Here is a 57,369-nt window from a genome sequence, read left to right on the forward strand (position 1 = left end):
CCACCAAGACGCCACAGCCCACATGCGTGGAGCACCGGCCCCGGCACAAACCGACCAACACTCAACCCAGCCCACAGCACGAGCCACCCACCAGCCCAGTCACAGCAGACAGCCGGGTCGCCTGACGGCGCAGCACCGGACGTGGCCGTGGCCCTCACGCCGCACTCACCCGCCCCCCACCCAGCAGGCCACACACCGACCTCCCACACAGCCACACCCAGGCACCCGATGCCCTCCCCCACCACCACAAGACTGCCCCACCCGCCCGGGACAGCCGCACCAACCCGGGCTGCCCCGCCGACCCGACACCGGCACGCTGACTCGAACTGACACGCCCCCAAAAACGACCGCCGCGCCCGAGAACACCGGCACAGGCACAACCATCCCGGACGCCCCGTCAGCGTGGCCTGTGGTCCTCGACGTCTGCCTGCCGGGGTGTGGTCCAGCTGTGGCGAACCCCGTACGGCTCCCGCCCATCCGTCCTGGTCACCTCAGGGGTGTCGAAGCCCCGGGTGAGAACCAGACTGCGCAGGGCGCCGTACCCGAGAAGGACGGTCGCGGCCGCGGTGAGGTACAAGCGGAGGTCGGCCGCCCCCCGGCCGTCACCGGTCCGCAGCACATGCACGAGGCCCCAGCTACTCAACACGGCCAGCACTGCCCATATCGGCCACAGCAGGCGGTGTGTACGCCGCCGCTGCCGTACGTCGCCCGTGGAACGCAGCACGACGCGCAGTCGCGCATCGCAGTGCTCGCAAAATACGCTCATCTCGCTCGGCCGGTCAGCGAACCGGGCCAGACTGCCCGCCTCCGCGTTGGCCAGCGTCGCCGTCTGTGTGCTGTCACCGACGTGCCGCGTGACATAGGTGTGCGTGATGCTGTACCGGAATCTGTCCGAGATCTCGCTCCCCACAGCGCCTCCCCGCTCTCCCCGGCTCCCGCCGATTCCTGCCCCTCTTAACAGTTCATACCCGAAAGCGACTGGGATGGGTCTAGTTGGTCAAAAGACCAGCCGGAGAACGAGGCTGGGGCTACCGGGCGCCGGTGTAGTTGCCTCAGCCCGGCGGGAGAGGCTTCCGGAACTGATACCACCAGGCCGTGCGCGACGGCGATGCGGCCCGGCTCGCTGGCCTCTGTCCAGGCAAGCACGGCAAATAGGGGCGGATCTGCGTCCTGTCCGACGGGCACGAGACCTCGATGGAGGAACCGCACTGGGGCCGCAACACGATGGCCGGCCGATCGCGTGGGTGGGAAGCGCATCAGACGACTGGTGAGCGGCGGTGTGACCAGCGGGGACCCCGGAGCGCACGGGGGCCGGACTCCTTCGCGGCCCGGGGTCAGCGGCACCGGACCAGGCCCTAAACGCACTGGGTGCAGTGCCCGCCCCTGGGATCTTCCGGGCGCTCTCCCGGCGAACTACGTGCCGATCAAGGCGGGTTGTGTGAGGCGGTCCATCCGCATGTGGAGGGTCCGCACGGGACAGGCGCGGTTCTACGACGCCGGCGGGCACGTTGGACCCGCTGTCCTTGGGCTGCTGGTCGCCACAAGAGGAACGATGACCGCCCGGAATCGGCTTCAAGGCGTGTGCATTGCGCATTCCCGCGCCGCGCTGTGGTCGCAAGGACTGGCCGGCACCAGGGAGGCCAGACCCCACAAACCGGCGGCCAGCGCGCAGAGGACGACGACCGTCGCACCGGTCCGGAGTGGACAGCCCCCGCGGTCTTGCCGTTCAAACACCCGACGACGAGGAACAGGGCCGCCGGTATCCCCACCAGCATGGCCGACATCACGAGGATGAACCCTCCGTTGTAGCTCACGTCGAGACGACGCCCGCACCAGCCCGCCCCCAAGCTCCAGGCGCTGCCCGCCCTTCAGCTTGGGTGGGCGACGCGTACCTGCGGCCGAGCAACCGGCCCAGTCCATCCCGGCGTTCCGTCCGGGGTGCCGACAAGCTAGCCGCGTTGGCCAGTCTCGGGCTGAAGTAGCGACGGGCAGAGCAGCCGCCTGACAGTGCATGAGGGGCCATGCCGAAGTCGGCGTGGCCCCTCGCGCTGTGTCAGGCGCCCGTCCACTTCGCGCGGGCAGTCAGCGCGTCGCGCAGGATGCCGTTGGACATGGGCGGATCCTCTTCTACTGGGTACGCAGGGTGCGGGCGACAACCTGGGCGTACTCGCTCAGCGGCAGGTCCTGCTTGTCCCAGGTGGCGGCCACGTAGTTGAGGAGTTCGGCCATGGCGTGCTCCGAGTCGCTCGGATCGCTGGCGAGCAGCTTGTCGGCGGTCATAGCAACGTCGACGGCCGGGGCGGCAGCGGCCTGTTGAAGGGCTGGGGAACGGTGTCCTCGGCGCGGGTCCCCGTTACTCGCAGGGATAGCTGGTGATGCGGACGGTGTACGCCGAGGAGACCCAGCGGTGCGAGGATCGTGGAGCCGTTGGCGTAGGACCCGAGCTGGTACACCGGCGCGAGCTCCACGGCCCCGCCCGTCGTCCGAGCGGGCGCGGCGGCTTGGGCCGTGAGACCGCCGCCGAGGAGCGCGGCGGCGGACAGGGCCGCCACGGCCACCGTACGGGCGGCGGACCGACGCGGTGACATGGTGCGGCGTGCTGCTGTGACGGTCATGGAATCAATTCCCCTTGTGTCGTCGGTTCTGGGTGCGGAACACGTATGTAGGAGCAGGTCCCGGGCCGGCCGAGCGGTGTCACCGCTCAACGAACACCGGATCTACGCACGGCGTTAGCGCCACCGTGGCGAAGTCGGCGAAGCGGTCATGCGCATACTCCCCTTTTGCCGAAGGCGGTGTACCTCCAGTGCTCCGGCGTCGGGCTTCCCCGGACACGCCGGAATGCCATGAATGCTCCGGGGTGTCGTGTGGTGTGGCCACGCCCTTAAGCCGTGGCTTACTGGCTCTAACAAAAGTTGTTGATCATGTGACTGTCGGCCTGCTGGATCGTTGGTGTGGTCGCGGGGAAGAGACAGTCGCGGCCGTGGATCGTCTCGGATGAACTGTGGTCGCTGAGCGAGCCGTTGCTGCCCGAGCCAGGGCCGAAGCAGGTCGAGGGCCGGCCGAGGGTGCCGGACCGGCAGGCGTTGTGCGGGATCTTGTTCGTGCTGCATACCGGCATCCAGTGGGAGTACCTGCCGCAGGCACTGGGCTTCGGCTCCGGCATGACCTGCTGGCGACGCCCGGCCGCCTGGAACGAGGCCGGCATCTGGGACCAACTGCACGCGCTCCTGCTGAAGAAGCTGCGATCGAAGAACCAGCTTCACTCGTCGAGGGCGGTGATCGACTCGTCCCACGTCCGGGCCGCACGTCGGGGCCCAAAAGCGGTCCCAGCCCGGTCGACCGCGCTCGGCCGGGCAGCAAGCACCATGTCAAGAACGACGCCAGCAGCAGCCAGCCTGTCGTGTCGAGTCCGAGCACCACCGCGGTGAGGATCGCGGGGGCGAGAGCCTGACCCGTGCTGAAGCCGAGCCCAAGGACACCGGGGTACTGGCCCTGGGCGTACTCGGGGGCAAGGCTGAAGCCCATGGAGAAGGCGGCCGATGACTCCCAGACATAAGCGTGACTCCCCCTCCAGCCGCGGATCTCCTGGAGGGCGGTCACAGCCCCTTACTCGTTCATCGACGTGTCCCGATACGGATCGACGGCGGTGAGCCTTCCGGACACTCCGCGGAGTTGAGGCGAATCGGGTGCGTCGGCCAGTGCGTCGCCATGCCCGTGGGAACTCCGCAGGAGCGTTGCGGGGGACTTGCGACAGCTGTCGTGTGCCGGCCCTGCCGAGTGCAGCTCCAGATCAATCCCCATGCCACACGTCGCGAATCGCTCGGCCTGTCGGGGAGACAGAAAGGCGTCGTGTCCGCGACGGTCAGGTGACACGACGTACGACGTAGGCGGTACCCACTTTCTCCGCCTCCGGGGAGTCAGCCTGGATCGCGAGACTCGGCCCGGCCGTGATTATGTCGACCCTGCCTGTCATCGACCGCGTGCAGTCGACACGCTCAGCCTTCTTGACGGTGCCGGAGACGGCCGTGAAGGTGACCGTCCCCTCCCCCACGCATGCCACCTCCACCCGCAGCGCGACGCCGGACCCCACGGTCTCGTCCAGGTTCATGCCGGGTATGGCGAGAGAGCCGGACGAGACGAAGTCTGCGTCGTCAGAACCCAACTGATCCGTCCTGCCGAGCAAGTCGCGGGCCATTCTATCCAACCGCTCCTGGTCGGAGCTGGGCGTCGTGCGCGCTGTGGGTACGGCGCTGGAGCTCGTCGCCTTCTGCGGCTGGGGAGTCTTCGAGGTCGCGGCCGGCCCAGAACAGGCCATGGTCATGCCCGTGAAGAGCACGACGGCAGCCAGAGCCTTACCACGATGACGGTTTAAGCGGTCCACGACATCCCCCCGGAACAAAGCGTAGAAGCCAGCACGCTGGCAGAACCCGGTGATCATCCCGTGTGAACGACAACTGCGCCACCCGCGTGGCCTGGACACCGGCACCAGCTCCGTACGCGGATCGCACTCAACCAAACGCGAAGGAGACGATCGGTTTGGCGGACTCGCCGTCGGTCTTGCCGCCGATACCGACCCAGATGCCGAAGCAGGCCTCTCCGCTGAAGGAGCCGGTGAGCAAACCCTGGGATCGATGCGGATGACGGGGTCACGCTAGGCGTACAGGTAGGGGTTCCTGGCCGGAGGGGTCGGAGTGGGTGAAGCGGCCCATGTGGGCGTTGTAGTAGCGGCCGCTGTAGTCGTACGGCACCGTGGGGTCCTGGTAGCCGCCGGCCGAAGGGGTAGGGCTGGGCGACCGGTTCGGTGGACTGGGCCAGGATGCGCACGCCTTGGGGCTGTAGGAGTAGGAGTCGACCTTGTTGCCGTCCTCGTCGGTGAGGGCGATGACGCTGCCGATCGCGTCGGGGAGGTCGAAGTACGCCTTGCCTGCCCCGGTCGGCATGGAATTCAAGGTGCCACCGCATTCCTGGTTGAATCCCAAGTCCACACCCGCCGTGCGATTTCCTGAAGCCGCCCTCTGGCTACGGAACAACACTTCGCCTGGCTGGCACGGGCCGGCCAGGCGAAGAGCCACGCTTTCTCCGTGTTCCGTGAAGGTGCTACCTCGCGCGGGCCTTGCTCACCAAGAACGCCACTCCGGCACAGATCGGCCCCGCTGCCGCAGCGAGCCCTGTACGGCGTCTCACCGGTCGCCGCCGAAGTGGTCAAGAATTTCGTCATGGCAGTCGTCCGCGCCGACCCGCGTTCGCGATAGGGCGATCACACCATCGTCGTCGCCTTCCGCCTTGGCCCTGTCCAGCTGCGTCTCGATCTCTGAGATGTACTCGGCGCACTCAGTGCTGACAGGCCTCTCGGGCTGCTCCCCAGACTTCCCGGAAGCGTTCAGGGCGGTGGTGGCAGCGATACCAACCACGCACAGCACAGCCCACGCGGCGACCCACGTACGACGGCTCATCCCTAACGGCTTCGGCATTCAAACATCTTACGAGCACCGCTCAAGCACACCTCCGTCGGCTGCACCGCCGACTTCCGAGACCAGCCACCGGACGACCAGTGAGACCCCAACGACGTTGCATTGACAGCGCAGTGTCGGGCCGGCCGCTGTAGCTAGCCCGGCACGACACTGCTGTTCTCTTGCATCAGCGGATGGCGGCTTGTTCGAGGAAATCGTCGAGGACTTGCTCAGCCTGGGAGGTGCGGACGCCGAGCCCGCACCGAACGCCACCGCGTCCTCGCCCTCCACGGCATCACATGATCACCGATCATCCGAGGCAAACCGGGGACCGGACTTTGCGGTGTTTGGCGTGCTAGGCGAGCCTGCCCCCGAGATGCACTCGCCCTGGCCGACAATCATTGTCTGCTGCGGCTGCGTCAAGCCGGTTGACGCATCGCCCTAAGTGGAGTCTGTCCACGAAGGAGGAACCTTGCCGACCGTTGTTATCCACCACAGCGTCAACGACACCCAGCACTGGCTCGCCTCGTCGAAGCGCGAAGAATTCTTCGGGACGCTCGGAGTCACGAGCATCCGAACGTTCACCAACCCGCAGGATCCGACCCAGGTCGCGCTGACGATGGACGTACCGAACCTTGACGCCCTGATGGCCTCACTACAGGGCCCGGAGGCCGCAGCCGCGATGAAGCACGACGGCGTGCATCCCGACTCCATCGTCATGTACGTCGAGTCCTAGATACAGCTAGCCCGCGGTCACGGCATCTTCGTGGAGCTTGGAGCCTAGACACCTCCGTGATCCACAGGTGCCGTGACCACAGGCTTCCGGTACCTTTCAGCAGCTCGGCGGGCGGGACCGCGCCAGGCGGCGGCTGGCGAAGCTCAACACGACCAGGTCGTGGTCGCTGTAGGCGGTACCAGGAATCGCTGTCCGGCCGCTGCAGTGCACCGTGACCCTCCGGCCACCCGAAACGGAAGGCCGGTGCACAACGATCGGCGCACTGGTCACCCTCACAGCGTGCCGACGACTCCGTCAGCGAGGCGACTTCAAAGGCGCAGACTGGGAGCGGTTCATGGCACCTACGCGGTAGAAGCCGTGCTGATGCCGTCACGGGGATACATAGAAGGACACCAGCACGGCCCAGGAAGTCTGGCAGCCGTCCCAGACCGAGTGGAGGAGGCCCTCAGTGGCCCAGGCAAGCGGATCCTGGCCGTCGCCCCTCGCGGCTGATCTCTCCGCGCTTCTCCGGCTGCCGCAGCTGACAGACAACCGACGACGTGCTGGAGGGGCCGACATCGTGGACGATCTCCCGCACCGTCGGCGCCTCGCCCCATTCCACGGTCGAGCGCCGGATACACGACAGGATCGCCTCCTGCCCGGGACTCAGGTACTCCGGCTTGCGCCTCATCCTGCTCGCTTCCCCGCCGTGAGTGCAGTGTCTTCGCGGACCTGCTCGCGCAGGACAGCCCAGCCCGTGGTCGGGCTGCTGGGCCGGCCAGACCAGTACGGGTGATCCAGCAGCCGCGCTTGCAACTGGACCAGCTCCCGGCGCAGCCCCGCACTCCTGCCCGGCTGCGCATGGGCGAGTGCCCGATAGGTGCGCATCCAGGACATGTGCAAGGCCACCAGGTCCGGCGGGAACGAGTGGTGCGTCATACACGCCATTAGAGCATCTGTTCGAATTATTGCGCCAACGCAACACCCCCGTCCAACGCACCGAGACTGTGACCGACGGCCTGCCACCCGACCTCCCCCGCCTAGAAGCGCTACGGGTCTGGCACGCACTGGGGATCGAACGCATCCACCGCAAGATCGAGGTGCCGCGGGGGCTGGAAGCCGAACGCGCGCACGGCGAGCAGGCGCGGCCGCAGCGCCGCATTGGAGCGTGGAACTCGACAGCGGTGACGGCCGGCCGACCGTAGAACTCCTCACCAGTGACGGCTACGCCGCCATGAAGCGCCGGCGCCGCGTGGATGCCGAAGAAGCATGCCGTCTGCTCGCTACGGGACTCCGCGCCTACACGCACTGCACCCCCGGCTCAGGCCTTGGGGTGACGCGGCGACACCCACCAGGCAACCGTGATCGGTGTTCGGGTCGCGCACACGCGCGACTGCACAATACGTCGCTCGCACCAGGCTCCGAGCCTGGGCGCCGCTCCCCCGACGTCTCGCGTGTCGCGAGACAACCACGGTCTGCCCAACGCAGTGACCTGCTGTGGTCGGGCTAGCAAGGCCGTCGCCCGGGACCTGGTGGGGGCAAACGCTCCATTGCGAAGTCCCCTACTGCGCACAGGACCCGCAGGGTGCCAGGACATGGGCAATGGTGCGCCGCACCGATAAGACGCAGGAGCGTTGCGCAACGCTGTAACCTGCCGTGGTGCGGGTGCCATGCGCGCGGTCAAGGCGACTCCGCCCGTGTGTACGGCAACGGTGGTGTCCATTGCCGCAGTGAGCGCCTGCGCCACCTCCAGTGAGCCCCACCACCATGTGGCTTTCTTCACGAGAACCGCTGCCGGCCACGTCGGCTCCCGAAGCTCGGCTAAGCCGCCGCCAACCCTATAATCGGTCCGATCACGGCTCACCCACCTGCCGGACTGGGAGGCGGTCAAGCCGGAGCGGCGCTTCGATGGATTCCATGAGTGAGCGCGACGACTTCCTGACCTGGGTCGGATCCGACCTGTACGCGGCGGAACTGGCAATCCACAACGGCGACGCGGACCCGCGTAGGGCGCTGTGGTCCCACAAGGAGCCTGTGAGCGTGCTCGGCGCCTGGCGTAATGCCTTCGGGCTACGCGAAGTCGATGAGCTCTTCACCCACCTCGCGGAGAGCTTCGCTGACTGCACGTCGTATGCGTTCGAGCTGCGGGCATGCGACGTGGTGGGCGAGCTGGCCTGGACGGCCGGTTTCGAGCGCACGTCCGTGTCCGTCCACGGCGAGCCCAAGAGCTACACGCTCCGGGTGACGCAGGTCTACCGCCGCGAGGATGGGTGGTGGCGGGTGGCCCACCTTCATGGGGACGGAGGGCCGTGAACTGCGCTTCCCGGCTCCCGCCGGTCCGTGCGCAGTTCCATGGTTCGGTTTGATCTCCTTGATTCCCCGAGCCGTTCCTCAAGGGATGCGAGCGGTAGAGCCACCGGCGATCGCTGGCGCTCGCTGCCGGTGGCCTGGCCGCCAATGCCGCAGTAGTTGCGGCCGGCCACGAGCCGAGTGGGTGCTTCTGGGAGGGCCTGGTGCAGTTCGCCTGGCCGGATCTCGCTGAACGCATCAATGCCCAGCATGGCGCGGTGGACGCCGTCGCCTTTGAGACGGCAGTCGCGGAGGATCTTCCAGCCCTTCACCGGGCGAAGACGTGCTCGACGCGGGCACCGACCTTGCGGTGGGAGACGTTGTGTCCCTCCTTCCAGGCCGGGAGTTCACCCTGGCCTTTCTCTCGGCGGCGCGGATTGACCAGACTGGTTACCCCGTCCGCGACCACCGTGGTCCTACCGACAGCGGCCTTGGCTCTGGGCAGTTCCGATGCCTTGCAATCGTTGCGGTTGCCCGGCAGCGGCCAGCCGACGATGACGACGAGTCGGCTGTCGGCGTCGATGAAGACCTGGTAGTTGGTGGAGTAGCGATAGTTCTTCGACTGCTCGGCGACGGTGTGGTCGCGGGTGGGGACGAGGGTGCCGTCCACGATGAGCACGGCGCCATTGGCGAACCGCTTGCAGGGCTGGAGAGCAAGCATCGGCTCGAGGTGGTCGATGATCCGGTCCGCCGCCGACTGGGACACCCCGAACGGCGGCGCGAGCTGGCGCATGGTCAGCTTCGTGCGCCAGTACGCGGCGACCAGCAGTGCCCGGACTTCCAACGGCAGGCCCCACAGCCATCCCTCGCGCACCGCGTCTGCACCCTCGCGCCGTAGAAGTGTCACCAACGTTCCGAACTGCCACGGGCTCAGCCCGGTGAACGGAGCTATCCAGACACCTCAGGGTCCTAACTCGTCAAACCGCGCTCCTCAGCCCGCTGTGTAGCCTGTCGATCTGTTCGAACGGGATGAGGGTGGACGTGGGGACGCTGGTGGAGGGAACCGTCGCGGAGGCGCTCCGTGACGGGCACGACGAAGTGGTCCGCCTGTATGTCGCTGCCTGTGCCGAACGCATGGCGCCGCTGTTCGTGGGCCTGCGGGCGGGTGTACCAGGGCGGGAAGCTGACCTGGACCTCTGCGCGGAGTCCGTTCGCGAACTTTGGCATGCCGACCGGCCACTCGCCGACGTTGCCGAGCGCGTGCGCCTGCTGGAGCGGTTCCCGGAGCTTCAGCCGAACGAGGAGGGGATCACCGATGACGCCGACACCTACGCCTTCTTCGCTGCGCTCTGCTTGAGGTATGCCATGTTGGCCCACAGCTCGGGAAACGCTGACACTGCGGTGTCCTGCGGCCATGCGGCGCTCACCGCCATGGGCATGCTCGACCAAAACGTTCCAGGGGCGCGCTTCCTGGCCGAGGAACAACGGCTCCAGTCTCTCTCGATGTGCGGTGACCCCTCAGGTCTGTGGGACGCGAGCGTCGTTGCAGGGCGGGAGAGGTTCCGTGCCGTGTCGGGCCGTCTGACCCGCTAGGCATGCTGATCGCTGCCGGTGAGATCCGGCCTCTTCTTAGGCGGCCACGGTGCCCGCTTCATCGGGCGGAGCTGGGAAAGCAAGTGCCTCGTCAAAGCGCTCGTCCTGCTGGAGGCAGTGGTAGAGCTGGCCGATCATGCGGTTGAAAAGATTGCGCTGGGCGGAGGCGTGCCGATCTGCGTGGTTGTCGCGTCGTCGCCGGTAGTGGGCCTTGGCACCCGGCGAGGCTGTGATCGCGGAGAACGCCCAGAGGTATCCGGCATGGTTGAGGCGGTCGTTCTTCACCCAGCGTCGGGTGACGCTGGACTTCTTGCCAGACGCCCGGGTGATAGGTGATGCGCCGGCGTAGGCCTTCAAGCCGCGGGCGTCGGCGAACCGCTGTCGGTCGTCCCCAATCTCGGCAAGTACCCGGGCGCCGAGGTGGGTGCCGAGGCCGGGGAAGCTGAGGATGATCTCAGCGTCCGGGTGCTGCGGGAATGCTTCTTCGACCGCCTCAGCGAGGCTGTCAGCGGCCGTGCAGGCGGCCTCCAGCTGAATCAGGAGAGCAAGCATCTGCTTACCAAGTGCGTCCTCGACCAGCTGCGGCTGGCGGGCCCATTTGGCTCGGAAGACTTCGTGGAACCGCTCGGTGTCGGCGGCGATGCCTCGCTGACGACCGGCCCGCTTGAGCGCGGTCTGTAACTGTGTGCGCGTGAGGCGAGCGGCCTTGGCCGGCGTCGGGGCCAGCTTGAGGAGCTGGTGGGCCTCGGGTCGGCAGAGCCCGTTCTTCCAGGATTGGACGGCCGTGAGAGCGGCCGGGTAGTACTCGCGCAGCAGGGAGCGGAGCTGGTTGGCGATCTGCTGGCGGTTCCAGGTCGCGTCCTGCTGAGCGCGGGCGAGGACGGCGACGGCGCGGGCCAGATCACTGTCCTGCGGAAGCGGCCGGTGAGCGTGCATGTCGGTCCGCAGCACGTTGGCCAGGACCAGGGCGTCGCCCGGGTCGGACTTCTTGCGCGAGACGGAATGCCGGTCTCGGTAGCGGGCCGCGGCCATCGTCATAAAGATCGACGGCATGGCACGATGACCGGCATGTCAGGTCAGGTGTGGGTGTCACTCATATCGCTGGGCGGCGTTGTCCTCGGTGGCTCGTTGTCCTACCTCGTCCAGCACAGAACTCAACTCTCGGCGGAACGCGCTGAACAGCAACGGCAGCAGCTCGCCTTGTCGGAGGCCCGGCGCGGGGAACGGCTGGCGCTGCTGGAGCGGTTCGTCGAGGTGGGGGCCGAGGCCGAACGTTCCGCCTTTAGTCGGCCCTCGGAGTGGGAGGACACCGACGCCTGGTTCCTCACGACCCAGGACGTCATGAACAGGCTGTGGGTTACGGAGCGGCTCATCCGTATCCAGTTCCCCCTGCCGGTGCACGACGCGGCCCGCGCGTACTTCCTCGACCTCAACCGGACGGTATGGGAAGGCTTGCCCGACGGTGAAAGTGTGCGGGACTACCTGGAGGACAACCGGCTGGCGTTTCTGGACGCGGCTCGCGCGGTCATGGGGTAGCGCACCGCCGTCCCCCGGAGATCGCTCACGGGACAGCCTTTAGCGCAGCGCCGTCGGTGACGACCGGGCGCTGGCCGATCGCCTGCTGGCCGAGACCGAGACGACGGGCCAGTCGTGCACGCTCACCCCGGCCGACCTGGGGATGGGGCGGCCGCACTTTTTCCCGAGCCGTCCGTGGTCGGGGCAGGGACGGTGTCGACCTGCGCCGGACCCGCACGCCGCCACCCTCGGCAGCACAGACCGGTGGGGGCAAGGCAGGGCAACGCTGACGACCAGCTCCACTCCCAGCCACACCGGCGTCCGGCCGAAGCGGAGGAAGCGGAGGAAGTGGAGGAAGCAGAAGACACTCGTCGCGTCATCCCCCGACTTTTCCGGCGCGGATCTGCTGACCTCGTGTGGCGTCGACGACGATGGGGATGCCGTCGGGGATCCGGCCTTCGAGGTCGCCGAGCAACTCCTCGATCGGCGGCAGATCGGCGGGACTGCGGACGTGCACGTACAAGGTTCGGGACTGCGCCTCGACGCTGGTGACCATCGCACCAGGGGTACCGGCCAGCCAGTTCTGCGCGGCGGTCCGCGTCCTGGAGGCCCAGGTGTTCAGCAGCACGGTCATCGCGGTATTGGCACCCAGCGGGAGGAGGACCGCGGTGAACAGCAGCGCGAGCATGACGTAGGAACGCCGCGAAGCCCGCCTCCTGTTGCCTCCGGGCTCCTGGACCAGTTCGAGGGCGGAGAAGACCGTCATGCCCGCGAAGACCAGAGCGAAGAGGTTGGAAACGAAGAGCACCAGCGCCCCGAGCGCGAGCCACCACGCCCCTTGGCCGGCACAGACTCCGGTGACCACGAGCGGGGGCACGAGGGAGATCGCGATGGCCACCCCCGGCAGGACCGCGGCGACATCCTTACGGGCCAGCGCCACCGCTCCCGCGAAACCCGTGGCAAGAGCGGCGATCAGGTCCAACAACCCCGGAGACGTCCGGCCGGAGATCTGAGAGTCGGACAGCAGGTCATAGCTTGGAGGCACCACCAGCGAGGCGGCCGCACCCACGAGTACCACCAGCAGACCGCCCAGCGCCACGAAAGCAGCCGCCGTACTACGCCGGCCTTGCACCGCCCCCAGAGCGATCCCCATGATCGGAGTGGAAAGCGGCGCGATGATCATGGCGCCGATGACCGTTGCGGTGGAGTCCGTCAGGATCCCACCAGCGGCGATCACCGAGGAGAGAAAGAGCATCGTCCAGAAGGCCGACTGCTTGGACCGGCTGTCACCCGCCGACAGGTCCAGGTCTTCGCGAAGATCCTCCAAGGGGCGGCGCTGGCGGTCCGGAAGGACCCAGCTGCGCAAGTGGCCGAGCATGCGCCCAGTATCAGCGCCGATGCCTACCCGGCATCGCAAGGACACGCGGCGCCCTGCGCCGCAACTCTCTCTGCTCTCTGGCGTGACCATGACGGCAGGACGTCACGCCAGAGACCAGGCCCCCCCGTACCGGACCCCGCGATCCGTGTCGTCGGTGCGGGCCACATGCAGGTCGGTCTCCGTCTCGTCACGCGATGAGCCGAGGACGCCACGGCTGCCCCTCTGACCTCGGGGGCGGGGTCGCGGGTGCCGGCGATTTGGATGGCCGGGCCCGCAAGGGATCCCCAACTCCGCGGGCGTGGTGTCACCACCTCAACACCGCTCGGGGGCCGACGTCCCAGGTGCCCATCGCTCTCCTCGCGCGGGCTGTCCGGGGATCGTCGCACGGGCAACCGATGGCGAGCGCCCCAGACCGGCCTGGCCCTTTCGCTCAACTCCTGGATGAACTGGCCGTTTCTCTGGCGGCTGTTCACCGCATTCCCGGCCCGGATGCCGGTTCGGGCCGATCCGCCGGAGCCGGACCAAAGCCCAGTGATCCGGTACTCCGCCACTGTCAACTCGCGCTCCCCGCCTCCTTCGTACCTGGTTCAACGAACTGCGTGGGCGCCGAGCCGCGGCCACGTGCACGAGTTCGTCGGCCGCCAATACATGGCGGCCGCCCCGAGATGCAACACACATGGCGCAGTGAGAATCTAGCTATGAGGGCCGTCGTTGGGTGGTCCGGCTCGTTGGGCGTGAAGCCGCGAAGCAGTCGATGGAACCAAGTCACCAGCAGGCCCCTTCGAGGCGCGCGCCGGCGGGATCTGAACTCGACACTGATATGGGATCGCTCCATCGCGGGCGGGCACGGCGGTCGGCAAACTCCGCTTGCTGGAAGGACGGTGGGAAGAATGGCTGCATTGACGATGCGCCGGACGGCGGTGGCGCTCGCCTCCTGCGCCGTCGCCGCCGGAGGCATGATGGCACCGACGGTGGTTACTGATGCCGCTGCGCAAGGGTGCTACGTGGATGCCTATCCGCCTGATGGTGGTACCAACATCGGCGGGTCTCCGAACAGGTACAAGTGGAGCAACTCGCCTTACATCGGCGCGCGGTACAACCGGTGCAACGGGTACGTCTATGTCCTGTACGGCGGGTACCGCGCCACGCACTACAACGTCCGCTGGGCCGCCCCAGGTGGTCCTTGGCAGCAGAGCGAGCTGCCCGCGGGGAAGGCGCTGTGGAAGTGGCCTGCCCGCCACGGCGACTACAACTTCATGATCCAGGCGTGCAACCGAGGGACCCTCTCCCGGTCGAAGTGCACCGCCTGGTCTCCCCAGCTCTACCTCAACACGCGGTGAGAACTGGGAACCCCTGTCGCAGTGGCTTCAAGCCCAGCGAATGAGCGTGCGGGCGGACGCCGAGGTCGCCTCCTTCGACGACCTGGACTCCCTGCCGCAGCGCGCTCGGTGCCGGGACCTGTCCGGCGAAATCCCGCACGACTTCACGCCGGGGGCGTTCCCGCGCGCGTTCATCCACGGTCACGTCGTTCGAGTTTGATGATTACTCGACGGAAGTGGACGATTTAACCATTGCGACCTCGTAAACGGGGAGGCGCGACTATGTTCAGGCGATTCATGGCTTCGGCGATGGTGATTGCCGCCGGAATCGGCGGCGCGCTGATCGCGCCGTCTGACGCAGGCGCTCAGGACTACGGGCCCAACACCTGCCGACAGGGATATGTCTGGCGGCTCGCGCGGGCCGGCGATCTCGTGTGCGTGACACCGCAGACGCGTACCGACACCGCCAACGACAACGCTCTGGCTCCCGGCCGGACCCTCGCGAACGGCTACTGCGAGCAGGGCTACGTCTGGCGTGAGGCGTGGGGATCCGACGACCTCACCTGTGTGACCCCGCAGACCCGCGCTCGGGCACGGTACGACAACCGTCAGGCCGACGACCGGCGACTGGCGGTGCGGGTGTGGGTCACTTCGGTGAACGGCAAGCTGAAGGTCAGCGGCAACCACTTCAATGTGAACGGCCGGGTCCGCATCGTGTTCTCCGGCGCGGTCAGCAAGTCCTGGACGGTCACGGCCACCAGGCACCCCGGGCACCCTGGCGGGAGCTTTGGTTTCGTCCCCGGCTACAGCGCACGGTGCGCACCCGGAAACCCGAACTCCAATGTCTACGCGGTCGATCTGACGTCGGGTCGCCGGACGGTCAGCGTCCCATTCGTCTACTGCGTCAGGATCGACTGACGTCCGTACGGCTGCAACGTACCTGCCACGCCTGGGATCAGGATATCCGTTCCGCTTCGGGACTGAATCATGAGTAATTCCTGATCCGGATGTCGGTAATTCAACTTCCCTGTCATTGGCAGGCGGAAGATTCAACTTACGCCAGTCCTCGGTCTGGCTGCGCCTACGGGTCGTGCGGACATGCCGTGAGCGGGGCGCACCGCTCACGGATGGCGCGGCCCGATGGGTGGTGGAAGCATGGAGGTGGTGCTACACGCCGCTCCACGCTCTCGCGAGGAGGGATGGTCATGGCCAAGCGTCTGGTCGTCTGCTGTGACGGCACATGGAACTACGCCGACCAGCCGAGCAAGACGAACGTTGCCAAAGTCGCTCTGTCCGTGCGCCAGGGGTCCGCCGTCGGGAAAGATCAGCGGGTCTACTATCACAGCGGCGTCGGTACCGACCGGTGGGAACGGCTGCGGGGCGGCGCCTTCGGTGTGGGGCTTTCGCGGAATGTCGCGGAGGCCTACCGGTTCCTCGTCGAGACGTACGAGCCCGACGACGAATTGTTCCTCTTCGGCTTCAGCCGTGGGGCGTTCACCGCCCGCAGCCTGGCGGGGCTGGTGCGCAACTGCGGCATCCTACGGCGGGAACACGCCGACCGAGCACAGGCGGCATGGTCCCTCTACCGCGACCGGAACGAGCATCCGAGCGGCGCGGCATCCACCTTGTTCCGCCGTTCGTACGCCCGCGAGACCGGGATCGACTTCATCGGGGTCTGGGACACGGTGGGTGCGCTGGGCATACCTATGCCGAGCGCCGCTCCGCTCCAGTGGCCGGTGAACGCGTTCAACCACCGCTGGGCGTTCCACGACACCGAGCTGAGCAGCTGGGTCAAGGGGGCCTTCCACGCAGTGGCCATCGACGAGAAGCGCTCGGCGTTCCGGCCGGCGCTGTGGCACCAGCAGCCCGACGCCGCCCGGCACGGGCAGGAGTTGAAGCAGGTCTGGTTCGCCGGGGTGCACTGTGATGTCGGTGGTGGGTACACGGAGGCGGGGCTCTCCGACATCGCCCTGCTGTGGATGGTCGACCAGGCCCGGCGCTACGGGTTGGAGTTCGACGACGAGCCGTTCAGGGCGGCTGGGCCGGAAGAGACGAGTCCGCAGAAGGGGGTGGGCTTCCGGATCGAGCCGGACGGCTCGGGTCAGCTGCACGAGTCGCGTACGCACATGTACCGGCTGGCCAAGGCCTACCACCGACCGCTGGGCAGCGCGGTGAACGACAGGAACGAGCCTGACGGGAACGAGTTCCTGGCCGTCCCGGCCAAGGAGCGCTACGAGCACGACGCCGGATACCGGCCCCCTGGGCTCAGGCGGTATCTCACTGACCAGGAGGGGGTCCGGCTGGAGCCGGTCCCCCTGTCGGACCTCACGGCCGGCCTGCCGACGATGCCGCCGGCCGCGTCCGCGCCGGCGGTCGGCCGCGTAGGCCGTTGAGGCGACCGCACTCCCCGATAGCTCAATCTCCGTCCACCAGGAATCCCTTGGCCTGCAGAGCCGCCACCATCGCGGCATGCGTGTCCTCCCCCCACTGCCCGTCCGCGGCCAGCCCTTGATCCCGCTGGAACGCGCTCACCGCGGCCTGGGTGCGCGGGCCGTCGATGCCGTCGATGGGGCCCGGGTCGTAGCCGAGCGCGGTCAGGGCTTCCTGGATACCGCGGACGCCTGCCAGATGGAACTCCCTGGGGCGACCGGCGCCACCGCCGGGCATCGGCGGTGAACCGTCCTGAGAGAAGGTCACCGACGCCACGGTGTCCGTGCCGGTGATGCCCAGGAAGAACTCATGGAGGTCGACCCCCTGGTACTGGCCGGCCGGTGCGCCGCCGATGATCTCGACTAGGGCCCAGTGGAGGTGGGTTGCTGTCGGGCCGCTGCGGCAGACGGTGCCCAGCGGATCGCCTCTGGCGACCGAGGAGCCGGCGGTGATTCCGGCCGGCACATCGGCGATGTGGGTGTAATAGACGCCCACCATGTCGTTGGGGGCTCGCATGAAGAGCTGGGCGCCGTACACCCTGGGGGTGTCGGCGGCCGGGTCGTGCGGGTTGTACCGGGTCACGTGTGCGTCGAAAGCCGCGCGGAACAGGGTGCCTTCGGCGGCGCCGAAGTCCATGCCGTACTGCTCGTACCAGTGCGGCGGCTGGTGACCGCCGACGTTCGGTCCGCCGAGGTCGGTGGCGCCGGTACCCGGCTGGAACGGGCCGGACATGTCGAGGGTGAACGCGGTCATGATGCCGTACCTCTCCATCTGTTTAACGTTGGACCTGTCCTTTCCCCCGTCTCTTCGCTGTGGCACTCGGGGCGCTGGGGTCAGGCCCCAGCCACGACGAAGCCCTGTGCGGAGAGCTGGGAGGCGAGCGCGGACAGGGTGTCGGGGTCGTCGAACGCCCCGTTCTCGCCAAGGCCGTTGGCTGCCTGGAACTCCTTGACCTTGCCCTGGGTGAGCGGGCCGTCCGCGCCGTCCTGGGTCAGTGGTGTGAAGTGCAGGGCGAGCAGGGCCCCTTGGACGCCGAACACGTCCGACAGGTCCAGCACGATCTGCTCCAGCGGCAGACCCTGGGACTCCGCGTCGAGGGCGAGCAGAAAGTGCGCCCGGTCCAGTTTGTTCCGGATCCTGATCGTGCCGACGTCCGGGGTGAAGTGGCATTCGTCCGCCGCGCCCGCCCAGTTCCGCACTCCCACGTGCCCCTGGAACTTGGGGAACCTGAACTTCGGACCCATCGCCCAGGACATGCTCAGTGCGGCGAGTTGGGCGTTGGCCGGCCAGGAGTCGAAGTCACCGAAGCCGTCGCGGCCGATGAGCACTCCCGCCATCTCGTCGAGCTTCTCGAACACATGGCGGTCGATCTCGTCGTCGTCCACGTGCAGGCGGGTCAGGGGCGGCCGGAAGCTGTTGTGGCCGACGGGGGCCAGTTCGAGGTGGGACTTCACGGTGTCCCATTCCTGGGCGACCTCGTCGCTCGCCGCCTCCGCGTCCACGTCGTTGACGAGCCAACGGAGTCTGCCCGCGGCGGCCAGTGAAGCGGCCCGCTCCTGCGGGGTGGGCGCGGAATTGTCCCGTGCCGTCTCGTCGATCTTGTTGCCTATGCCGGTGCTCACATACCCTTTCACGTCCAGGTACATGAAGTTGACGCGTCCTTCCAGCGGGTCGTTGAAGGTGATCCAGTAGTCGCGGACGCTCTGGTGCATGGTGCTGCCTTCCTTCTTCCGGCTCCGGCTCGCTCGGGCAGCATCCGGGCGAACCGGGGCGAGGGTGCGACGCCGAGTTCCTCCTCCAACAGGCGGCGGAACTCCTCGTAATGGCGCACCGCCTCGCCGACGTTGCCCTCCGCGAGATGGGCTGACACGACCGCCCGGTGGGCGCTCTCCCGCAGCGGTTCCGCCCGGACGCTGGCCCAGCCCGCCTCGATCGCGAGGGCCGGTCTGCCCTGTCTTGTCAGGGCCTCGGCCAGCTCGTCGAGCGCGTGCAGCCGCAGCTGCCGCAGATGCTCACGCTCCAGCAGTACCCAGTCCTCGTCCCAGCCGGGCAACAGATCCTCGACGGTCAGCAGTCCCAGCGACGACAGGGCGTACGGTGCGGGGGCGTTGCCCTGCACGACACCGAGCGCTGTCCGGGTGAGGGCGTGGACGTCCACCCGCAGGTCGGGGGTGACCCGAAGGACGTCGCCGCAACAGCTGACCAGCGGCGGTTCGGCGTGAGGCAGCTTCCACAGGGTGGTGCGCAGGCTGCCCCTGGCATGGCCCTCGGTGACGTCGGGCCACAGCGTGCCGGCGAGGACCGTGCGGCACGCCTGCCCCCGCAGTCCCATGAAGGCCAGGAGCCGCTGGGCGTTGCCAGAGAGGTCGACATGCTCGGTGCCCAGTTCCAGACGGAATTCGCCGAGAAGTCTCAGCCGAAGAGAGGACGCCACTTTGATCGCCTCGCGCGCACGGTTTCGCGTGGGCGCGCCTCGCGCGGACCTTTCGTTGCATCGAGGGCGCACGGTCGCGTTCGCCGCCTCGACCGGGCCCCCGAAACGTCGCACGGGTCGACGACGCGTACCGCCTTCTCATTTTCAGACTCCTGCTCACCCCCTGCAACCGGGCCCGGAGGGACCGTCATTGACGTCGGGGTGACGGTGCGCTGACGCCGCGTCCGTAGCGTCGGACGCGGCGCAGGAGAGGCGAGCGCGGGGAATGCCCGGCAGTCGGGCCAAGGACCGACAGGAGGACGCCATGACAGCGACGGCGACCATCGAGGAGTTCATCTGCGTGCGGCCGGCGACGTCGACCGACTTCGACCTCGGGTCGGTGATCAACACTTTGCTTGCCCCGGTCTACGAGTTGCCGGGTGCCCAGCTCATCGACCGGCTCACCGGGAACGTCGACATCGGCCGGCTCATCAGCGACGCCGCGAACGAGGCACCGGACGACCTGTATGCCACTACCACCGACTCGCCCGGTCTGGACAACAGGGTGTGGCCGCCGGGCGACCCGTTCGAGGCCGCCGCGGGAGCGCGGATCCCCGTCGGACTCGCCTTGCCCGTGGAGGGCGCCACGACGGTCTTCCTTTGGGAGAAGGACAGCAGCCCGTTTGCCAACGACGACAGGCTGGGCTCCGTCACCATCGACGAGAGTGAGCAGGGACAGGGCGACCTGTCGAAGATCGCCTTCTCCGAGGAGGAGAAGTCCTGTTACTACGTCTCGTACCACGTGGACTGAAGGGAGCAGTCCCATGTCGGTGCGGGACCCGGGGTACTGCGGCAAGTGCCACGCGATGTTCCACGACGGAGATCCGGAGAAGGGCGCCTGTCCGAGGGGCGGTGGCCACGAGGCCGTCGGGTACACGTCGTCCCTCCGAACAACGCCAACGGGACCTCCTTGTGCGCGACCGCACCATCGCATGGCCGGGCAGCGGCGGAGCCCACGGGCAGTGGATCGCGCCAGGTCAAGGCAGGTCAGCACGTCTTCGACCTGTTCCCCCATGGACGGCCCCCGGGCCGGACGGTTCTGACCGTGAGGTGAGTGATGGGCGGCATCTTCGGACTCGATCTGGAACGGCTGGCCGACGACCGGCTCCCGGCGACGGTGGAGATCGACTCCCCGCTGCCCCCGGTGCGGCTGCGGGGCAGGCTGGAGCGCCGGCAGTTCCGCTCCTTCTCGGGCGTGCTGAGCGCGACCGTGCCCGCCACGACGGTGACCGCCTTCGGGCAGCTGGATCTGGCGGCGCCGGGCGGTCCGGCGTTCGTCGCGCTGCTCGGCGCCACCTTCCCCGAGCCGGGCGTCCAGCTGGGCCTCGGCTTCGCGCTGAGCGGCGTCGGCGGTGTCGTGGGCGTCAACAAGGCGGTGAACCGGGACGCCCTGATCGCCGCCATCGCCGACGGCACCGCCGGTGAACTGCTGTTTCCACCCGACCCGGTGGCGGCGGCGAAACGGGTCGTCCCCCGGCTGCCGGCCCTGTTCCCGACGGTGCCGGGGCGCACCGTCGTCGGGCCGATGTTCCAGATCTCGTGGGGCGGCCGCATGGTCTCCCTGTCGGCGGCCGTCGTGGCCGAGGTCCCCGACCCGGTACGGCTGTCCCTCCTCGGAATCCTGCGGGTCGCGGTGCCGGACCCGGAGGTGCCGCTGATCCAGCTCAAGGCCACCTTCGCCGGACAGTACGACAGCGCCGAGCCCAGCACGTTCCTGATGGCGAGCCTGAGCGGTTCGCACATGGCCGGGGTGCCGCTCGACGGGGACGTGCTGGTGCTGAGCCGGGGAGGGCCCGATCCGACATTCGTGCTCAGCGCGGGCGGTTTCCACCCGGCCTTCGCGGTCCCGCGGGGTGTGCCGGCGCTGCACCGGCTGTCGATGAACCTCTCCCCGGTGCCATGGATCCAGCTGCGCTGCCAGGCGTACTTCGCGATCACCACCAACACCCTCCAGTTCGGCGCCCAGCTCTCCCTGGTCGCGGAGATCGCCGGCTGCGGGCTGCGCGGCCAGTTCGGGCTCGACGTCCTGGTCCACCGTGAGCCGAGCCTGTCGTTCAGCGCGCGGATGCGGGGCTCGCTGTCGGTCGAGGTGTTCGGCGAGTCCCTGGTGGGCGTCGCCTTCGACCTCACCCTGGAAGGACCCGCCCCCTGGCACGCGGTCGGGCGCGGCAGCATCGACCTGTTCCTGTTCAGCGCCTCCTTCGATTTCGACGAACGCTGGGGCAACCCGCCTCCCACCCTGCCGGCCCCACGCGCGGACCTGCGGCGCAGACTGGAAGAGGCCTTCGCCCGCCCGGAGGCATGGAGCGCGCTGCCCCCTGCGGGCGGCGACCGGATCCCGGTGCTGCTGTCCCCCGCCGCCAACCGGCAGATCGGCGAGGGGCGCCGCGTCCACCCGCATGGCGGCGTCGTCGCCCAGCAGCGCGTCCTGCCCTTCGGTGTGGACATCGAGCGCCTGGGACCCTCGCTCGTCGAACCGGCCGAACAGTGGGACATCGCCTCGGCCTCGCTGGGCGGCGAGGAGGCCGACGCGGGAGCGACCACGGACAACTTCGCCCCCGGCCAGTTCCGCAGGCTCACCGACGACGAGCAGTTGGGCGCGCCCGCGTACGACAGGTACCGGTCGGGTGTCCGCTTCGTCGCCGACACCTGTGAGCCGGACGAGGACGCGTTCGTCACGGCCTCGCTCGACTGGGAGACGAAGGTCGTGCCCGACCCGAACCCGACGCGGCTGCTCGACCTGCTGAGGTTCCTGCGGTTGGAGGCGCTCGTACGCGCCGAGATCACGGCCACCGTCTCCCTGCGGGACCCGATCTGGTGGCCGGCCGGGGTGAAACTGCTCGTGTCCCACGAGCCGCCCGTCGTGGCCGCGTCGACCTGGGCGATGACCGCCGCCTCCCTGCCGGCCTCGCCGTCGGCGACGAACGGGGAGCTGCGCCTGCTGTACGCCGGTATGGCCGGGGTGCGGCCGGTCGAGGCCTGGGAGGTGTGACCCCGATGTCCGAGGACCTCCAGTTCGCCCCGTACCTGCAAAGCCCCGTCGGCGGAGCGATCCGCAGCACGGTACCGAACGGGCCCGCGCTGCTGGATCCGGGGCTGACCCTGCTCGGGCCGGGCGGTGAGATCCCGGTCAGGCCGCCCGGCGACGCGTTGCGGATGCTCGGCCCCGAGGCCGTCATCGGCATCGACACCAGGCACGTCCTACGGGTCGATCCGCCGCCCGGCATCCAGGACGCCGAGCCGAACTACCTGGTCTGCGTGGAGTTCGACGCGCCCCAACTGCCCTGGCTGTTCACACCCGCCCGGCCCAGCGAGGGCATGCTGCGGCCCTGGCTGGTGCTGGTCGCCGTCGAGACCGCCGGGCACCCCCTGCAGGGCGGCGGGCCACTGCCCTTCGTGGACGTCGACGCCACGGCCCTGCCGCCGCTGGACCAGTCGTGGCAGTGGGCCCACGTCCAGCGCCCCGCGGGCCAGTCGGGTCCGCTGATCTCACGGCTGCTGTGCCCACTGCACCTGAGATCGGACACCGACTACACGGCCTGTGTCGTGCCGGCCTTCCAGGGCGGGGTCGCCGCGGGACTGTCCGGCGGCCTCACCGAGGTCGACCAGCACGGCGACGCCTGGCGCCGGGACCAGGGCGGCGTCCGGCTGCCGGTCTACTACAGCTGGCAGTTCCACACCGGCGCCCCGGGCGACTTCGAGCAACTGGCAACCGCGATCGTCCCGTTGTCCGCCGAGGAACGCGGCCCGCTGTCCGGCCGGACGGTCGACATCACCCAACCGTGGCTGCACGGCCCGCCGCTGGCCTCCGCCGATCCGCCCGGCGCCCGGCAGACCATCACCGTGCAGGGCGTGCTCCAGCTCGTCGACTCCCCCGCCGAACAGGCCGTCACCGCCCTCGCCGACTTCGCCTCCCGCGTCGCCCGGCACATCAGCCGGGGCACCGAGGACGCCGTCGCACCGCCGCTGTACGGCGGCCGTCCCGTCGTACGCGACGACGTCGAGGACGGTGAGTCCGGGTGGTTGGCCGAGCTCAACCTGAATCCGGAGACCCGGATCGCGGCATCCCTCGGCGCGGGCTGGGTGCGCGAGAACCAGGAGTGGCTGATGGCCCGGGCCTGGGACCAGGTGGGTGACGTCCGGGAGGCCAACCGGCTGCGCAGCCGTACCGCCTTCTGCACCGCGGTCGCCGACTCCGTCTACCGGCGCAGTGTGCAGACCCTCAGCCCCGACGAGACGCTCGGGCTCGCCGCTGCGGTGGGCGACCGCGTCCGCACCGGGAGCGAACTGCCGCTGCGGACCGAGGTCGTGGTCAGCCCGGCCCCTAACGAGCTGGTCGCCCCGGCCCTGCGGCGGCTGCTGCGGCGCCGTGGGCCGGTCGCCCGCCGCGCGGGCCTCGACGGGGAGTCGTACGTCCGCCGCACGCTCAGCGGCGAGCTGCTGCCGCCGCTGCCGACGGCAATGTTGACCCGGCCGGTGGAGGCCGGGCAGTTGGCGGGGGAGGACAGCGTCGAGCTCAACGCCAAGGTGGGCACGGCTTTGCGTGCGACCGCGACCGCGCGGGGCGCCCGGACGCTCAGGCTGCTGTCGGCCATGGCGCCGTCGGCGTGGGCCAACGGCTTCGACACCCAGGCAGGTGCGCTCACCGCGCTCGTGGCACGCCCGGCGGAGGGCATCGCGCCCGCCGAGGGGACGACGGGACCGGCCGACGCCCTGCGGATGTTCCAGGCGCTGTCCGCCGTGGAGCTGTCCGACCTGACCGGTGGCCTGTCCCCCGCGTTCGCCGAGCAGTCGCCGGACGCCGTGATGACGCTGGCGGAGCCAGACACCGCGCTGTCGCCGGACGCGTCCATGGGCGACGATCCGGGGGCGCACATCCTGGAGTTCGGTGTGCCCGTCGACGCGCACGGGATGCGCGAGCGCCTCGCCCAGGCCTTCGACCCCGGGCCCCTGCTGGCGGCCCGGCTCGACAGCACCGTCACCATCCTGTCCGAGGAGGCGCTCGCCGTGCCCGCCACGCCCGGCGAGCCGGTCATGACCGCCCCGGACTTCCCCGCGCCCATGGCCCTGGCACTCCAGGACACCGCGGGCGACTGGTTCCTCCCGGGCTCCGGGACGATCCCCGACGACCGGGCCGTGCTGCTCCAGGCCAACGCGCCGTTCATCGCCTCGTTCATGGTCGGCGTCAACGACGAGATGAACGGCGAGATGCGCTGGCGCGAATACCCCACCGACCTGCGCGGCAGCCCCTTCACACACTTCTGGCCGCGCCCCGACGGCGAGCCGGACGTACCGCCCGTGCACGCCTGGGACCCGGACGGCACGCTGAGCGCCCAGCTCTCCCTGGGCGCGGGCGAGCTGGACGTGCTGCTCATCCGAGGCCGCCTCGTGCGCCGGTACCCCCAGATGGTCGTGGCCGCCGTCCCCGCCCAGTCCGTGGGCGCGGCCGACCTCGGGCAGAGCACCTGGGAGCACCCGAAGATGGTGCTCACCCTGGACGAACGGACCTGCGCGTACGCGTTCGTGCTGCCCGGGGACATCCACGACTGGTGGTTCGTACTCGCCGAGAACAGCTACCGGATGCGGTTCGGCTTCGACAACCCGGTGGTCCCGGCGCCGCCGTACCGGCACTGGTCGGACCTGAGCTGGCAGGTCCCGGAGGGCGGTTTCGCCGACCTCTCGGCGATGCCCGCCGTGCCGGAGCAGGAACCCCGGCCGGACCGGTGGAACGCCGCCACCGTGGCCATGGTGAGTCTGCAGCGGCCTTTCCGGGTCGTCATGTCGGCCCGCAAACTGATCGGAGATCCACGGTGACCGTCAACCTGGAACTGGCCAAGGCCCGCCGGGCCGTCGCCGACGCCCGGATCGCGCTCGACTGGTCCCGCGCCGGACTCGCCATGTACGACAAGCGCATCGAGTCCGGGGAGAGTGGCCTGGAGGCCGAACATCTCGCCCAGGGCCAGGAGGCGGCCACCAACCAGACCCGCTATCAAGCCGCCCGCGACACCTACCACGAGCTGGCCTGCGAGGAGCCGGAGCTGTGGTCGGCCGACAGCCACTCCGACCCGCTGCTGCTCCTGCCGCTGCGCCTGGAGACGGTGTACCGCAAGGCCGGGGAGGCCGCGTTGGAGCTGTGGATCCGCGCCTACCCGGACGACATCCACGTCGACTCCCACGAGCCGGCCCTGACCCCGGCCGAACGTGTCGCGGCGGAGGCGTACTGGTGCGAGGTCTGGGCGGCCGGCCCCAACCAGGACCGCCGCAAGGCAGCCTGGGCGCAACTCGTCGCCGTGACCGGTCCGGGCCGCGCCGCATGGGCGGTGAAAGCGCTGCGGCCCGGCCTGCAGGATCCGCCACGGACCGAGACCCCGCCCGGCGCGAGCGCGCCCTCACCGGCCCCCTGGGCGGTGGAACCGCAGAGCCGCGACGGCTGCTGGACGCGGCCGGCGCACACGTACGCTCTGCCCGACCGGCTGGTGTTCTCCGGCTACGAGACTGTCGGGGACGGACAGATCGGGCTGGTCTGGCGCCAGGAGGGCGCGCCCGTCCCCGAGGTGCTCGACGTCGGCCTCGGCCCGGACAGCCCGGTGCCGCCCGGCTGGCTCAGCGACTTCGAGGAGGCCGTGCGGGTCGGCATGGGTGTCAAGGTGCTCATCGAGGGCGAGATGCGCTCCGACTTCAGCCTGGTCACCGTCGCCGGGGTGCGCGGCGGGACCTCGGAGCACACCGCTGAACTCATCGGCACCCTGCTGGACGCCCACCGCTGCACCGACGGCCTGGCGGTGCTGCCCACCGGCACGCCGACCAACAACACCGAGTCCACCAGGTCGGCCTGGCGCACCCGGATGCCGCCGCCCAGCCCGGAGAAGGCCGACGAGCAGCGCGCCGCCCTCGGTGACCTGGCGCCTGGCGGCCCTCAGGCCGCCGCCCGCGCCGCCCGGGCCCTCGGACCCGCCGCCGGGCGCGTGCTGGCCGAGACCGCCGACGGACTCGACGTGGACGACCACGACCTGCTGCGCCGGCTGCACGCCGCATTCGGTGCCATGGCCGCCGCGTCCACGAACTGGATGAACTACGACTCCGACACCCAGGTCGACCTGACCTTCCTCGTCCAGCACTTCGTCGAGCACGTGCGCGGCCGCGGGACGCTGCCCACGCTCCGGATCGGGCGGCAGCCCTACGGCATCCTGCCGGTCACCTCACTCGACCTGTGGCACGGCACCGAGGTCGACCTGCGGATCCTGGAACACCTCCAGAGTTTCCGCACCTTCGCCGAGTCCCAGGGCTGGCGTTCACCTACCCTCGGCAGCGGTGACGCCGACGAGGTGATCAACGACCTGCTGCACCGCCTGCCCGCCTCCCGGCGGCTGCGCTTCGTCCAACAGGAGCCGGTCAGCCCGCCGTTCCAGCCCGCGCCGGACACGCCGACCGGCACGATCCCGTACAAGAGCGGCTTCGCCTGGCAGCAGCCGCCCGACCCGGCGTTCCTGCCGCAGCCGCTGGAGTTCACCCTCACCGCCGAGCCCGCGCCGGAGGTGAGGGAACTGCTCCGGGCCCACCCGCTGCGCACGCTCCTCGGCGCCCTGCAGGAGTTCGCCCACCTGCAATCCCTCCAGCAGGAGGTGCCGCCCGAGGTCACCCAGCGACTGTTGGACCTGGGCCCCGCCTTCGAGGGAACCCGCAGCGGCAAGCTCGGGCCCTGGTACCACCTCGGCATCATGGCCCTTCACCTGTACTACTTCCGGCTCGACCAGCGGCTGCAGTCCGGCGGCACCGTGGACCCCGTCATCGACCTGACGGACGGTCAGGTGACGGTTCCGCCCGGCACGGTCCCCGAGTTCTTCGACTGGGCGGCCACCGCCATCGACCAGTTCGCCGCGGCCGAGGAGTTGGCCGACGGTGACCTGCCCCGGCTGGAGCTCCTGCTGTGCGAGGTGCTGGACACGCAGAGCCACCGCCTGGACGCCTGGATGACCTCCGTCGCCTCCGCCCGGCTGAACCGGCTGCGCCGCGACCGCCCCGACGGCACCCACCTCGGGGCGTACGGCTGGGTCACCGACCTGCGTCCCCTGGGCTTCGGCGAGGAGTCCGTGCCGACCGACCCGGAGGACGACGGGGACCCGGAGATCATGGGAAACCCGGAAGAGAACCCCCAGGCACCGACCGACGACGAGACTCCGGCCGAGCCCGCCAGGGAAAAGATCAAGGAGATCCACGACGGCTATCTCGTGGCCCCCTCCATGCACCACGCCACCACCGCCGCCGTCCTGCGCTCCGGGTGGCTCAGCCACACCGACGCGGAGGCCTTCCGCGTCGACCTCCCGGCGCGCCGGGTGCGCCAGGCCCTCGCCGTGGTGGACGGCGTCCGCTCCGGCCAGACTCTGGGCGCCCTGCTGGGCTACCAGCTGGAACGCGCCCTGCACGACGCCCACCTGGACGGACTGATCGCCCCCTTCCGCGCCGCGTATCCCACCCCGCACCTCGCCGAGCCGGACGCGCCGGGCGCGCAGGAGGCCCGTACCGCGACGGCCGCCCGTGACGTCGTCGACGGCCGGGCGCTCGTCGCCGACTGCACGGCCCACGGCCGTCAGCTCCAGGACCTCGACTCGCTCACCGAGGTGCTCACCGACCAGAGCCGGCCGCTGCTGGACCGGGCCGGTCCGCTCGTGAACGACCTGGAGGCCACCGTGGACGCGGTCGGCGACCTGCTGCTCACCGAAAGCGTGCACCAGCTCGTCGCGGGCCATCCGCTGCGGGCCGGTGTGGCCGCCGACGGCATCGCGCGCGGCGACACGCTGCCCGAGGAGTTCGAGGTTTTGCGCACCCCACGCTCGGCCGTCGCGCTCACCCACCGGCTCGGTCTGCTGGCCCCCTCCACCGGCACGAACGGCTGGACGGCGGGCCGGCCGCTCGCCGCGCTGGAACCCGCCCTGGAGCGCTGGTGCCAGACGCGGCTCGGTGACGCCGCAGGTTGGACGTTCGCCTTCGGTGACCCGGCCGCGCCCGCCCAGGTCTCCCTCGCCGATCTCGGGGTCTGCGCGCTGGACGTCGTCCTGGGCGCGGGATTGTTCCTGGACGGCGCCGACCGGCAGCCCGACGCCGTGACCGGGGCCGAGAGCGTGCTGGCGCACCGGCTGCTGCGGTGTGTCCCGGCGGGAGCCCGGGTCACCGACACCGGGGCCGCCCGGTTCGGCGAGCTGCAGTTGCTGTGCCGGTCGCTGGCCGGAGTCCTTGCCGCCGCCCGACCCTTGCTCGTCACCGACCTCGACCCCGGCGCGGGCGCCGACTGGTCGGCCGCCGACCTGCCGGAGCTGGCCGCCCGCGTCACGGCCTGGCACGGGGCGGTGACCCTCGCTCTCGCCGAACTGCGCCAGCGGGTGGAGGCGTTGCCGGGCACGGCCGACGAGGTCGTCCGGGTCCTGGAGACTCTCACCGACCTGGGGATGTCCGGCGCGTGGCCGTCGGCCCACGAGGGCGCCGATCGGGTGGAGTCGCTCCGCGGGCAGGCCCTCGCGGTGCTGAACCGCTTCGAGGCCGAGCCGCTTCCCGCCCTGCCGGGGCCGCCACCGCAGGATCCGTCGGCGGTCCTGGAGTGGGTGACCAGGCTGCGCGCGACGCTCACCTCGGTGCTCGGCTGGACCCTGCCCGTCCTGCCCGTACTCCACCTGGGCGGCAGCGCCGCGGCGAGCGCGCTGACCGGCCCCGCCCCGCAGGACGCCGACGAGGACACGGTCGCGGACTGGCTGCTGGAGATGGAACGCGTCCGGCCCCAGACACGCGCCTTCGGTGACGCGCTGACGGCCGCCGAGACGCTGGCCGGCACGGCCCCCTGCACCTCCGTCGTGGCCCAACTACCCGCCGGGCAGCCCTGGATCGCCCGCGGCCGGGCACCCGTGGCGTCGCGCAGTCATCCCTTCCCGCACCACTGCGCGGTGCTGCGCGCCGACGGTGCACCTGATGCCGAAAGGACCGCCGGACTGATCGTGGACTCCTGGACGGAGTCCGTGCCCGAGCCCGGCGTGGGCGAGCACCCGCCGGAGGAACTGGGCGGCCTCGCCTTCCACTACAACCAGCCCGACGCCCGCGCCCCGCAGGCTCTGCTCCTGGCGCTGCCGCCCGACCGCACACGCGGCTGGCGGATGGAGGACGTCCACGCCGTGGTCGAGGAGACCTTCGCGCTCGCCCGGCTGCGCGGCATGGACCTCACCGACTTCTACGAGCTGCGCGGCCTGCTGCCCATGCAGTGGACGATGCCGGCACACGGATGGGGACCGCTATGACCATGTTCCGGTACGAACCCGTGCCGCGTGACACCGGCATGGACGAGGCACTCGCCGCCCGGACCGCCGACGCCGCCTGGTTCCTCGCCCGGCAGTACGCGTTCGGAGAGTTCCGGGGCGACGACGCCGCCTCCCCCGTCACGGTCTCGCTCGCCCAGGAGACACACCGGCTGGACGGCTGGCGCACCCGTCCCGACGCCGAGTGGCAGCCGTACGAGCCGGACACGATGGTCCTGGAGTCCCTTGTCGAACGGGAACCCGGCAACGGCCTCGACGCCCGGCTGGCGATGGCCGGCGCGATGCGCTGGCGGCGCGCGCTGACCGCCGCCGGACTCGTCACCCTCCTGCCTGCCTTCGCCCGGGTCTGCCCCTTCGCCACCGACGGCCCGCTGGCCCCCACCGGTCTTTCCGCCGCCGTGCGCGACCGGCTCCCCGACCCGGTCGCCCTCGCACCCTGGCTGGCCCGGATCGCCGAACGCGACCAGACGGCCGCCAAGGAGTTCGACGCACCCGACACCGACGCCGCGCGCGAGGCCCTGGCGAGCGCGGCCGTCACCTGGCTGTCCTGGTGGCACGCGCACGTCCCGGACGCCGCGCCGCCCCAGCCCGCGAAGCCGCCCGAGGCATGGAACCCCGCACGCCTGGAGTACGCCTTCGAGGTACGCGCCTCCAGTCTGCCCGGCCTCGAACTCCACGCCGGGGAATACCACGGCGGTCACCTCGACTGGTGGGCCGTGGACGCCGCCCCGGACGCCCAACTGCCGGTCGACGCAGCCGCGGTGACGCGCGAGCAGCGCACGATCGTCCCCACCCCGGCGGTGTACGGCGGCATGCCCGTGTCCCGGTTCTGGGAGATGGAGGACGCCCGCGTCGACTTCGGCTCCGTCGACGCCTCCCCCGCCGACCTGGGCCGGCTGATGCTCATCGCGTTCGCCACGGTCTACGGCAACGACTGGTTCTGTGTGCCGCTACCGCTCGTCGTCGGCTCCCTGAGCCGGGTCGTGGACTGCTCCGTCCACGACGTCTTCGGCGGCGAGACGACCCTCGGTCACGCCACCGCCCGCGACTTCGTCAGCTGGAACCTCTTCGGCCTGGGCGACCGCTCCAACGGCGGTATCCCTCCGGCCGAGGGCATGGCGATGCCGCCCTCGCCCTGGATCTACCGGCCGGCGTCCCTGCCGGACGGTCTGGAGAGCCCCGCTGTCGAATCGGTGCTCCTGCTGCGCGACGAACAGGCCAACCTGGCCTGGGCCGTCGAGGAAACGGTCGCCGACCGCGCCGAGGAGCGGGTCGACCGCTACTCGCGCTGGATCGCCGCCACACCGGCCCCCGCGCGGGCCCCGGGCGCCGCGGAGCCGCCTGCCGAGGCCGCCCCGCGCTATCTGCTGGCCACCGACGTACCCGCCCACTGGTACCCCCTGGTGCCGCAAACCCTCGCCGACGAGGAGTCCATCCGCTTCCGTCTGGCCCGTCTGGCCCGCGACGACGCCTCGCTCGAGGCTCCGCTGGGCCGACTCCTCGCCGAGACGACCGGCCTCTACGAGGAGGAGGTGCCGCGCTCCGGCATCCGTGTCGAGCGCAGTCGGCAGTTCACGCGGTGGCAGGACGGTTCCGCGCACGCGTGGACCACCCGCCGCAAGGTGAGCGGGACCGGGGGCGGGTCGAGCGGGCTGCGGTTCGACGTGCTGAAGCAGGACTGACCTGAGACCGGGACCGGCATGAGCCCCGCCCGCTGCGGGCGGGGCTCATGCCGGTCTCAGCTGAGTCTCAGCTGTTGTCAGGAGTCCTCGAACAGCAGGTCCTCGGGCGGGTGGGTCATCCGCACGATCTCGCCGTTGGTGGTCTCCACGACCCGGTGCAGTCCCACGCAGCGCTCGCCCGTGGACAGGATGGAGAACCGGTCCCCCACGCCTGCCAGAAATGCGGGGAAGCAGGTGAGCGGCAGCGTTCCGAGGTTCAGGTAGTCCACCAGGCGGCGGAACAGTTTGGGCAGGAGCACGGCGTCGTCCGTCAGCGAGGACAGGCCGCTCACCTTCACCCCGCTCAGGGTGACGTCAGTCGGCCACAGGCCCCGGCCCGCTGTCCGGGCCTGTTCGGCGGTGATGGCCATCTCGGCGCGCAGGCTGGTGAACAGGCTGCGGTAGAACGTCGGGTAGGTCAGGCCCGCCGTGAGCAGGTGGTGATTGAGCGTCGTCCTCAGGACGGCGGGGTCGACGTCGATCTCCCGTCCGCTGTCCCCCGGTGGTGCGCCGCGGCCCGCCAGGGCGATGCACCGGCCGTGGACGTCGGTGCCTCGGGTGAGGACGAAGCCGGGGACCGCGTCCGGGGTGGTGGCGATCACGTTCTCGCCCTCACGCTGGACCTCGGTGAACCCTATCCAGCTCAGCAACTCGTCGCGCGCGGCGTGGGCGAACTGCAGGGGCTGGTGGACCCGGTTCGCACCGTAGTGCGTCTCCAGTGCGTCGATCGCGTCGAGCCGCAGCTTCGCGCGGCCCGTGGCACTGTGCTCGACGGCGCGGCCGCGTCCGCCGCCCACGAGATCCCATTCGGCCGGTTCGTCGGGGGTGAAGGCCACAGTGTCCCCGTCCGGCTGGGAGCCCTTGACTTCGTACAGGCCTTTGATCAGAAGCATGGGCATGGCGACTCCTCAGGCAGTCCCCCTCCGTCCAATTATGCCGCCGAATAGGGCATTTCGCACTTCATGGAAGGCAACAAGCCCCCGCCTCAAAGCCAGTTGAGGGCGCCTAGGGTCTGTCGTTTGGATCAGGCCGGCCGTGACAGACGGTTTGTCCCAGCCGGCCCGAGCGGGGTCTGGTGCGTGCAGCTGCAAGGCGGAGGAGGGAGTCGAAGCGGAGCTTCGGCGACCGACGACAACGCCGCAGATGTGCGTGCCAGACCCCGCGACACCGACCTGATCCAAACGACAGGCCCTAGACGGCACCTCAGACCTGGCCTCCGCCAGCCCAGGTCCGGCGGCCGCGGGCCAGGGGGCGGGGGTACCCAGGGCCACTGGGAGCCCCAAAACCCCCGCTCCCGTGTTCTCCTAGCCTGCCCGCTCGTCGGCTCCCGGCTGGCCGACGCGCTTGACCCTCAGGTCGAAAGCGAACGCCTCATCACAGGTGAGACGCACCTGCCGCCCCAGCACATTCACGGCCACCTCGGCAGTCAACGGAGTCCGCCAGCCCTTCGCCACGACCTGGCCCCACGGTTCCTGGTACACATCCTTCACCCGCACGCGTGGGCCGGACACCTCGTACGAGCCCTCGATACGGGCAATCTGCTCCTCCCCCGCAGCGACCCCGGCCCCTTCCAGCCGGCCGTATGCCACCTCTCCGACGATGGCACCCCGGTCGAACAGACCAGGCTCGACGGGCCCGCCACCCCCGTACTGCTGCCCGTCCACTTCCAGCGACAGGCCGATGTGGGTACCGAAGGCGGAGTTCTCGTAGAGCTCCAACGACACCTGCATGCCGTCCCGCTCGGCCTGGCACGTCGCCGCGTGACCCCTCTCACGGGTCACACTCACCGAGGTGTCCCGCTCACCCGCCACCGCCCCAGGTGCCACCGCCAGCAACGTCGCAGCCAACACACCGGTGACGGCAACCCGCTTCCCTACCTGCATCCCTCACCCTCCAAGCACCGTATGCCTGTGATACCTGCAGTTGGACTCACAGACAGCGCGCGAAGTTGTAAGCCGCCGGTGTCTTGCGACCGTTCGCCTTCCGGATGCGCTCGGGCTGGATGAGGGCGAACAGGGCGGGGAGTGAGGGCAACAGTGCTGCTCGACAGTTGCGCGGTGCCCTCAGTGTCGGCCCTCAGCTGTACTGCGAGAGCACAGCGCCGGACGTGCAGCCGTCGCCGTGACGCCGATCGTCACGGCACCACTCCTGCCCGAGCAGCGAGCCGGCTGACGACATCAAGAACGATGCCGTGACTCAGCTGTCCTGAAGACCGACCGCCAGCGTCAGTTCGAGGACCTGGCGTGGCGAGGCGAGATCCGGAAACAGCTCCCGCACCTGCGACATCCGGTACCGGACTGTCTGAGGATGGACGAACAAGGCCGCCGCCGTCTCGTCCCGCCTGCCCTGGTGCAGCAGCCACGCCCGCAGAGTCTCCTCCAGCCGCCGTGCGGTCGCGACAGGCAAGGTCCGCAAAGGTGCGAGGGCTCGGGCACGCAGGTCCGCGAACGCCTCCAGGTCGGCACTCAGCACCAGCTCCGGCAGGTGTTCCTCGGTATCGCGAATCTCAGAGGACAGGGAACGCGCGCGTACGGCTCGGGCGTACGAGGCGGACGCGCGCGTCCATGGGCGCGCCGGGCCGACCACGGCATTGCGGCCGGTCAGCCTCCGCAGGAGATGCGATCGGTCGGCGTCGGGAACGAGCAGCACACCGCTGGCGTCCGGCAGATCATCGAGGACGAGGGTGCTCGCGTCGAGCGCGCGGTAGGCGGGTCGGGCATGGGCCGCGGGCAGCAGGACCGCGGTCAGCGACACCGGAGGCTGCCACCCGGCCCGTTGGACAGAGGCCAGCAGCCCGTCCGGGCTCGCACCGGCGAGGAGGTCGCGGGCCAGGTGTTCCAGGTGGCGCTCCTGGTCCCTGCCCCGAGCGGCCAGTTCGTCGGCGTGGCCCGCGGCACTGGCGGCGGAGAGCTCGTCGATGTAGGCGAAGGTCAGCTCTGCGAACTTGGCGACCTCCGCGGCGGGCAGACCCGCGGGCACGGCACCCGCTGCCAGGCATCGCCAGGCCACACGGGCACCGACGCGGTAGGCGCTGAGCAAGGCGTCCATCGAACGACCGTCGCGGACCTCGCCGCGGCCCAGCTCGTAGGCCGCGTCGCCGGCGTCGCCGCCTGTGGCGTTCCCGCTCGCGAGGTCCAGGTAATGCCCCAGGGCGGTGCGGACGGCTCGGCGGATGGTGACGCCCATGTGGCCCGAAAGGGCGTTGGCGTAGGGCGGGACCTCGTCGATGATCGCCTGAACGACCTCGTCGGCGGTGCTCTTCAGCGCGGCCCGCAGTGCGGTGACCGTCGTCTCATCCAGGTCCAGTTCGCTGGCCCGCTGGACTGCGTAACTCATGTTCTTGTTCCCTGCGAACAAATCGACCGACCAGATTCACATCCTGCGGTCAGGACTTTACGCCCTGAGGCGCAGCAAGCTGGAGTCATGACGAGTACAGCCCTCCGCAGCAGGGCGTGGAAACTGCTCGAGATGGTCACGACGCCCCTACTGCCGTCGGACTACCTCGACCTGGTCAGCCCGCTGCGCGCGGGCGCTGACCTGCGTGGGCGCATCGAGGCCGTGCACCCCGAGACGAGTGACGCCGCGACCATCGTGATCAGGCCGGGACGGGGCTGGCGCGGCCACACAGCAGGTCAGTACGTGCGGATCGGGGTCGACGTCGACGGGGTACGCATGTGGCGTGCCTACTCCCTCACCTCGCCGACAAACCGCCGGGACGGCCGCGTCACGATCACCGTCAAGGCGATCCCGGACGGCAAGGTCAGCCACCACCTGGTCCACCGGGCGAAGCCTGGCACCCTGGTCCAGCTCGACCAGCCGACCGGCGACTTCGTCCTGCCGCAGGCCAAACCGGCCAAGGTGCTCTACCTGACGGCCGGCAGCGGCATCACGCCCGTGATGGGCATGCTGCGCGACGCCGAGTTCGACGACGTCGTCATGGTCCACTGCGCGCCACAGCCGCACGACGTGATCTTCCGCGACGAACTCCACGACCTGGTCGCGGCGAAGAAGCTACGGCTGACCGAGGTGCACACCGACACAGACGGCGTGCTCGACATTGCCCGCCTCGCCGAAATCGTGCCCGACTGGGCCGAGCGCGAGACCTGGGCCTGCGGGCCTGCGGGCCTGCTCGACGCCGCCGAGAAGCACTGGAGCGAGCACGACGTCCCGGAGCGCCTGCACACCGAACGCTTCCGCCCCAGCATCGTCGTCGCCGGTGACGGCGGCGAGGTCACGTTCAGCGCCACCGGCAAGAGCGTCGACGCGGACGGCGCCACGCCGTTGCTGGACGTCGGCGAGCAGGCAGGTGTGCTCATGCCCTCCGGGTGCCGCATGGGCATCTGCTTCGGCTGCGTCTCGCCGCTCAAGGCGGGCGCCGTCCGCGACCTGCGCACCGGCGAGATCACCGAGGCCGAGCCGGGCGTCCTCATCCAGACCTGCGTGTCCGCCGCGGCGGGCCCCTGCGACATCGAACGGTAGGAACAGTTTGACCGCCATCGACCCCACCGCCCACCTGACCGCAGAGCAGATCGAGGAGCTCGGCCGCGAGCTGGACGCGATCCGCGACGAGGTGATCGCCAGCCGAGGCGAGAAGGACGCCGCCTACATCCGTAAGGTGATCGCCGCGCAGCGCACGCTCGAGCTGGCCAGCAGGGGCGTGCTGCTGTTCTCGATGTTCCCGCCCGCGTGGCTGATCGGCACCGCCGGGCTGTCCGTGGCGAAGATCATGGACAACATGGAGATCGGCCACAACATCCTGCACGGCCAGTGGGACTGGATGCGGGACCCGAAGATTCACTCCACCACCTGGGAGTGGGATCACGTCTCGCCGGCCGATCAGTGGAAGCACTCGCACAACGAGCTGCACCACACGTACACCAACGTGATCGGCAAGGACAACGACCTCGGCTACGGCATCGTGCGCGTCGACGAGGACCAGAAGTGGCACCCGTTCCACCTGGGCCAGCCGCTGTGGAACTTCCTCAACGCCTGCTTCTTCGAGTACGGCATCGCAGCGTACGACCTGGAGCTCGGCAAGAATCTGCACAAGCGCCGCCGTAAGAACCCGGAGTTCCGCGCACGGGCCAAGGCCGTGGGCCGCAAGATCCGCAAGCAGGTGCTCAAGGACTACGTGATCCACCCGCTGCTGTCGGGACCGTCGTTCCTCCCCACGCTCGCCGCCACCTTCACCGCGAACCTGGTCCGCAACATCTGGTCCCACTCGGTGATCATGTGCGGGCACTTCCCCGAGGGCGTGCAGGTCTTCGAGCGCCGGTCGATCAAGGGCGAGACGCGCGGCCAGTGGTACCTGCGCCAGATGATGGGATCGGCGAACATCAGCGGCAGCAAGGCCATGCACTTCATGACCGGAAACCTGTCGCACCAGATCGAGCACCACCTGTTCCCGGATCTGCCGAGCAACCGGTACGCCGAGGTCGCGGTGAAGGTGCGCGCGCTGTTCGAGAAGTACGAGCTGGAGTACGTCACCGGGCCGCTGCCCAAGCAGGTGTTCTCCGCCTGGCACAAGGTCTTCCGGCTCTCACTTCCGAACAGCAAACCCAAGGTCGAGACGCCGGATCGCGAGCAGAAACTCGTCGCGGCCTGATCCCACAAGGGCGCAGATCTTGTGGCAGTACCGGCCGCACCCCGGGGTCGGGAGATCCGTTGCGGATGGCAGGCGACCGACGGCAGACCATACGACTACACGCGATCCGGTTCGTTCAGTGTCCGGCTGCGCCGCTGGCCGTGCGCCGGGAGCTCATCACCCGGCCCCGGCGCAGCGTTGCCGTGCGCTGACAGCGGCGGTCGAGCCGGGAGTCGGCTGGGTAGACGCACTCGCTTCACCGACGGACGGGCGGGGCGGAAGGTACGGGCTGCCGCGTGCGAGGCGTTGATCGGCGCCCAGTCCCCGGCGCGAGCGGATCGTTCAGGAGTGCTGCGGGATGAAGGGAACGGCAACGGAGCGTGCCCGTTCCCACATGCCGGGCAGCTGCTCCTCAAGACGCTGCTGCTCACCGTGCAGGGCGTTGAGCACCACCAGGCATCCGGTCAGGGCCGGAACCGCCCACTGCGCCACAGCCAGCTGCCGCTGGGCGCTGTCGAGGTCGATCGGATGCCGTTCAGCCTGCTCGGCGTCCTGCGGGTCGGAAGAGGAGGCCAGCTCGACCTTCTTGCCCAGGACCCGGGCGTAGGCGGTCGCGGCCAGAGCCGCAACGGTGACGAGGGTCTTGGCCGTGGTGGAGGCCCCGACGCCCTTCTGGGCGGCGACCCGGTGAGCGTTCGCGGCAAGCAGTCCGCCGCCGCCGAACAGGTGCACGCCGATGGCCCCGGCATTGACGGGCGTCCACTTCGCCCACCCCGACGAGGCGATCCGAGCCCTTTCCCGGGCCGTCTCGCCCTGATCCTTCGCTGCCCCGTTGAGACCGACCGCCCCCATGAGGGAGCCTCCGAACCAGGCTGCCAGACCCACATCGTGCAGGCTGCGGATGAGGGTATTGCGATGGGACATGACACTGCTCCTTGGGACAGGGGACCGTGCCGACGGGAGCGTCGCGCACCACTCCACCCTCACTGGAGCCCGGGATCGCCGCCATCACGACTGACCCAGACGGATGCAAATCCCCGTAAGAGGGCCGGAGCAGTCCGCATACGAAAGGCCGCCACCGAGACCGGGACGGCACCGCCCTCCATGCCCATGCCCCCCCCCGGATGACGCGTCCGTGACGACGATCCCGCCGATCTCGTGCCGGCTCCAGGAGGCAAGGGGCCGTCGACGGCGTCATCCAAGGGAAACGATCAACTAGCGAGGTGCCGTGCCACTGGTAGGTGCCCGATCTCCCGGGTCGGCTGCGAGACCTGGGGACGCTCACCTCTTGGTCTCGTACCTCGTCAGCAAGACGCCGTCGGGAAACGTCCGGGTCTCCACGAGAGTCAGATTCACCCGGTTGTCCAGGGCTGTGAAGAACGGCGTGCCGCCTCCCACAAGGACAGGCGCGGTGGCCAGCACGTACTCGTCGATCAGCCCGGCCCGCATGGCCGCACCGGCGAGCGTCGCACCGCCGATGTCCATCGGGCCACCGTCCTCGGCCTTGAGGCGGGCGATTTCGGCGACCGCGTCGCCGGTGACCAGACGAGTCTTCCAGTCGGCCGTGCTTGCCGCCGAGGAGGAGAACACCACCTTCGGCATGACCCGCCAGCGGTGGGCGTTTTCGATCGCCGTCGGTGTGGCATCCGGTTGCTTGTCGGCGGTGGGCCAGTGGGAGCTCATCGTCTCCCACAGCCTGCGCCCGTACAGCGCCAGGCCCGTCGCGTCCACCCGGTCGGACCACCACTGGAACAGCTCGTCGCTCGGCACGCTCCAGCCGAGGTCGTCGCCAGGTCCGGCGATGTAGCCGTCCAGGCTCATGTTCATGGCGAAGGTCAGTTTCCGTATGGCGTCAGCCTCCCGTGAGTCGGTATTCGGCGTGGACCCGCACGGCGCGTAAAACTCATCGGTCAGGCCACGCCGGCCGACCCCGCCTTGTCGAGGTCGGCTGTCTCACCCGGAGTCGGCGGCCATTTCTGCCTCGAGCCGGTGGAACGGTTCGTTCTCGTCGTCGGGGTGCTTCACTGAATGTCCAGGGGAGGAGAGGCGGGGTCCGGCCGTCGCTGCAGGAGGTGGGCGGACGGGACCCCGTACGGCAGTTGCTATTGGGGGCGGCATGGGGAAGTCCGAGGTCAAGACGCGGCAGTGCGGGTGGTGCGGCAAGCCGGTGCAGCAACCAGAGCACCGCTGGCGAAGGCGGCGCTTCTGCAGCAAGGAACACCGCCGCAGGAACCGCATCATGGAAGCCGTCTGGGAGTTCTTGGACATCTGGTAGGTCACGCAGCGCGCTGCTTCTCGGGACAGGCGCAGGCCCTGCATACCTCGTGCCGCGAACTGCCCGCGCCACTTGCGTACCGTGCTCTCGCGTACGTTCACCCCCCCTCGCTGGCCCCCGTTGGCGAGCCGGTCTGCAGCCACCAGCACGATTTCGACCCCCAGCACCGCTCGTACCCCGGCCTTCGCCGAGGCCACGGAGCGCAACAACCGGTCGCGGACTTCCCCCTCCACTACCACCGCAACCGCCGTCCCCGGCCGCTGTCCACGCTTCACATCAAACGATCATGGCGGACCGGTCCAGCGCCCGGCACCATGGGACCCGTGCCGAAGAACCGCCCGGAATCGATGCAGCACCATCTACGCCGGCACCTGAACCGTCATGCCCGCACGTGATGGCCACACGTGGAGGCCATCACGGTCCGCTTCCACGCCGGATTCGCCTACGTGGCAGCCCAACTGCCCAGCGGGGACAGCGCGCCGCTGTGCCGCTTGCGTTTCACCGGTGTGCTGCACACCTGGGGCTTCGCCCTCTACGAGGACTACCGGGACAGCCTCCTGCCCAGCGGCCTGCCGGCTCGGCGGAAGAGGCCCTGGACTGCGCGGGCGACATCTGCCTCACGCCTCATGCACCATGCGGCTGCAGAACGACAAGAGCGCCGAGGGGCCTCGTGGTCCTGGTCGGCCCGCCGGCTTCGGGCAAGACCAGCTTCGTGCAGGCCCTGCTCGCACGCCGGCAAATCGACAAGGATGCCGTGGTTCCAGCGACGAGATCCGCGCGGAGTTCTTCGGCGCTTCACCTGCAGAAGGGGACTGTGACGCGGCAGACGCCCGGATCTTCGAGGAACGCGACCACAGGATCATCGCCCGGCTCGCCGCCGGACAGACAGCAGTCGCCGAGTCCACCAACGTCACCCCGCCGGCACGTGCCCGCCTCATCGCCCTCGCCAGACGTTTCAACGCCCCGGTCACCATGCTGCGTTTCACCCCGGACCTCCACGCCCTCCACCGGCAGCACGTCGGACGAAACCGTACTGACATCACCGCCGAAGACATCCGCGCCTATGAAGCAGCCATGGCCCGCCACGCAGGGGCGGACCAACTGCGCGCCGAGGGAGCACACGCCGTCCACGACGTCCCCGGAAGCGGTCACGGCACCACGCCCGCCGACGCCGCAGCGCACTTCTCGTTCATGTGACTTCCCGAGGCATCCAGACTCACCCCGGCAGCCACCACGGACTTCGGCGGAGCAGCAGCACTACGCACGTTCGGCGGCGGCAGGGCCGGGCGTGGATTCCGCTCGCCGCAACTCCTGGTAGCGCAGCCACAGTTCGGGCCGGGTGTCATCCATGTACCAGCTGCGCAGGAAGACTTCCAGGAAGGCGCTCTCCGTCTCCCCGCTGCGGCGGCGGTAGCGCTCCGGGTCCGCTTCAACCTGCGCGGCCACCGGCCGCCACCGGCCGGCCGGCCCCTCGGCCACGGTCAGCCGGTAGATCCCGCGTCCGGTCCAGCTGCGGTGCAGGACCAGCTGGTCGCCCTCCAGGTACGCGTTCCACTTCTCGTCCATGCTGTGCGCCCGGATGCCGTGCCGGACCCTCTGCCACTGCCCGGGGCTGAACTCCAGGTCAGGTACCGGAATATGTTCGGGGCGGTGCAGCGGTGTCATCTCGCGGCGGAGCATGGCGCGGCCGAGGTCCTCGCCGAGGACGTCTTCCCTTACCCAGTCGGGCAGTGCTTCGCATGCGGCCGCCAGGTGGCGGGGATACCCGCCGTGCCGACCCGCGAGGCGACGATGCCGCCGACGATCGCGCAGGTGGTGTCCACGTCCCCACCAGCCGATGCGCACGCCCACTGCGCCTCCTCGAAGTCCTCGAGGTGCCGGGCCGCACACCACAGGGCGAACGGCACGGTGTCCACGGCGCTCACCTGGCGCCCGTTGCCCAACCGGTGCGCCGCGTATGCGGCGTGCGGCTGGTCCAGCAGCCGGCGTGCTTCGGCCACGCCCGAGCGAACCTGCCCGGGCGGGGTCAGTTCCTCCACCGCGGCGAGCAACTGGGCTCCGGTCAGCGGCTGTACGCGTCCGCGTGCGGCGCAGGCGGTGGCCACCGCGACCGCAACCGCCCCGGCCACCGCCTCCGGATGGGTGTGTGTCACCCGCGCCGACCGCCCAGCCTGCGCAGCCGCTTCACCGAGGTCCACGGCGAACCAGGCACCCAGGGGTGCGACGCGCATCGCGGCCCCGTTGCCCCACGACCCCTGGCCGTCGAACAGCCCCCCGGCCAGCTCCGCCCACCGCCCGCCCTCACGGACAAGGCGCAGCAGCCTGTTCATCGCCGGACCGTAGCCCCGGTCGAAGTCGTGCCTGCGGGCGAAGCCGTGCGCCAGGTCGTACTGGTCGACGGCTCCGCGGCTGCGCAGGACGTCGAAGACCGAACAGGCCATCTCCGTGTCGTCCGTCCACGGCCATTCGGCCGGCGGCAATCGCCTCTCCCGCAGATACACGAGATTGTCGGGTACGAAGAACTGGGCACCGAAGGCGTCGCCCACCGCCAGCCCGTGCAGAGCGTCACGAGCGACCGAACGGTGATCGAGGGAAAGGAAGTCGGCGTGGAAGGAGCGCAAGACGGACGGGTTGAAGGAGGTGGGTTCACTGGTCATCGCCGCCATCCTGCCAATTCCGGCGCCGTGGCGGTACAGGCTTTGCACGGCCGAGCCGAGCGCCGCCCGAGGTCCCAGGCACGCGCTTCCTCACGAACACCGGCCGTGGGCCCCTCAACCAGCGTACCGAGTACCTGGCAGGCCAAGATCCTTGGTGCGTCGGGGCAACTGCCTGGTATGGGGCCAGGTTCAGGGCTATCGCTCAAGAGCGTCTGAATGCGGGTGCGGCTAGAACCCGAGCGGCACCCCCGTGAGATCATCCAGTAGCGTCGCGGGCAGCAGCCCGCGTGGTGGCCCAGGATCCAATGGCCTACGACACCATGCTCGACTCGGCGCCGTTCTGGGGCGACAAGCCCTACTACGAGTGGGACACCGCGGATGTTTGTCGTAGGGAGCGTCGGAAAGGAACTGGCTGGTGGGTGAGTGGTACGTGGCGTGCCTGGCGCGCTACCTCCCGGTCCTCGGTGCCGGATACGTCATCGCCTGTGCCGTGGCCCCGGCCTCCGGTCTGCCCTTCGAGCAGGGTTTTGGCACACAACTCAGCGACCTCTCCGGACTGCTGCTGTTGCAGGGCGCGATCGCGCTGTTCCTGCTCCTGCTCCTGGGGCTGTGCAAACGGCACGGGAACACGGGCGCGTTCCGGGCGTGGGCCTGTGTACTGACCATGGCGCCGCTGGTGCCTGTGTGGCTGGGCGGTGCCGGAGGATTCGTGGGGATCATGATGCTGACGCATCTGCTCTTCGCTCTTTGGGTCATGCCGAGCCCGAAGCTGCTGGACTGCTGATCGCGAACTTCTCATCCCGTCCGCCGAATCGCCCTGACCAACGCCCGTGCGCGGGGTGCCCAGCGCGGGCCCTGTCCGCGGGCCTGATCATCAAGCTGTGCCGAGAACCTCGTGCCCCAGGCCGGCCGTCCACGCGAACGTTGCGATGAGCAGCACGCCGTGCCCGAGCCGGAACTCGCCCCAGGTGCACCTATTGGAATTCGGTGTGCGTCACCAGCACCCCCGCACGGCGCCTGCCGGTCCGGCAGGCGGTGAAGGTCAGGCAGGGCTGAGTGGGTGGGGTGCCGTGGCGGAGCGTGGGGGCCATGCCTGGGGGGCGAGGATGCCCAGGACGTAGGCGCGGGCTACGAGGGCGGGGCGGGTGCCGGCACCCAGGAGTTGCCGCAGGCGGCTGAGGTGGTAGTCGAGCGTCTGCCGGGACAGTCGCAGCGAAGTGGCGATGTCGCTGTTGCTGCTGCCCTGGGCCAGGAGGGACAGGATGCGGATCTGCGCGGCGGTGAGCGGGGGGTGAGCCTCGTGGGCGAGGCTCTGGCGGGTGACCACAGCCCAGACGTGGCGGGCCCGGCCGGCGGAATGGCCGATTGTCGTCAGGTGGACCTCCGCACGGCATTGCAGTCCTCGGGAGTCGATAAGCAGGGTGGTTGTCTCCACGCGCCGGGTACGACGGGCTATCAGGCTGTTCCACCGGCGGTGCAGTAGGTCCAAATCGGAGGCGGGCTCCGGGGCGAGCAGGGTCTGGGCGCGGCGGCCGAGCAGGTCGGGCAGGCCGATTTGCAGGAGTTCCGCGGCTGCCGCGCTTGCCTCGATCACGCGTCCGTTTGCCGACAGCAGGGCGCAGGGCAGTCCGCTGTGGTCGCGCAGGGCGCTGAGGCTCTCCTCGGCCTCCTGGCGCTGGGCGGTGGCGCGCAGGTGGTCGGTGATGTCCACGTAGATCCCTGCGATGCAGGTGCGGGCGTACTCCCGTACGGGGAAGCGGTGGCCGAACGCCCGGCCCGTGCTGCCGTCCGGGCGCCGGTAGCGCAGGGTGTGGCGCACCGGCATGCCCCGGGCGAGGATCTGCTGGTCGAGGGCGCGAAAGCGGTCGGCCTCGGCAGGAGTGTCGAAGTCTTCGATGTATTTGCCGACCAGTTGCCGGGGGACGGTGCCATAGAGGTGCGCGTAGGCGTGATTGGCCCACAGGTAGCGTCCGTGGCGGTCCCTGATGAAGGCGGCGGCCGGGGCGAGGTCCACGAGGTCCGCGAAGGCTGCGTAGCCGCGGGACACCGCGGCGGGGGTGCCGGGTTCTGCCGCGTGAGTGCGGGCGCGGTGCTCGGCATGGTGCTGGATGACGTCGGGAGTACGGCTGTCCACCTGAGTCTGTTGTCGGCCGCCGTCGGGCTGGTGCCTGGGAGTTGGGGGTTCTGTGCGCGTCCGGGTCGGAGGGCGCTGTGCGGTGTCCGGGCCGGTGAAGGCGTCGTATCTCCGTTCCCGTGACTGTTGCGGCTCTTCGGCTTCCCTCCGGACCACGGAGAGGTGCGCGAGCAGTGTCCTGGGGCTGGGATCGTCCACAGCGGTCTCCGTCCGTATACGACTGGCTGACGCGCAGTCACCTGACGTTGGATATCCCGCCCCGCCCGGCACAACCTCGGTTCCCGGCCGAAGTGCCGAAAGTGGACGGTGGGCCGAGGGGCTGTGCCACGGGTGGGTGCGAGGGCGGTTCGCGGCAGGGTGCGGAGGCCGGGGGCGGCTTCGCATGACTCGCACGTACGCGCAGATCGTGCGGGTGGCCCGGCACGGTGTGCGACTCAGGCATTTGCCTGAACCGCGGGAGCCCTGTGCGCGGTTGGAGGCGGGTGCCGCCTGGTCCCCTTGAGTGTGCGGGTGGAAACACGCTTCCGGCGGTCACCGCACGCGATGTCCCTCCGGGCCCGTCACCGCAGTTGCGGTGCCGGCAAGGGTCCGTACCGAGTGAGTGAATGGAGACGGTTTCTGTGAGCACGGTGCTGTTGGTGCATGCCAAGGGCGGTCCGCCGCTCGGTCATGTCCTGTCGCGGACGGCTGCGAAGGCGGACGTGCACCTGCTGGCGCTCAGCGCTCTTCCGCCTGCCGTGGCGGGTGCCGCCGCCGGACTGTGCGCCTCGGTGGTGACGCCCGGCGACACGGAGTGCTCCGACCTGGTGTCCTTGATCGTCGCGCGGGCCGGGGAGGTGGGCGCGGACGCGGTGCTCACGTTCTCCGAGTATGCGGTCGTCGCCGTCGCCGCGGCCTGCGAGGAACTCGGACTGGCGGGGGCGGGCCGTGCCGCCGAACTCGCGCGCGACAAGCGGCTGATGCGCAGCACCTGGGAGCAGTACGGCCTGCCGCAGCCCGCGTTCCGCGCGGTCGCCACGGAGGCGGACCTGAAGGCGGCGGTGGACTCCCTGTCCTGCCCGCTGCTGCTCAAGGCGGCTTGGAGCGCGGGGTCCACCGCGTGCCAGATCATTCGCTCCCCCGGTGAGGCGTCCGCCGCCTGGGCCCGCTCTCGTGAAGTCATGGCGGAGTCGGCCCGGCTGGGATACGCGGAGCTTCATGTCGCCGAAGCCAATGCCGACTTCGTGGTGGAGGAAATCGTCAGCGGTACGGCCTTGGACTGGTTCGAGGAGCCCGGCTGGGGCGACTACCTCAGTGTCGAGGGTGTCGTGGCGGGCGGAGTCTTCCACCCCGTCTGCCTCAGTGGCCGGATGCCCACCGTAGAGCCGTTCACCGAGCGCGCCGGCATCACCCCCTCCCTGCTCTCCGCCGACGCTCAGGACCGGGTCGTGGCCCTGGCCCGTCGCGCCGTCGACGCGCTGGGCCTGCGCGACTGCGGGACACACACCGAGATCAAGCTCGGCCCGGACGGCAGCATGTGGCTGATCGAGACGGCCGCCCGGTTCGGAGGTGCGATGACGGTGCCGCAGATCGAGGAGGTCTTCGGACTGGACCTGGTCGGCATGCTCGTCGATCAGCTCCTGGGGCGGCCGGTCGTGTGGCCCGAGCAGGCTCTGACGCCCGCGCAGGCGCGCGGTGCGGCGGGTTCCCTGGTCGTCCTCGCGGTCGACGAGCGGGGCGAGGCCTGGCAGGACCGCCGGGTGTGGGACTTTCCCGTGGTCGCCTCGAAGGTGCCGCTGAGTCCAGGAAGCGAACTGTCGGTGGTGGCGGAGAGTTCACTGGCCGACGGCAGCGTCGTACCGGTCTACGACCCGGCCGCGGGCGCCAACACCATGGCCGCCCTGTGTCTGTTGTTCGCCGCCGACCCGCGGACGGTGCTCCGGGACTTCGAGACCCTGGTGAGCGCCTTGCCCCGGGTGCTGCCCGCCGCGTGGCGCGAGGAGGTCCAGGCATGAGCGCCCCGCTGGTCACCGGTGCCGCCGAGCCGGCCACGGACCGCACGGTCGTCGGCGAAAACCTCTCCCTGCCGCTCTTCCGGACACTGTCGGGGGTTCTGGCCGGTCATCCTTATCTCAAGGTCGTCGTCGACCGCGAGGAGGACACCTGGCACGTGCTCGACACCGGCGCGCACCCCTTCCACGTCAACTACGTCGCCACCCGGGTGCTGGGGATGGACCTCGCCGCGCTGGACGAGGATCTGGACGCGTTCAACGCCTCCGTCTACACCGACCCCGGGCGGCGTTTCCTGCTCGGCGTGCTGTCCCTGCACAGTGAGCAGGACCCGGAGGGCCGCGAACGGCTGTTCCTCGTCCTGGAGACGACCGAGGCCGACACCATGCACGGCGAACTGCTCACATTCTTCTATGAGTTCGTCCGTGCGCGGGTCGACAGCAGGCTGCCTCTGCTGCTCAAGCCCGCCAACCACGGGCAGGAAGAGGAGCTGTCGGCGATCAGCGAACAGCGTGTGCCGCGCATCCTGAGTCATGAGCTGTTCGGGTCCCGGGAGCGGACGCCGCTGAACCCGGGCGAGGCCACTGGGCGACTGCGGTTCTTCCGAACGCACCAGGAGTACGCGGCGGCGGAGGCGGGGCTGGGCTGGTCGGACATCGTGGCAATGCCGTGCCTGCCCGACGACGTGCCGCGGGTCGCCGGTTTCGTCAACACCGCGCCGATCACGCCGCTTTCGCACACCAACGTCCTTGCCTCCGGCTGGGGCATCCCCAATGCGATCGTGCGCGACCTGGAACAGCTCGTCGAGAAGGGCGGCCTTGACGGCGCGTGGGTGCGCTACCGGGTCGGCGAGGACGTGATATCCCTGCAGCCACTGGATCACGAACCCGACCTGCGGGCCCCGGCCTGGCACCAGCAGCGCATCCGCCTCGAACCGCCGTTGCTCGAGGACGCCCCTGTGCTGTCCCTGCACCGGCTGCGTAGCGCCGACCGCGACCGCTACGGCACCAAGGCGGCCAACCTCGGCGAGCTGCACCATGTGCTCGACAGCCGTACGGCGGACCTGACGTCCTTCTACGGACGCCCCCGGCCGCCGCGCGAGGACCTCTACGGGCACCTCGCGGCCCGTCTCGGGGTGAGTAGGCCCTCGGCCGAACAACTACGCGCCAGGGCAGCCGACTTCGTGGCCGGCGCGGTCAGCGCCCCGGAGGGGGTCGCCGTTCCCTTCGCGCTCCAGCAGCGTTTCCTCGCCTCCTCTCCCGTCCTCCAGCAGGCCATCGGCAAACTCAAGCTGGCGCTCGAGCTCGACGCCACCGACGTCCTGGACTCGCTCTGCCTGCACCTGCAGCACCTGATCCGGCACACGCCTGTTCCCGAGGCGGTCACCCGGCAGATCGACCATGCCTTCCCCGCCACGGCGGTCTCGCGCGGACGCCTGGTGGTGCGCTCCTCCTCCAACGCCGAGGACCTTCCGGGATTCTCCGCAGCGGGTGTCTACGATTCCGTCACCACCGTCCAAGGCACCGGCCAACTCCTCGACGCCCTACGCCAGGTGTGGGCCTCCCTGGTCTCGCCGCGCAGCGTGCGGCTGCGCCACCAGGTCGGCATCTCCCTTGACGACACCTACATGGGCGTGATCATCCAGGAGTACGCGCCGGCCGTCCTGGGGGGTGTCCTGGTGACCTGCAATCCGACCCGCCGCGAGGACTTCCGCAACGTCTACCTCAACTGCTCCCCCGGCTCCCCCGAGCAGGTGGTCGAAGGCTCGGTCCTGCCCCAGCAGTACCTGTACAACACGGTGGAGGGCGGCGGCCGTACCGTCGCCCTGGGCTCTTGGGGCGAGCCGCTGTCCGCAGCCACCCGCGCCCGGCTCGCCGACCTGTCCCTGACCGGACGGCTCCTGCAGTCCCACTTCAGCGGCGCAGACGTGGACAAGCCGCTCGACATCGAGTGGCTGATGACCGAGCAGGGCAACTTCCGGCTGGTCCAGATCCGCCCCTACGCGCTGTGAGGACGCGTCCTGGCCGGCCGCACTTCGGCACGGGGGCGGACGCGGGCCCGACGGACACCGCCCGCCGGATCATCCGGCTCAACTACGGCTTCCAGCTGCTGTTCAACCTGCTGTGGTGGATGCCGGTGTTCTACGCCTACCAGAAGGCGGCCGGCCTCTCGGACGGTCAGATCTTCGGCATCCAGAGCATCTACTACGTGGCGTTCTGCCTGCTCGAGATCCCGACCGGGCTGATCGCCGACCGGATCGGCACACGCAACTGCCTGCGGGCCGGAGCGGTGGTCATGACGGCGGCGAACCTGATTCCGGTCGTCAGCGCCTCCTACACCGGCTTCCTCCTGCACTTCCTGGCCATCGCCGCCGGCCGGTCGCTGACATCGGGGGCGGCGAGCGCCTATCTGTACGACGGGCTGCGTGCGGAGAAGTGCGACGAGCATTATCTGCGGGCGGAGGGCACCGCGCGGGCCCTGGGGCTGGCGGCGAAAGTCGTGGCTTGGCCGCTCGTCGGGCCGCTGATGGCCCTCGCCCACCCGGCGCCGTACGTGCTCAGCGCGGCGAGCGCGGCGGGCTCCCTTGTCTGCGCCGTGCTGTTGCCCCGGCTCGCGAAGGGGGGCGGCCGTGTCGACGGGGGACGGCGGGCCGGGGCCTTCCTGCGGGACGCCGGTACCGCGCTGCGCTGTGTCGCCTCCTCGCGGTGGCTGGCCCTGGTGATGGTGCAGGGCGTGGCGGTGTTCACGCTGTCCCGGATCTGCCAGGTCAACCTCTTCCAGCCGATCCTGCTGGACCACGGCATCGCCGAGTCCTCGCACGGTGGGGTGCTGGCCGCGATGACGGTGGCGGAAGCGGTGGCCTCGGCCCGTCCCCAGTGGTTGAGTCGCCGGTTGCCGCCGGTCGCCTGGGTGTCCGTCCTCAGTCTCGCGCTCGCGGGAACCCTGGCGGCGATGACGCTGGGCGGGCCGTGGGCTGTGGTCGGGCTGCTCTGCCTGTTCGCCGCCGCTACCGGTTTCGCGTTCCCCGTCCAGCGCAAACTGGTCAACGACGCGGTGCCCGCGCACGCCCCGCGGGCCACGCTGCTGTCGGTGGAGAGCATCGTGGACCGCGCGGTGTGCGCACTGGCCGCGATCGCCGCGGGCGCGTACCTGTCGGCCGGACGCCTGGACGCCCTGTTGTGGCACAGCGCGCTCGCGACGGCCGCGCTGCTCGGCGTCTTCCAACTGCTCCTGCACAGCGGGGTGATCGCGCGGGACCGGCGCGGGGAGCAGACGGTGGCCGACGGCACCGGGGCCGGGCGTACCGATGTCGCGGACACGGAGGACGGCGGCGACACAGGTGCCGTCGGCCGGCTTCGCGGCTGAACCGGACGGGCATCGTGGGTCACGGCCTGAGCGCTGGCCCCGGCGCCGGGGCCAGCCCGACGCCGTACGCACCGCGGGCGGAAGAGAGCCGTAGGACGCAGGTCACGCGCGGGCTGCGCTCAGCGTCACCGTCGGCCGAGGAGTTCGACCAGGCCGGCCGGCAGGAACGCGGGCCGGTGGGGGCGGCCGACCTGGTACGCGACGAAGCCCAGCGAGGCGGCGACGGTGAGCTCCTGGTCCGTCTCGGCCTGGTAGACGACCCGGCACTGACCCGAGTCGGCCTTCGCGCGCTGCCACAGGACCGGAGAGGGCTTGCGTTCGGCCTCGGTGCGCGGCGTGCGGATCCGGTCGCCGAAATCCTCCCAGGCGAACGGCACCGGGCCCCGCCACGCCGCGTCGACCTCCACCTTCAGCCGGGCGGCACGCTCGGCGTCGGTCGTACCCCAGGAGGGCGGCACGTTGGTGATCAGGCCGACTCTGATGCGGTGTTCCCGCAGTGTCCGCAGATACGAGGCGGCACCGCTCAGGTAGGTGGTGCCGCCGTCGTCGGCGGTGTGCACCAGGGTCTCCCCCAGATCGAAGTACACGACAGGGCAACTGCGTTCGCCGGAGGGTGCACTGGGAGCTGTGCCCGTGTCCGCGCTCACGGCCCCGGGGGCGGCCACAGCCGGCGGGGCGCCGAGCAGCGTCGACACCAGGACTGCACCCAGCGCAAGGCGCGTACGGACCGAACTGTTCAAGGCCATATCACCGTCACCCTTCAATTGCTGCGGACATGACAGGTTATCCGGCCGATTCTGGACGAGTGCAACCTTCACGGCGGTCTCCTCTGCCCGCACGCATGAAGAAAAGCGCCGGCGGGCCGGCCCGGAGCGACGGAGAGCGCCCGCTGCCCCAGAGAACGTCAGAGGCCGGGCCCTTCCACGCCCGCGGCGGTCGGCACCGCGTGCAGCGCTCCGTGCGAGGCGGCGGCGTAGACGGTACGGCTCCCGGGTGCGTACGTCACCGCGAGGATCTGACCGCCGAGGTCGAAGCTCTGCAGGGACGCACCGTCCGTACCGTCGATCAGCTGGAGGCGCCCGTTCCACCCGCCGGCGTAGATGACCGACCCGTCGGTGCACAGCGCGAACAACTCCTCCCCCTCGGCGTGCTCGATGCGCCAGAGGACCTCACCGGTGCGTGCGGCGACGCAGTGGACCATGCCCGCGGTGTCGCCGACGACCACCCTGTCGCCGAGGCGGACGGGCGGGGTCACGACCGGGGCACCGAGGTCCGTCTCCCACCGCGTGGAGCCGTCGCCGGCGGCCAGGCGGCGCAGACCGCCGACCGCGTCGGCGACGACCAGTGCGTCGTTCAGCGCGAGCGGCGCGGCCAACAGGGCGGCCGGCAGTCGTACGGGCCGCTTCCATCGGATGCCGCCGTCCTCGTCGTCGACGGCGAGGAGCTCACGGCCCCCCGCGGCTGAGAGATACACCTGCCGGCCGTCGGCGGCCACCGGCTCGACAGGGCCTTCCTCCGCGCCGGTGAGCGGACCGGTGCGCCACCAGACGCGCCGGGTGACCGCGTCGAAATGGTGCAGGCAGCCGTTCGCGTCGCCGAGGAACACACTCTGCCCCCGCAGCAGCACCTTGATGCCGGAGAGACCGCCGGCGGGAACGGACCACCACGGGGCGCGGTTCCGGGTGTCCCACGACTCCAGGCGGCCCCCCGCGTCGCAGACGAGCAGCAAGGACCCCTCGGCGTGCAGGTCCACGGGGGCGGTGAACTCCCCCAGCAGGTCGTCCTGTTCGCCGGTCGCCGCGTCCAGCCAGCGCACGCCGTCGCCGTCCGCCACCACCACGTGTCCGTGCTCGGTGGCCGCCGCCCGGTGCGGCCACTCCCCCACGTCCACGCGCCAGCTCCTGCGGCCCGGCCGGAACGGGACCGTGAGGTCCGCCGCGTTGCCCGCCTCGCCGAGGAACCGGCTGAGTTCGGAGCGGTGGTCCGCGAGGGTGCGGTTCACCCCCTCCGGGAGCCGCAGCGTGCCCGGCTCCCCGAAGCAGTCCGCCACCTCGTCGAGGGTCGGGCGGTCCGCCGGGTCCTCTGCGAGGCAGGCCCGGACGATCCGGCCTGTGGGGTCGTCGGGCAGCCGGGACAGGTCGGGCGCGGCCCCGGAGACCCGTCGCATCAGCATCGCCCGGGCGTCGCTCTCCCCTGTGTAGGGCGGATGCCCGGTGAGTGCGTGCAGGACGATCCCGCCAATGCCGAAGACGTCGGTCGCGGCGGTCGTCCGCGACAGGCCGAGGACCTGCTCGGGTGCGCAGAAGTGGGGATGTCCGATCACCGTGTCCAGGGAGACCGTCACCCGCTGGCCGCGGATGCGAGTCAGCCCGAAGTCGATGATCCAGGGCCCGTCGGGGGTGAGCAGGACGTTGCCGGGATGCAGGTCACGGTGCAACAGGCCCTTGCCGTGCGCCGTGTTGAGGATGGCGATCAGTTCGGCCGCGACCGCGTGGGCGGTGTCGCGGGGCAGGGCGCCGCCGTGCGAGGCGATGATCTGGTACAGCGACAGACCGGGGATGAAGCGGGTGGCGAGGGTGGGCCGGCGTCCGCTGCCGAAGTCGAAGACGAGCAGTTCGGGAATGCGGGCACCACGGCACCGGTCGAGGGCCTTGCTCTCCTGATGGAAGCGCTGGAGGTGCTGGGTGTCCTCCGCGAACTCCGGTTTGAGGAGTTTGACGGCACCGAGGGTTTCGAGACCGCGACCCTCCCCGACCGGGCGGCCTAGGTAGACCGTGCCGAACCCGCCCGTCCCCAGCTTGCCCAGCAGGCGGAACCCTGCGGCCTCCGGAGGATCGACGGCCGGGTCCAACGGCTTCACCATGACGGTTCCTCTCCCGGGGGGGGGCGGCACTTGCGGGCGGCGACGGGTGGCACGGAGCGGGGGCACAGGGGGTCACTGCAGGACGACCGACGCCTGGTCCTCCGTTTCGTGGGAGAAGCCGATCCCGCACAGCACGGTCGACTTGCCGAGCTCGCAGGTACCGTCGTCGCGCAGCCGCTCGTCACCCGGTCGCGGCGCCTCGCGGACGCAGTGCAGCGCGAGCACGAGCCGTCCCCCTTCGTGGCGGCCGCGCACGGAGATCCGCGCCCGGACGTTTCCAGCGTCGGTGTCCTGGCTGACCTCCCGGCCGCGCAGCACGACGGTCTGCCGTTCACCCGACCTCAGGTCCGTCACCACGAGTACGCCGGACAGCCCCGGGTTGCGCCGCTTGTACGTCCGCCAGGCTGCCGCCGATCCCAGCAGGGCGACGAGCAGCACCAGCGGGTACAGCCACCCGGGGGTGCGGCCCGGGACCGTGCCCACCACGTCGACGTCGGTGACTGTGGGTCGGCCGGTGGAGAACTTGGCGTACCCCACCGAGCCGCGTACGGTCCGCGTCCACGGCGAGGAGACCTCGGCCCGGATCCGCACCCCGGCTCGGAAGTCGCGGGTACCCGGCAGCACGCTGAATTCGGGCTCTTGGGCCCAGGTGAGCCGCAGGTCGACAGTCCTGCTGCGCCCGGGTGCGAGCGTCACCGGGTCTGCGGGGCCGTCGGCGTGCACCGCCGCGTCGCCGGGAGCGGCCTCCGTGCGGAGCGCCACCCGCAACGGGACGTGGCGCGCGTGCGAGGTGAGGGTGACCCGCACCGTCCGGGAGCGCGGGCCCGTGCGATCACCGGCGGACAGCACCGCGGCGCCCGCGCCCCCCATGTCGACCCCTTGGCCCTTCACGGAGACGGTGACCCGCTCGCCCTGGTCGGCACGGAGCAGGCTCTGCGCCTTCTCCGCGCGTACCCGCTCCTTGGCGTCGTTGAGCTGGGAGCCTAGCGCCGCGGGGTCGACGGGCAGGATGCGCGGCGCGCCAAAGGCACTGCCGAGGACTTCGGACACCTGGGTGCCCTCGGCGAGCGGCAGGCCGTAGCCGACCACGTCGTGGGTGCTGCTCAGCGCGGTGTAGCGCTGTCTGAGCTGCTTCCAGGCTGGTGCGCCGAGCCGGGCGTACGGGCTGCCGGGCGCGTTGACCGCACCGTCGGTGAGCATCAGCACCGCGCCCACTGGCGCCGCGCTGCGGTCGAGCTGGTCGGCCGCGACGTCCAAGGCAGCCCCGTGGTCGCTGGCCAGTTCCTTGGCCTCGCGCGGGAGTTTCTTGCCGACGATGTCGTCCGTCCGGTCGGCCGGGGACATGGGGTGAACGACGCTGGTGGCGCGCCCGAAGGTGACGACCGCCACCTCGTCTGCCGGGGTGAGGGTCTTGAGGAACGCTGCAAGGCGCTTCTTCACGGTCCCGTAGAGCGGCTTCCCGTCCGGTCCCTCGTCCTGCATGGAGCTGGAGGTGTCGACGAGGACGACGTACGCCGCGGGCACGTCGTCGACCTTGAGCGCGCGGTAGATGCCGTCGCGGGGCAACGGCTTGCCGTCGGCCGCGGCGGGTGCCGCGCCGGAGACGGCCAGGGCGCCGGCCGCGGCGAGCAGCAGGACGTGGCGCGCTGTCTCCCTGATGGTGTGCATGAGGAGTCCCCCCTGGGACGTGCGTACGGATGGGAGGTCCCGGCGGAGGCCGGGACCTGGTGGCGGTGCCTACGGACGGGAGTGGGAGAGGCCGGCGTCGAGTCTTCGCAGCCTCCCGATCTCGTCCTCGTTGCGCCTCTGCTTGCCGATGAGCTCCTGCATCTGTCGGGCGTACGTGGCGCTGCGCCGTTTCAGGAAGCCGATCGCGTACAGCAGGTAGGCGTCCCAGAGCTCGGTGTCCGGTCCCCGCCTCAGGGCGCGTTCGAGCAGGCTGTGCTCGTCGTCGGCGCGGGAACGGCCGCCGTAGGACTCCCACACGTCGCGGTAGGCGAGGAGGACGTCCAGGACCCGTTCACCGGTCAGCCCCCGCCGCGCCCAGAAGCACAGCGGCACGTAGAGCTGGTCGTGGCCCGCGCCCTCGCGGCGGGCCGTGTAGAGCTGCGCGGCGAGCGCCTTGCAGTCCTCAGGTGTGTCCCCGGCCTGCCGGGCGGCGCGGTGCAGGGTGCGTAGGCTGAGGGCCGCCGCCAGCTCCGGCCGGCGCTCGGCGATCCGTGCGAGCCAGTGCGCGTCCTGCTCGGTCTCGTCCCAGTGCGGCTGCTGCGTCAGCCGTTCGACGGCCTCGATGACGGCCGGGACGTGCGGACCGGGCCGCTCCAACAGGCGGACGGTGAGATCGCGTCCGGTGTCCGCGGGGCCTTTGCCGGTGTCCTCGTCGACCGCCAGGACCTCCTTCAGCAGTCCGTCCACGATCGTGTGCACGTGCGCCCGCAGGGCGGGTGCTTCGAGCTCCGCGTGCAGGGTGGAGGCGTAACCGGTGAGCCGGGTGCTGATGCCCGCGGAGCCCGGCAGTTCGGGTGCGCGGGCGAGTGCGACGAAGGCGGCGGGCAACCTGCCGGTGAGTGCGCACAGCACGTCCCAGCGAGCCGCGGTCTCGGCCCGTGCGCCGTACGGCGGCCGCTCCAGTGCGCGTTGCAGCAGCGTCCGGGCGCAGTCCCCGGACGGGCTGGCCGGACTGTTCCGCAGCGCGCAGGAGACGAGGCCGTGGAAATAGCCGTTGCCGAGGACATCGTCGGCGTGCCCGCACGCCCCCGCGGCCGCCAGCAGGCGGGCGGCGGATTGGGGATGGGCCTCGGTCCACTTCTTCGAGAGCTCGGACCTCGTGCTCCCGGACTCCAACAGATGGTAGAGCAGCGCGAGTTCCGGGTTGCCGACCAGCTCGGGGGCCGAGTCGTCGCCGAGCCAGCGCAGCCAGGCGAGGACGCGTGGCGCGGGGTCGGGTTCCGCGCACACGGCATCGACGAGTCGCGCTGCCAGCCCCGGCAGGGTGCGGAGCTGGGACTGGGTGAACTCCATCGTGCCCGGGGTGAACGGGTCGATGGTGGGCAGGAGTTGGTCGACCACCGGGTCCTGGGAGCCCGTCGCCGCATGTCGCCGCACCTCGTCGACGACCGAGGCCAGAGCCCGGTCCAGCGGGCGCCGGCCCTCCCGGGTGTCGGGGGTCTCCTGGCGAACGGACTCGAACCTGCTGCGCGCGCTGTCGACACTTCCCGCGAGGAGGTCGTCGACGATCTGGTTCCAGAACGCCTCGGAGACCTCGGGTTGCGGGAGGTGGCGGGCCATGCTGCCGAGATCGGTGGAGAGTCCGGCCAGTTTCGCCTGGGAGAGCACGGCGACCGAGGCGGGGTCGAACACGTCGTGGCGCAGAGCCTCGTCGATACGTTCGTTGTCCACCGCCCGGCCCTGGCGCACCTCCTGTGCCAGGGCCAGCCCGGGGTTGAGGCGGGACAGGATGTGCAGGGCGTCCGCGTGCACGTGTGCCGAGTCGATGTCGAGGAGCCCGCGGGAGCCGGCGAGGTGCGCGACGACGCGCTCACCGCCGTGCACTTGCCAGGCTCGGACCAGCAGGTCGAAGTAGGAGCGGGCTGCGGGTGACAGACCGTCCAGGTCGGGCAGTCCGCCGCCCCAGGCGAGGCACCTGACTCCCGGGCTCCCATCGTCGGCACCCCAGTACAGGCGCATCGGCACCTGCGATCCGGAGGAGCTGCCCGTGGCGGCGGACAGGGATCGCCGTACGCCGGCGGGCAGCATCGCGACGACACAGTCCAGGACGTGCAGCAGTTCGAGCGGTTTGTAATTGCGGTCCCCCGTCACCACCACCGTGCCGTCGAGCAGGTACGCCGCAGCCGCGGCGAGCCAGTCGCTGCCCGTGGTGATCCGGTCCGTGAAGACGCTGCGCGCACGCTCCAGGAACCGGCTGTTGTCCTCGACGAAGAGCTGCGCCGGTTCGCCGTGGGGCGTCGGCAGACTCGGCGCGGTCTCGAGTGCGGCTTCGGCCAACGCGTGCCAGCTCAGGCCGAGTTCACCGACGGTGGCCGCGTCCACGGCGAAATGGACGATTCGGTAGATGGGCCGGTTCGTCCGGTCCACGGTGCCGGTGCCGTCCAGGAGGAAGACGCCCACCGTGTCGGTCCCGTCCGGTGCCCTGCCCGGTCCGATGGTGATCCACGGGAGTTGGTCGCCGCGTGCGGGGGTGCCCGGTGACCAGTGGTGGACGGACGTGTTGAATTCGGCGCTGCGCTCGCGCGGACAGGCCGCGAGCACCTGGTAACCGCTGTTGGTCCCGGGCTCCTTGCCCCACAGTGCCCAGTCAGCCGTCAGTCCCGGTGGCATGGTGTGGTCTCCTCTCGTGCGGTCGTACGGTGCCGGGGTCAGGTCTGCCGGGGGCCGAGGCCCCGCAGGAACAGGAAGGGTTCGAGGATGTTCACGGGACGGGGCGGCGCGACGAGACGTACGGCGTCCTCCACGGGATTGACCAGCGAGGGGTTCTCGAAGTCGAAGCCACGCTCCGGGTCGATCCAGAAGCCGACGGCGGAGCACACGAAGTAGCCGACGCGCTCGGGGGCGAAGAACAACTCGATCTGCTGCTGGATCTCCCGCAGGCTGCCCTGGGGGAACGCCTGGCACAGCCCGTCGAACAGGCGCTTGGCGTCCATCACTTCGGGCTGGCCCGTGCGCGGATTGAGGCGGACGTTGCCCTGTTCGCAGGCGAAACGGAAGACCCGGTCGTCGTCGAACTTGGCGAGGCAGACGGCGATGCTGTGCGGCAGCTGGTTGCCGTGCCGTTCGCCGCGCATGTTTACCTCGGTGGCCACGCCGCCGAGGACGTCGGTGAAGAAGTCGGCGTTCTGGCGGGCGTCGTCGCCGAGCGGCCCGTCGTCGCCGTTGACCTGCCACTCACGTACGGGGTCCACGACGTACACCATGGCGCGGGCGGCACCCAGGTCCTTGATGAGCTTGCCGCCCAGCGCCGCCCCGGTCTGGGACCGCAGGTCGAAGGCCTCGCCCGGCAGGTCGCGGAGTGTCACCTTGAACTCCGTGGTCTCGCTCCGCTCGCCGCCGCGCCGCCACCGCCTGCGCCCACCGCGCGAGAACCGGGTCCCGGTGAGGTCGCCGGCCAACGTGAAGCGGACAGGGCGCTGCTCGGTAAGGGTGGCGTTCGGGAAGGTCCGCTCGCGGTACAGGATGTGCGCCAGGTCGCTGAGGAACTTCTGCGAAGCGTGGTCCTCGGGCCACATGCTCCATTTGCCGTACATGGGGTCCTGGACGGCGCGGGAGAGGGCTGCCAAGAGGGTCGACTTGCCGCTGCCCATGC

46 protein-coding genes and 3 pseudogenes (1 of these 49 only partly in view) are annotated in these 57,369 nt (G+C 70.2%); 22 read left to right on the forward strand and 27 right to left on the reverse strand.

Translation table 11 applies throughout. The features are described 5' to 3' along the window. Positions 1–397: 397 nt before the first annotated feature. The 4 genes from ACZ4VA_RS18955 to ACZ4VA_RS18970 form a co-directional block, all read right to left on the reverse strand. The gene (locus tag ACZ4VA_RS18955; RefSeq protein ID WP_356176342.1) at positions 398–910 is read right to left on the reverse strand and encodes a hypothetical protein; all 513 of its coding nucleotides are present in this window, start codon (positions 908–910) and stop codon (positions 398–400) included. A 1,217-nt stretch (positions 911–2,127) separates the two neighbouring features. Next, on the reverse strand, positions 2,128–2,280 hold the full coding sequence (locus ACZ4VA_RS18960; protein ID WP_468082120.1) for a hypothetical protein: 153 nt from the start codon (positions 2,278–2,280) through the stop codon (positions 2,128–2,130). After that, positions 2,277–2,615 carry a hypothetical protein gene (locus tag ACZ4VA_RS18965; RefSeq protein ID WP_356176345.1) on the reverse strand — a complete coding sequence of 113 codons (339 nt, stop codon included), beginning with the start codon at positions 2,613–2,615 and terminating at the stop codon, positions 2,277–2,279. Before ACZ4VA_RS18965 ends, ACZ4VA_RS18960 begins: the two co-directional genes overlap by 4 nt. Before the next feature lie 287 nt (positions 2,616–2,902). Further along, on the reverse strand, positions 2,903–3,118 hold the full coding sequence (locus ACZ4VA_RS18970; RefSeq protein WP_468082361.1) for a hypothetical protein: 216 nt from the start codon (positions 3,116–3,118) through the stop codon (positions 2,903–2,905). Between ACZ4VA_RS18970 and ACZ4VA_RS18975 the strand changes: the two are divergent. Further along, positions 3,021–3,385: pseudogene (locus ACZ4VA_RS18975) on the forward strand (transposase); the annotation flags it as partial. The gene ACZ4VA_RS18970 and the pseudogene ACZ4VA_RS18975 overlap by 98 nt on opposite strands. Positions 3,386–3,862: 477 nt before the next feature. Here ACZ4VA_RS18975 and ACZ4VA_RS18980 read toward each other — a convergent pair. The 3 genes from ACZ4VA_RS18980 to ACZ4VA_RS18990 all read right to left on the reverse strand — a co-directional run bounded on the left by ACZ4VA_RS18980 (position 3,863) and on the right by ACZ4VA_RS18990 (position 5,471). After that, positions 3,863–4,195 (reverse strand): hypothetical protein, encoded by a 333-nt coding sequence (locus ACZ4VA_RS18980; RefSeq protein ID WP_355794330.1) that lies wholly within the window; start codon positions 4,193–4,195, stop codon positions 3,863–3,865. 451 nt (positions 4,196–4,646) lie between these two features. Next, entirely contained in the window at positions 4,647–4,940 is a 294-nt protein-coding gene (locus ACZ4VA_RS18985; protein WP_468082122.1) for a hypothetical protein, read from the reverse strand. Between the two features lie 240 nt (positions 4,941–5,180). Continuing rightward, the gene (locus ACZ4VA_RS18990; RefSeq protein ID WP_468082124.1) at positions 5,181–5,471 is read right to left on the reverse strand and encodes a hypothetical protein; all 291 of its coding nucleotides are present in this window, start codon (positions 5,469–5,471) and stop codon (positions 5,181–5,183) included. Between the two features lie 451 nt (positions 5,472–5,922). Here ACZ4VA_RS18990 and ACZ4VA_RS18995 point away from each other — a divergent pair, with 451 nt between their 5' ends. Continuing rightward, entirely contained in the window at positions 5,923–6,186 is a 264-nt protein-coding gene (locus ACZ4VA_RS18995) for a hypothetical protein (protein WP_355788999.1), read from the forward strand. 445 nt (positions 6,187–6,631) lie between these two features. On the opposite strand, the gene ACZ4VA_RS19000 is transcribed toward ACZ4VA_RS18995, so the two are convergent. Then, a complete protein-coding gene (locus ACZ4VA_RS19000; RefSeq protein WP_355788997.1) occupies positions 6,632–6,856 on the reverse strand; it encodes a LexA family protein in 225 nt (74 codons plus the stop codon). A gap of 204 nt (positions 6,857–7,060) precedes the next feature. Here ACZ4VA_RS19000 and ACZ4VA_RS19005 point away from each other — a divergent pair, with 204 nt between their 5' ends. Both ACZ4VA_RS19005 and ACZ4VA_RS19010 read left to right on the forward strand, forming a co-directional pair. After that, the gene (locus tag ACZ4VA_RS19005; protein WP_468082347.1) at positions 7,061–7,675 is read left to right on the forward strand and encodes a DUF6233 domain-containing protein; all 615 of its coding nucleotides are present in this window, start codon (positions 7,061–7,063) and stop codon (positions 7,673–7,675) included. Positions 7,676–8,082: 407 nt separating this feature from the next. Continuing rightward, on the forward strand, positions 8,083–8,478 hold the full coding sequence (locus ACZ4VA_RS19010) for a nuclear transport factor 2 family protein (protein WP_468082127.1): 396 nt from the start codon (positions 8,083–8,085) through the stop codon (positions 8,476–8,478). A 236-nt stretch (positions 8,479–8,714) separates the two neighbouring features. On the opposite strand, the pseudogene ACZ4VA_RS19015 reads toward ACZ4VA_RS19010, so the two are convergent. Beyond that, positions 8,715–9,406 (reverse strand): annotated as a pseudogene (locus ACZ4VA_RS19015) (transposase family protein); the annotation flags it as partial. A gap of 89 nt (positions 9,407–9,495) precedes the next feature. On the opposite strand from ACZ4VA_RS19015, the gene ACZ4VA_RS19020 reads away from it, so the two are divergent. Then, positions 9,496–10,047, forward strand: coding sequence for a hypothetical protein (locus tag ACZ4VA_RS19020; protein WP_468082129.1), 552 nt, complete (start codon positions 9,496–9,498; stop codon positions 10,045–10,047). Between the two features lie 36 nt (positions 10,048–10,083). Here ACZ4VA_RS19020 and ACZ4VA_RS19025 read toward each other — a convergent pair. Continuing rightward, positions 10,084–11,079, reverse strand: a pseudogene (locus ACZ4VA_RS19025) (IS110 family transposase); the annotation flags it as partial. Positions 11,080–11,106: 27 nt separating this feature from the next. On the opposite strand from ACZ4VA_RS19025, the gene ACZ4VA_RS19030 reads away from it, so the two are divergent. After that, positions 11,107–11,583: a hypothetical protein gene (locus ACZ4VA_RS19030; protein ID WP_356175866.1), complete on the forward strand. Its 477-nt coding sequence runs from the start codon at positions 11,107–11,109 to the stop codon at positions 11,581–11,583. A 355-nt stretch (positions 11,584–11,938) separates the two neighbouring features. Here ACZ4VA_RS19030 and ACZ4VA_RS19035 read toward each other — a convergent pair whose 3' ends face one another. Then, positions 11,939–12,940 carry a DUF389 domain-containing protein gene (locus ACZ4VA_RS19035; protein ID WP_389392270.1) on the reverse strand — a complete coding sequence of 334 codons (1,002 nt, stop codon included), beginning with the start codon at positions 12,938–12,940 and terminating at the stop codon, positions 11,939–11,941. Between the two features lie 890 nt (positions 12,941–13,830). On the opposite strand from ACZ4VA_RS19035, the gene ACZ4VA_RS19040 reads away from it, so the two are divergent. The 4 genes from ACZ4VA_RS19040 (at position 13,831) to ACZ4VA_RS19055 (ending at position 16,652) form a co-directional block, all read left to right on the forward strand. Next, a complete protein-coding gene (locus ACZ4VA_RS19040) occupies positions 13,831–14,280 on the forward strand; it encodes a hypothetical protein (RefSeq protein WP_356175858.1) in 450 nt (149 codons plus the stop codon). 40 nt (positions 14,281–14,320) lie between these two features. Next, a complete protein-coding gene (locus ACZ4VA_RS19045) occupies positions 14,321–14,479 on the forward strand; it encodes a hypothetical protein (RefSeq protein ID WP_356242433.1) in 159 nt (52 codons plus the stop codon). Positions 14,480–14,556: 77 nt separating this feature from the next. Beyond that, positions 14,557–15,177: a hypothetical protein gene (locus ACZ4VA_RS19050; protein ID WP_355795480.1), complete on the forward strand. Its 621-nt coding sequence runs from the start codon at positions 14,557–14,559 to the stop codon at positions 15,175–15,177. Between the two features lie 287 nt (positions 15,178–15,464). Continuing rightward, positions 15,465–16,652, forward strand: coding sequence for a DUF2235 domain-containing protein (locus ACZ4VA_RS19055; RefSeq protein ID WP_356175853.1), 1,188 nt, complete (start codon positions 15,465–15,467; stop codon positions 16,650–16,652). A 22-nt stretch (positions 16,653–16,674) separates the two neighbouring features. Here the strand turns inward: ACZ4VA_RS19055 and ACZ4VA_RS19060 are convergent, their stop codons facing one another. The 3 genes from ACZ4VA_RS19060 to ACZ4VA_RS19070 form a co-directional block, all read right to left on the reverse strand. Next, the gene (locus tag ACZ4VA_RS19060) at positions 16,675–17,442 is read right to left on the reverse strand and encodes a peptidoglycan-binding protein (RefSeq protein ID WP_468082133.1); all 768 of its coding nucleotides are present in this window, start codon (positions 17,440–17,442) and stop codon (positions 16,675–16,677) included. Positions 17,443–17,522: 80 nt separating this feature from the next. Further along, a complete protein-coding gene (locus ACZ4VA_RS19065) occupies positions 17,523–18,401 on the reverse strand; it encodes a peptidoglycan-binding domain-containing protein (protein WP_356175848.1) in 879 nt (292 codons plus the stop codon). Next, on the reverse strand, positions 18,320–19,123 hold the full coding sequence (locus ACZ4VA_RS19070; protein WP_356175845.1) for an AfsR/SARP family transcriptional regulator: 804 nt from the start codon (positions 19,121–19,123) through the stop codon (positions 18,320–18,322). Before ACZ4VA_RS19070 ends, ACZ4VA_RS19065 begins: the two co-directional genes overlap by 82 nt. Before the next feature lie 304 nt (positions 19,124–19,427). Here ACZ4VA_RS19070 and ACZ4VA_RS19075 point away from each other — a divergent pair, with 304 nt between their 5' ends. From ACZ4VA_RS19075 to ACZ4VA_RS19095, 5 genes are all read left to right on the forward strand, one after another. Beyond that, entirely contained in the window at positions 19,428–19,913 is a 486-nt protein-coding gene (locus ACZ4VA_RS19075; protein ID WP_355794281.1) for a hypothetical protein, read from the forward strand. 306 nt (positions 19,914–20,219) lie between these two features. Continuing rightward, the gene (locus ACZ4VA_RS19080; RefSeq protein WP_389392266.1) at positions 20,220–22,154 is read left to right on the forward strand and encodes a DUF6603 domain-containing protein; all 1,935 of its coding nucleotides are present in this window, start codon (positions 20,220–20,222) and stop codon (positions 22,152–22,154) included. A 5-nt stretch (positions 22,155–22,159) separates the two neighbouring features. After that, entirely contained in the window at positions 22,160–24,976 is a 2,817-nt protein-coding gene (locus ACZ4VA_RS19085) for a hypothetical protein (RefSeq protein ID WP_468082136.1), read from the forward strand. Further along, complete coding sequence (locus ACZ4VA_RS19090) at positions 24,973–29,442, forward strand: hypothetical protein (RefSeq protein WP_468082138.1); 4,470 nt, start codon at positions 24,973–24,975, stop codon at positions 29,440–29,442. Before ACZ4VA_RS19085 ends, ACZ4VA_RS19090 begins: the two co-directional genes overlap by 4 nt. Continuing rightward, the gene (locus ACZ4VA_RS19095; protein WP_468082140.1) at positions 29,439–31,142 is read left to right on the forward strand and encodes a hypothetical protein; all 1,704 of its coding nucleotides are present in this window, start codon (positions 29,439–29,441) and stop codon (positions 31,140–31,142) included. Before ACZ4VA_RS19090 ends, ACZ4VA_RS19095 begins: the two co-directional genes overlap by 4 nt. Positions 31,143–31,219: 77 nt before the next feature. Here ACZ4VA_RS19095 and ACZ4VA_RS19100 read toward each other — a convergent pair whose 3' ends face one another. The 3 genes from ACZ4VA_RS19100 to ACZ4VA_RS19110 form a co-directional block, all read right to left on the reverse strand. Further along, positions 31,220–32,080: a nuclease gene (locus ACZ4VA_RS19100; protein WP_356175831.1), complete on the reverse strand. Its 861-nt coding sequence runs from the start codon at positions 32,078–32,080 to the stop codon at positions 31,220–31,222. Between the two features lie 405 nt (positions 32,081–32,485). Continuing rightward, positions 32,486–33,064, reverse strand: a complete 579-nt coding sequence (locus tag ACZ4VA_RS19105) for a hypothetical protein (RefSeq protein ID WP_468082142.1) — start codon at positions 33,062–33,064, stop codon at positions 32,486–32,488. A gap of 313 nt (positions 33,065–33,377) precedes the next feature. After that, positions 33,378–34,517 (reverse strand): PucR family transcriptional regulator, encoded by a 1,140-nt coding sequence (locus ACZ4VA_RS19110; protein WP_468082144.1) that lies wholly within the window; start codon positions 34,515–34,517, stop codon positions 33,378–33,380. Positions 34,518–34,604: 87 nt separating this feature from the next. Between ACZ4VA_RS19110 and ACZ4VA_RS19115 the strand changes: the two genes are divergently transcribed. Beyond that, entirely contained in the window at positions 34,605–35,660 is a 1,056-nt protein-coding gene (locus ACZ4VA_RS19115) for a ferredoxin reductase (RefSeq protein WP_389392260.1), read from the forward strand. Between the two features lie 7 nt (positions 35,661–35,667). After that, a complete protein-coding gene (locus ACZ4VA_RS19120; RefSeq protein ID WP_468082147.1) occupies positions 35,668–36,786 on the forward strand; it encodes a fatty acid desaturase family protein in 1,119 nt (372 codons plus the stop codon). 321 nt (positions 36,787–37,107) lie between these two features. Here the strand turns inward: ACZ4VA_RS19120 and ACZ4VA_RS19125 are convergent, their stop codons facing one another. Together ACZ4VA_RS19125 and ACZ4VA_RS19130 are read right to left on the reverse strand one after the other, a co-directional pair. After that, positions 37,108–37,689: a hypothetical protein gene (locus ACZ4VA_RS19125; RefSeq protein ID WP_356174866.1), complete on the reverse strand. Its 582-nt coding sequence runs from the start codon at positions 37,687–37,689 to the stop codon at positions 37,108–37,110. A 357-nt stretch (positions 37,690–38,046) separates the two neighbouring features. Beyond that, positions 38,047–38,613: a dihydrofolate reductase family protein gene (locus tag ACZ4VA_RS19130; protein WP_468082348.1), complete on the reverse strand. Its 567-nt coding sequence runs from the start codon at positions 38,611–38,613 to the stop codon at positions 38,047–38,049. Between the two features lie 1,060 nt (positions 38,614–39,673). Between ACZ4VA_RS19130 and ACZ4VA_RS19135 the strand changes: the two genes are divergently transcribed. Continuing rightward, entirely contained in the window at positions 39,674–40,237 is a 564-nt protein-coding gene (locus ACZ4VA_RS19135; protein WP_468082149.1) for an AAA family ATPase, read from the forward strand. Positions 40,238–40,297: 60 nt separating this feature from the next. On the opposite strand, the gene ACZ4VA_RS19140 is transcribed toward ACZ4VA_RS19135, so the two are convergent. Together ACZ4VA_RS19140 and ACZ4VA_RS19145 are read right to left on the reverse strand one after the other, a co-directional pair. After that, complete coding sequence (locus ACZ4VA_RS19140) at positions 40,298–40,720, reverse strand: hypothetical protein (RefSeq protein ID WP_468082151.1); 423 nt, start codon at positions 40,718–40,720, stop codon at positions 40,298–40,300. Between the two features lie 35 nt (positions 40,721–40,755). Continuing rightward, complete coding sequence (locus ACZ4VA_RS19145) at positions 40,756–41,697, reverse strand: ADP-ribosylglycohydrolase family protein (protein ID WP_468082153.1); 942 nt, start codon at positions 41,695–41,697, stop codon at positions 40,756–40,758. A gap of 415 nt (positions 41,698–42,112) precedes the next feature. On the opposite strand from ACZ4VA_RS19145, the gene ACZ4VA_RS19150 reads away from it, so the two are divergent. Further along, positions 42,113–42,481, forward strand: a complete 369-nt coding sequence (locus tag ACZ4VA_RS19150) for a hypothetical protein (RefSeq protein ID WP_356174871.1) — start codon at positions 42,113–42,115, stop codon at positions 42,479–42,481. Between the two features lie 258 nt (positions 42,482–42,739). Here ACZ4VA_RS19150 and ACZ4VA_RS19155 read toward each other — a convergent pair whose 3' ends face one another. Beyond that, entirely contained in the window at positions 42,740–43,831 is a 1,092-nt protein-coding gene (locus ACZ4VA_RS19155) for a PAS domain-containing protein (protein ID WP_468082155.1), read from the reverse strand. Positions 43,832–44,451: 620 nt separating this feature from the next. Between ACZ4VA_RS19155 and ACZ4VA_RS19160 the strand changes: the two genes are divergently transcribed. The 3 genes from ACZ4VA_RS19160 to ACZ4VA_RS19170 are packed head-to-tail and all read left to right on the forward strand — an operon-like array spanning position 44,452 to position 49,186. Then, complete coding sequence (locus ACZ4VA_RS19160) at positions 44,452–45,825, forward strand: ATP-grasp domain-containing protein (RefSeq protein ID WP_468082157.1); 1,374 nt, start codon at positions 44,452–44,454, stop codon at positions 45,823–45,825. Continuing rightward, the gene (locus ACZ4VA_RS19165) at positions 45,822–47,831 is read left to right on the forward strand and encodes a PEP/pyruvate-binding domain-containing protein (protein WP_468082159.1); all 2,010 of its coding nucleotides are present in this window, start codon (positions 45,822–45,824) and stop codon (positions 47,829–47,831) included. Before ACZ4VA_RS19160 ends, ACZ4VA_RS19165 begins: the two co-directional genes overlap by 4 nt. Further along, a complete protein-coding gene (locus ACZ4VA_RS19170) occupies positions 47,828–49,186 on the forward strand; it encodes an MFS transporter (RefSeq protein ID WP_468082161.1) in 1,359 nt (452 codons plus the stop codon). The genes ACZ4VA_RS19165 and ACZ4VA_RS19170 overlap by 4 nt, the downstream gene beginning before the upstream one ends. Positions 49,187–49,311: 125 nt before the next feature. Here ACZ4VA_RS19170 and ACZ4VA_RS19175 read toward each other — a convergent pair whose 3' ends face one another. From ACZ4VA_RS19175 to ACZ4VA_RS19195, 5 genes are all read right to left on the reverse strand, one after another. Continuing rightward, complete coding sequence (locus tag ACZ4VA_RS19175; RefSeq protein WP_356174883.1) at positions 49,312–49,773, reverse strand: hypothetical protein; 462 nt, start codon at positions 49,771–49,773, stop codon at positions 49,312–49,314. Between the two features lie 317 nt (positions 49,774–50,090). Continuing rightward, positions 50,091–52,049: a protein kinase domain-containing protein gene (locus tag ACZ4VA_RS19180; RefSeq protein WP_468082164.1), complete on the reverse strand. Its 1,959-nt coding sequence runs from the start codon at positions 52,047–52,049 to the stop codon at positions 50,091–50,093. 72 nt (positions 52,050–52,121) lie between these two features. Next, positions 52,122–53,717: a VWA domain-containing protein gene (locus ACZ4VA_RS19185; RefSeq protein ID WP_468082166.1), complete on the reverse strand. Its 1,596-nt coding sequence runs from the start codon at positions 53,715–53,717 to the stop codon at positions 52,122–52,124. A gap of 69 nt (positions 53,718–53,786) precedes the next feature. Beyond that, entirely contained in the window at positions 53,787–56,387 is a 2,601-nt protein-coding gene (locus tag ACZ4VA_RS19190; protein WP_468082168.1) for a hypothetical protein, read from the reverse strand. Between the two features lie 38 nt (positions 56,388–56,425). Continuing rightward, on the reverse strand, positions 56,426–57,369 hold the 3' portion of the coding sequence (locus ACZ4VA_RS19195) for a hypothetical protein (RefSeq protein WP_468082170.1). The gene runs 433 nt beyond the window's last position; only the last 944 of its 1,377 coding nucleotides appear in the window; its start codon lies beyond the right edge, outside the window — the gene reads right to left on this strand; it ends in the stop codon at positions 56,426–56,428.

Source organism: Streptomyces sp. NPDC028308 (genome assembly GCF_055565855.1).

Bases quoted from the DNA above. Each gene is read 5' to 3' on its own strand.
- ACZ4VA_RS18960 (WP_468082120.1), bottom strand. From the start codon at position 2,280: ATGACCGCCGACAAGCTGCTCGCCAGCGATCCGAGCGACTCGGAGCAC.
- ACZ4VA_RS18965 (WP_356176345.1), bottom strand. From the start codon at position 2,615: ATGACCGTCACAGCAGCACGCCGCACCATGTCACCGCGTCGGTCCGCC.
- ACZ4VA_RS18970 (WP_468082361.1), bottom strand. From the start codon at position 3,118: ATGCCGGTATGCAGCACGAACAAGATCCCGCACAACGCCTGCCGGTCC.
- ACZ4VA_RS18980 (WP_355794330.1), bottom strand. From the start codon at position 4,195: ATGGCCCGCGACTTGCTCGGCAGGACGGATCAGTTGGGTTCTGACGAC.
- ACZ4VA_RS18985 (WP_468082122.1), bottom strand. From the start codon at position 4,940: ATGCCGACCGGGGCAGGCAAGGCGTACTTCGACCTCCCCGACGCGATC.
- ACZ4VA_RS18990 (WP_468082124.1), bottom strand. From the start codon at position 5,471: ATGCCGAAGCCGTTAGGGATGAGCCGTCGTACGTGGGTCGCCGCGTGG.
- ACZ4VA_RS19000 (WP_355788997.1), bottom strand. From the start codon at position 6,856: ATGAGGCGCAAGCCGGAGTACCTGAGTCCCGGGCAGGAGGCGATCCTG.
- ACZ4VA_RS19005 (WP_468082347.1), top strand. From the start codon at position 7,061: ATGTGCAAGGCCACCAGGTCCGGCGGGAACGAGTGGTGCGTCATACAC.
- ACZ4VA_RS19010 (WP_468082127.1), top strand. From the start codon at position 8,083: ATGAGTGAGCGCGACGACTTCCTGACCTGGGTCGGATCCGACCTGTAC.
- ACZ4VA_RS19030 (WP_356175866.1), top strand. From the start codon at position 11,107: ATGACCGGCATGTCAGGTCAGGTGTGGGTGTCACTCATATCGCTGGGC.
- ACZ4VA_RS19035 (WP_389392270.1), bottom strand. From the start codon at position 12,940: ATGCTCGGCCACTTGCGCAGCTGGGTCCTTCCGGACCGCCAGCGCCGC.
- ACZ4VA_RS19040 (WP_356175858.1), top strand. From the start codon at position 13,831: ATGGCTGCATTGACGATGCGCCGGACGGCGGTGGCGCTCGCCTCCTGC.
- ACZ4VA_RS19045 (WP_356242433.1), top strand. From the start codon at position 14,321: ATGAGCGTGCGGGCGGACGCCGAGGTCGCCTCCTTCGACGACCTGGAC.
- ACZ4VA_RS19050 (WP_355795480.1), top strand. From the start codon at position 14,557: ATGGCTTCGGCGATGGTGATTGCCGCCGGAATCGGCGGCGCGCTGATC.
- ACZ4VA_RS19055 (WP_356175853.1), top strand. From the start codon at position 15,465: ATGGCCAAGCGTCTGGTCGTCTGCTGTGACGGCACATGGAACTACGCC.
- ACZ4VA_RS19060 (WP_468082133.1), bottom strand. From the start codon at position 17,442: ATGACCGCGTTCACCCTCGACATGTCCGGCCCGTTCCAGCCGGGTACC.
- ACZ4VA_RS19065 (WP_356175848.1), bottom strand. From the start codon at position 18,401: ATGCACCAGAGCGTCCGCGACTACTGGATCACCTTCAACGACCCGCTG.
- ACZ4VA_RS19075 (WP_355794281.1), top strand. From the start codon at position 19,428: ATGACAGCGACGGCGACCATCGAGGAGTTCATCTGCGTGCGGCCGGCG.
- ACZ4VA_RS19080 (WP_389392266.1), top strand. From the start codon at position 20,220: ATGGGCGGCATCTTCGGACTCGATCTGGAACGGCTGGCCGACGACCGG.
- ACZ4VA_RS19085 (WP_468082136.1), top strand. From the start codon at position 22,160: ATGTCCGAGGACCTCCAGTTCGCCCCGTACCTGCAAAGCCCCGTCGGC.
- ACZ4VA_RS19095 (WP_468082140.1), top strand. From the start codon at position 29,439: ATGACCATGTTCCGGTACGAACCCGTGCCGCGTGACACCGGCATGGAC.
- ACZ4VA_RS19100 (WP_356175831.1), bottom strand. From the start codon at position 32,080: ATGCCCATGCTTCTGATCAAAGGCCTGTACGAAGTCAAGGGCTCCCAG.
- ACZ4VA_RS19105 (WP_468082142.1), bottom strand. From the start codon at position 33,064: ATGCAGGTAGGGAAGCGGGTTGCCGTCACCGGTGTGTTGGCTGCGACG.
- ACZ4VA_RS19110 (WP_468082144.1), bottom strand. From the start codon at position 34,517: ATGAGTTACGCAGTCCAGCGGGCCAGCGAACTGGACCTGGATGAGACG.
- ACZ4VA_RS19115 (WP_389392260.1), top strand. From the start codon at position 34,605: ATGACGAGTACAGCCCTCCGCAGCAGGGCGTGGAAACTGCTCGAGATG.
- ACZ4VA_RS19125 (WP_356174866.1), bottom strand. From the start codon at position 37,689: ATGTCCCATCGCAATACCCTCATCCGCAGCCTGCACGATGTGGGTCTG.
- ACZ4VA_RS19135 (WP_468082149.1), top strand. From the start codon at position 39,674: ATGCGGCTGCAGAACGACAAGAGCGCCGAGGGGCCTCGTGGTCCTGGT.
- ACZ4VA_RS19140 (WP_468082151.1), bottom strand. From the start codon at position 40,720: ATGCTCCGCCGCGAGATGACACCGCTGCACCGCCCCGAACATATTCCG.
- ACZ4VA_RS19145 (WP_468082153.1), bottom strand. From the start codon at position 41,697: ATGACCAGTGAACCCACCTCCTTCAACCCGTCCGTCTTGCGCTCCTTC.
- ACZ4VA_RS19165 (WP_468082159.1), top strand. From the start codon at position 45,822: ATGAGCGCCCCGCTGGTCACCGGTGCCGCCGAGCCGGCCACGGACCGC.
- ACZ4VA_RS19180 (WP_468082164.1), bottom strand. From the start codon at position 52,049: ATGGTGAAGCCGTTGGACCCGGCCGTCGATCCTCCGGAGGCCGCAGGG.
- ACZ4VA_RS19185 (WP_468082166.1), bottom strand. From the start codon at position 53,717: ATGCACACCATCAGGGAGACAGCGCGCCACGTCCTGCTGCTCGCCGCG.
- ACZ4VA_RS19190 (WP_468082168.1), bottom strand. From the start codon at position 56,387: ATGCCACCGGGACTGACGGCTGACTGGGCACTGTGGGGCAAGGAGCCC.